Consider the following 57,671-nt stretch of genomic DNA (forward strand, 5'->3'; position numbering starts at 1 on the left):
CCTGCTCGAGGCCGCCACCCGCGACATGGACCAACGCTGCGACTACGACCAGGGAGTCTACGCCGTGCTGCTGCCGGGCGCCGACGAGGAGACCGCCCTGGCGATCGCGTTGCGGCTGCAGAGCCAGGTCGCCAACTGCAAGCTGCGGCTCGACAGCGAGCTGTGGGACCTGTCGGCCAGCATCGGGGTGGCCGACGCGCGGTCCGGGGCGTCGGTGGTGGACGTGCTGATGGCCGCCGCCGCGGGCATGGAACGCGCCGCCCGCAACGGCGGCGACGCCACCTACGCCTACACCGAGCTGCCGGCCGACGAGTCGACCGGCTGGTAGCGGGCGGGTCCGCCGGCTACGCGATGGCCCCGCGGAAGCAGTAGTCGAACAGCAGCTCCCACTCTGCCTGCTGCCGGTCCAGGCACTCCTCGAGCCCCGCGCCGCCGCGCACCGCGGACTCGCAGTCGTCGACAAAGTCGTACGGGTCCCAGCCGCCAAACCGGTCGGCCAGCAGCGCGTACACCGGGTGGTCGCCGACGTTGCGGAACCAGTACTTGGCGTTGCCGAAGTCGCCCTCGCGACGGTGCATGACACCGTGCCAGAAGCTCCCCTCTGCGGTGGAGATCGCCTGGCTGTGGGTGTGCGACTCGTCGAGGAAGTCGTGCACCAGCCACACGCCCGACAGGCAGCAGCGGGCCATCGCTGGGTCCTCCACCCGCTGGCCAGCAAACGCGGCCGCTAGGTCGAGCCGCTGGAGGGCGGCCTTGGCGCCCGCCTGCGGCGTCCCCTCGCCCAGCGGGCGGCGGCGGTCGCCGGCGACTAGTTCGGCGAGGGCTTGCGGGTAGTCGGCTGGGTCGAAGCTCACGTGGGGCGGTCTCCGCGGCGAGAACGGGGCGACAAAAAAAGGCCGCGGGACGCCAGGGTCCCGCGGCCTTCGTGTCATTTTTATCCCGGTCGGCTTAGCGGAGCAAGCCGCGACGCGTGCTGCTCTTCTTAGTCGTCTGCGGGGCCGAACCGCCGCCCACCGCGGCGTTCGACGCGGTGCGGTCACGGCCAGCGGTGCTGGCGGCGCGGGGCTGCGACTGGTTGCCGCGGCGGCGGGCCACCGACTCGCTGTCGGTCTTGGAGTCGCGGGCCTCGGCGGCGAGCGCGGCGTACTTGGCGGACTCGCCGGTGTCGCCCAGGTTGCGGTGCATGGTCGACAGGTTGCCGAACGGCACGGCCATCGCGCCCGGGTCGAGCACCTTGGCGTCGACCGCCTGCTGCATCAGCTCGGCGCCCTTCTCGGTAAGCTCGATCGCCTTGGGCCGCTGATCCTGATTCCAGAAGCTGACGCCCATGCTGACCAGCGCCTCGCCGAGCTGGCGGGGCACCACGAGTTCGCTCTTGGGGGCGTCGCCCAGCAGCAGGCCCTCGGCCTGGGTGTACCACTCGACCGCGGCCGCGTGGTCCTGCTTGTGCACCGCGTTGGCGGCGCCAAGGTGGAAGTACAGGCGTCCGATCAGCTGCTCGGCGGCGGGCTGGGCGTCGGCGGTCGCGGCCGCCTCGGTGAGGTGGCTGAGCGACTCCTGGCCGTAGGTCAGCGCGCGTTCCGCTTCGCGGCGGGTGTGGGCCACCCGCAGGGCGTGGAAGTACGCCTGGCCAAGGCCCCAGTGCGCCTGGTGCTTGAGCAGCTTGTCGTCGGTCGAGGCGACAATCGCGGTCGCGGCGTCGGAGGCCTCGGTGACCCACGGGCCGGGGTCCTTGGCGGGCTTGAGGTTGGCGAGCGTCTCGAGGGCGACCTGCGCTACCTCTAGCCGCAGCTCGAGCGAGCCCTGGTCGTTGGTGATCAGCTCTTCGGCCAGGCCTGAGGCGCGGCCGATCCACTGGGCGACCACGTCGGCCTTGTCGTCGTAGCTCCGACGCGAGACCTCGTTGGCCACGGCCAGGTGCGACCTGACCAGCAGCAGCTTGGCGGCGCGGCGTTCGGTGGCGTCCTTGCTCGTGGCGAGCTTGTCGGCAATCGAGATCGCGGTGGTGTGGAAGCCGATCGCCTTGTCGGCGATCTGCGCGTCGCCCAGCGAGGCGAGGCTGCCCATCAACGCCAGGGCCTGGGCCTTGACCAGCTGCGGGGCGTCTTCGTCGTCGATCACCTTGCGGGTCTCGAGGACGGCCTCGTCGTAGCGGGCCACGGCGGCCAGGGTCTCGGACCAGCGCAGACGGTAGGCGACGTTGTCCTCGTCCTGCTCGACGGCAAGCTTGGCGTCGGCCTCGGCCTTCACGGGCTGACCGGTCGACAGGTAAACCTCGCTCCGCAGCCACAGCGAGTAGGCGGCGTTCGGCTCGATGGCCAACGCGGCCGTAAGGTCCTTCAACCGCTTGCTGTAGGCGTGACGCGGCCGGGTCTCGGCCCGCAGGGCGAAGGCCTCGGCGTCGGGCGCCTGGAGCACGATGTGGGTGACAAACTGCGGCGAAATCGGCGTGAGCCCCTCGCTCGACTTGGTGAGCAGGAACATCAGCCCCTTCTCGGGGTAGGCGATGCCGAGCGCCTCGCCCGACTCGTCGTCGGCGATGGTGACCGGGTCGATCGCGTCGACGCGGAGCTTGGCCGCCAGGCGTTCGGGCTGCGACTGCTTAACGAGCTGCGCCTTGATCAGCTCGACGCGGTCGCCCTCGACGAGCACCTCGACCTTGGCGAAGCCTTCCTGATCGAACGCCATCACGACGCCGTCGGAGGTCTTGCGTTGCGAGGCGGGCTCGCCCCACAGTCGTTCGAGGTCCGCACGGCTCGAGACGCCGGCGACGATCTGCTTAAAGGGCGCCGCGGCGACCTTGACCTCTTCCTGCAGCAACGCGGCGGCGACGTCGCCCGGAGTGGCCATCGCTCGGGGAGCGGTCGGCTCACCCGCGTCGGCGACCACGACGTCGTCGTCGGCAACGGTGATCTGCTCGGCGGCGTCCTCAACGGCGTCCTCAACGGCGTCCTCAACGGCGTCCTCAACGGCGTCCTCAACGGCGTCCTCAACGGCGTCTTCAACGGCGTCTTCGGCGGCGGTCGCCTGGGGCGCGGCCTCCTCGGTCGCCAGGTCCGTAACCTCCACAGACGCGACCGGCGGGGCCGATTTGCTGGGCGGGTCCGCCAGTTCCGGCTCGTGCTCAGAAACCGACGAGATCGGCTCGAGCGAATCCTCGGGGGCCTTGTACCCCTCCTCGAGCGCCTCGCGGGTGGCGATCAGCACCGAGTCCTCGACCACCTTCTCAATGATCACCGGCGCCTTGGTAGGCTCTTCGGCGGACAGCTCGATGGGCGAGCCCCACAGGCTGGCGACCGCGGCCGCCCCAAACCCTGCGCGGAGCAGAATCGAGTCTTGGCGGAACAGCTTGGCGAGCGTTTGGTTGATCATATTGATTCGCTCCTCGTCGGCCCGCGTGGTGCGGGTCAGGCCCCCTCTGCCAACGGGTCTAAGCCAGCCGGCGTAGTGTTTTGGTCCGAGCGCGTCATGGCACGGCGTGAACTGTGTTAAGGGCTATCGGCTCGACACAATCGCTACAGCCAGACACTTCGGCCAAAATCGCGCGAATCCGGCAAATCCCTACGACAGCACCGCTGGCGCTCGTTCTTACGCTGGTCGCGGTGTAACATGAATGGCCCTTGAACCACCAGTTTTTCGACGGAGCGTCACGTCTTGAGCTCAACTCTGAACATCGGACTTGTTGGCTACAAGTTCATGGGCAAGGCCCACTCGCACGCCTACCAATCGGCCGGGCGTTTCTTTGACCTCGACCTCACGCCGGTCATGAAGGCGGTCTGCGGCCGCAATGAAGCGGCGGTGAAGGAATTCGCCCGGCAGTGGGGCTGGGATTCGATCGAAACCGACTGGCGCCAGCTGGTCGAGCGCGACGACATCGACCTGGTCGACATCGGCTCGCCCGGCAGCACCCACGCCGAGATCGCCATCGCCGCCGCCAAGGCCGGCAAGCACGTCTACTGCGAGAAGCCATTGGCCAACTCGCTGGACGACTGCAAGCAGATGCTCGCCGCGGTCAGGGAGTCCGGCGTCAAGCACATGATCAACTTCAACTACCGCAAGACGCCCGCCATGGCGCTCGCGAAGAAGATGATCGAGGCCGACGAGATCGGCGAGGTCCGCCACGTCCGCTGCACGTACCTGCAGGACTGGCTGGTCGACCCCGAGTTCCCGATGAACTGGCGGATGCGGAAGGAGACCGCCGGCGCCGGCGCGCACGGCGACCTCGGCGCCCACAGCGTCGACCTCGCCCGCTTCCTGGTCGGCGACATCGCCGAGGTAGTCGGCGAGACGCGGACCTTCATCACCGAGCGGCCCGCCGAGGGGACCTCGAGCGGCCTGACCGGCACCGCCGGCGAGGGGACCGAGCCGGTCACCGTCGACGACTGCTCGCTGTTCCTCGCCAAGTTCGCGGGCGGCGCGCTCGGCTCGTTTGAAGCGACCCGCCTGGCGCCGGGCCGCAAGAACTTCAACCGCATCGAGCTCAATGGCAGCAAGGGCACGCTCGCCTGGTGCTTCGAGGACCTCAACGTGCTGGAGTTCTACAGCACCGCCGACAGTCGGCAGGGCTTCAAGCGGATCATCGCCACCGAGGGCGACCACCCCTACATGCACGCCTGGTGGCCGCCGGGCCACATGCTGGGCTACGACCACACCTTCGTCAACGCGGTGGCCGACATGCTCCAGGCGATCGCCCAGGACAAGAACCCGTCCCCATGCTTCCTGGCCGGCGCCAATTGCGTCGCGGTGCTGAACGCCGTGGAGCGCAGCGTCGAGAGCGGCAAGTGGGAGTCGGTTGAGAAGATCGACTGATCACCCGCCACGCTTCCTAACCACGCCCGCCAATCGAAATGATGGTTGCAAGTGCCCAAGAAGAACCCGTCGACGGCCAAACGCCCCTCGCTCGAGAGCGCTGTCTCTGACGCCGAGGCGCTGCGGCTGGTGATGAAGCTGATGGCGATCCCCGGCCGCAGCTGCGAGGAACGATTGGTCGTGGACGCGATTGTCGCGGAGCTGCGTGGCGCGGGGCTAGACGCGGGCCTGCTGCGATTCGACAACGCCCACAAGAAGTCGGCGTTCAAGGGCGAGGTTGGCAACCTGATCGTCAAGCTGCCCGGCACGCTCAGAGGCCCGCGGCGGATGTTCTCGGCGCACGTCGACACGGTGCCGATCTGCGTCGGCTGCACGCCCAGGCGTCAGGGCGACCGCGTCGTGTCGGGCAACCCCGCGACCGGGCTCGGCGCCGACGACCGGGCCGGCACGGCGGTGGTGCTGTGCACGCTGCTGGCCGTGCTGCGGAGCGGCGCCGACCACCCACCGCTCACATTCCTGTGGACCGTGCAGGAGGAGGTCGGACTGTGCGGGGCGCGGCACGTGTCGCTCGCCCAACTGGGCAAGCCGAAGCTGGCGTTCAACTTCGACGGCTCGTCGCCGACGAAGGTCACGATCGGCGCCACCGGCGGCTACCGCATGGCGGTTGAGATCCTCGGCATCCCCAGCCACGCGGGCAACGCCCCCGAGGAGGGCGTCAGCGCGATCAGCATCGCGGCCATCGCCATCGCCGACCTCACCCGTCGCGGCTGGCACGGCCGCATCCGCAAGAGCGGCCGCCAGGGGACCAGCAACGTGGGCGTCATCGCCGGCGGCCAGGCGACCAACGTCGTGACCGACCGGGTCGTGCTCCGCGCCGAGGCCCGCAGCCACGACCCCGAGTTCCGCCAGCAGATCGTCGCCGAGATGGAGAAGGCCTTCCACGCCGCGGCGGCAAAGGTCAAGAACACCGCCGGCCAGACAGGCCAGGTGAACATCAACGGTCAGCTCGACTACGAGTCGTTCCGCCTGCCCGCGTCGCACGAGTCGGTGCAGGCAGCGGTGGCCGCGGTTGAGGCGCTCGGGCTCGAGCCGGAGCTGGCGATCGCCAACGGCGGGCTCGACGCCAACTGGCTGACGCACCGCGGCCTGCCGACCGTTTCGTTTGGCTGCGGGCAGCGTGGCATCCACAAGCAGGGCGAGGAACTTGTGATCGACGAGTTCCAGACCGCGCGCCGCCTGGCGCTGCAGCTCACCGCCGCGGAGCCAACCGCATGAACGACGACGAGCACCTCTGCCTGTGCTTCCACGTCACCAAGCGGAAGGTGATCAACTACCTGCGTATCGAACGACCGCGCGCGGCGTCGCAGCTGGCGGAGTGCCACGGAGCGGGCACGGGGTGCGGCTGGTGCCGGCCGTTTTTGAAGAAGTTGTTCGAGGCGTCGCGCGAAGCGGCCGACGTCGAAGGCGTCGACCTGCCGAGCAGCGACGACTACGCCACGTCGCGCAGCGCGTACGTTAAGTCCGGCAAGGGCACGCCGCCGCCGAGCGCGTCGTAGTAAAGGCGCCAGCAGTGCCGCCGCGCATGGGTTTTCTTTTTGTTTTTTGAGAACCCGACCAACTGCCCTTGATCGATTCCCACGACCGGCGTATTCTCCCGCCCACACGTGACGCACGGGGCGCCAACAAACGTCGGCAGGATGCTGACAGACGCCGGTGCGACAAGAAGGACTTGACTCTCCAACGCCGAAAGCGGAGGACCAAACGGACGCAAGGAAGCGCCGCGAGCCATCCGGTTCACTGTACTCTCTTGCGTCCATCCCGATGAAACACGTGGAGTGGCCCGGCCGCAAGGCTGTCCCGCGAAGCGGTTCGCTCGGCATGGATGCCCGCAGCCGCCCCGAACACTCCCGACGCCCCGGCGCTGCTTTTGTCCCCCCTGAAGCAGTGAGCCACGCGTCCAATCGCTCCCGGAAAAGTTGCTACGTCCTCTGCCCCCCTGGGACGTGTGCTTTTCTGGGAGCTTTTTTTATGCGCCGCGTCGCCCGGCAATCCCCGCCGGGCGACGCCGTTGCGGCGTTTTGGCCGCGCGGCTAAACTCCCGACCCCAACCCACGACGGTCAAGGAAGACCAACCATGCCCCACTCCGCCGCGCGGCGCAGCAGCGCCGACCAGCCGAACCTCACCCACCACGAGCAGCTGCGCGCCGCCAAAGAGATCATGCGCCGCGAGGCAATCGCGCTGTGGCACGTCTCGAACCGGTTGGACCACTCCTTCACCGAAGCGGTCCGCCTGCTCCACGAAGCCCAGGGCGGCGTGATCGTCACCGGCATGGGCAAGGCCGGCATCATCGGTCAGAAGATCTCCGCGACCCTCGCCTCGACCGGCGCGCACGCGCACTTCGTCCACCCCGCCGAGGCGTTCCACGGCGACCTCGGCCGCTTCCACGACAACGACGTCGTGCTCGCGCTGTCGCAGTCGGGCGAGACCTCCGAGGTCACGCAGCTGCTGCCGAGCCTCCGCTCGCGCGGGCTGCCGATCATCGCCATGACCGCCTCGTCCGAGAGCACCCTGGGCCGCGCGGCCGAGGTCGTGCTCGAGCTCGGCAGGCTCGAGGAGGCCTGCTCGCTCGGCCTGGCGCCGAGCACCAGCACGACCGTAATGCTCGCGTTGGGCGACGCCCTGGCGCTCGTCCTCAGCAGCATGCGAGGCTTCCGCGAGGAGGACTTCGCCCGCTATCACCCGGGCGGGGCCCTGGGCCGCAAGCTGAGCAACGTCGAGGACGTGATGCGTCCGCTCAAGGAGTGCCGCGTCGCGCGGCTCGACCAGTCCGCCCGCGAGGTGCTGATCCAGTGCAGCCGCCCCGGCCGCCGCTCGGGCGCGATCATGCTGACCGACAACGCCGGCAAGCTAGCCGGGCTGTTCACCGATAGCGACCTGGCCCGGCTGTTCGAGCACGGCGCCGAATCCAAGCTCGACACGCCAATTGCCAAGCTGATGATCGCCAACCCGACGACTATCCGTGTCGGCCAGAAAACCACCGCCGCGGTCGAGCTGCTGGCCGCCCGCAAGTTCAGCGAGCTGCCGGTCGTCGACGCCGACGGCAAGCCGCTCGGCATGATCGACGTCACCGACGTCGTCGGCATGCGGCTGAGCAGTGAGAAGCCGAGTCAGCGCCCGGCGCCGGCCGCCAGCAACGTGAAGATCTTCCCGGGCGAAGACGTCTTCGCTGCCGGCTAGTGTTTTTGCCCGTGTCCTCATCAGCGAACCGCAGAGCAACCGCGGGCTAACGCCCCGCGGCTGACAAACTGGCCATGACGCTCTCCGACACCTGCCGACAAATCAAGCTGCTGCTCTCGGACGTCGACGGCGTGATGACCGACGGCTTGGTGATCTACGATTCCAACGGCGGCGAGCTGAAGAGCTTCAACATCCGCGACGGCCTCGGCATCCGGCTGTGGCAGCGCGCCGGCGGACGGTTTGGCGTTGTGACCGGGCGGGAGAGCCCCATGGTCACCCGCCGCTGCCAGGAACTCGACATCGAGATCGTTTGCCAGAACGCCGGCGACAAGCTGCCGGTGGTAGAGCGGATCGCAGCCGAACAAGACGTGATGCTGTCGGAAATCGCCTACATCGGCGACGACCTGCCCGACCTGCCGGTGATCAAGGCGGTCGGACTCGGGGTCGCGGTGGCGGACGCCGCCGAGGAGCTGCTGCACGCGGCCGACATGACCACCACCCTGCCGGGCGGCCGCGGCGCGATCCGCGAGCTAATCGAGGTGATCCTAAAGCAGAGGACCAAGCGCTAAGTTCCGTTGGGGAAACTGGCTTTTGCTCGGTTAAGAACATGATCCGATCGCTCGCGTATTTCGTCGTTGCAGCGTTGTCTGTCCTTCCGACCGTCGCGATTGGCTACATGCCCGTTTACGAGGTCCGCTTCGTTCCCCCGGATGAACACCCTCACGCCGACGAGCTGGAATTCTTCAAGCAAGATCTGATCGCCTCTTCCTTGCCTCTAACCCGTGACGCGATGCAATCACGGGCAGCGAGTTCCGCCGACGCCAAACCTTCCCTCTCATTCAAAAAAGAACTAATGGAGAAAGCATTCCCGCAAACGGCGGAGCTTTTCCGGCAGACGGAGGCTCAGAGGGGCATGGTGTTCAGCGGGCGGTTTTCCTCGTTAGCTCTAGCACCCTCTGGCTCTTAAGAAGCCTCAATGTTCGCCAAGCTCACCCGCAGCCTGATCGCCTTCGGCGTCGTGTTCGTCGCCTACCAGGCGTACGCGCTGATGCTGGCGCCGATGATCGACCCGCCGCGCACGACGCAGGTCGGCGGCAACGCCGGCGCGATCGTGACCGTCAGCCCGGTCGCCAAGTACCAGCAGCTGCTGTCGGCCTACTTCCCGGCGGGCCACTGGTCGCTGGCGGGCAAGCCGAAGGTGATCGAGAGCGGCCAGGTGATGATGATCGTGGACGACTACGTCCGCGACAACACCGGCCGGGTCAACCTGACGAAGTGCGCCGTGCTGGTCTTCCCGACTCCCCGCCGTCCGGGCGCCGCCGCGCCCCGCGACGCCGTCGTCATCGAGGCGCCCCAGGGAGCCAAGCTCCAGTTCGACCGCAACTTCAACCCCTCGCGGGGCAGCATCGGCAACCTGGTTCAGGGGCACCTGCCCGGCCAGATTACCATCCGCAGCGACATGCAGGACCCGGGCCCGGCCGACGACCTCGAGATCACGACCTCGGACTTGCAGATGAACGAGACCCGCATCGTCTCGCTGGGGGTGGTCTCCTTCCGGCTCGGCAAGAACCGCGGCGGCGGCGAGCACATGGAGATCTTCCTGCTCGAAGAGGAGTTCAAGAAGCCAGGCGCCAGCGGCTTCGGCTTCAATGGCGTCAAGTACCTCGAGATCCTTAAGAGCGTCCGGCTGGAACTGCAGGTTGACAAGCTCAACCTCAGCGAGGAAACCGTCGCCCACGCTACGCAACCACGCCGGGTCCAGCTCACCGCGGCCAGCGTCCCTACGCCCAAGAGCGGCGCCGGTGTGTGGGCCGGCGCGGGTCAGCAGCCCTCGGTGTACGCCGCGCCGCGGACCGCCACGCGGCAGCCGGTCGCCACGCCCTCGCCACCGCTTGAGGTGGTCTGCAAAGGCTCCTTCCAGCTCAACTTCTTGGACTTCACCGCCACGTTCAACAAGGACGTGCTGGCGACCCAGCTCAGCCTCACCGGGCAGAGCGACCAGCTCACCTGCGAGCAGCTTGCCATCCGCTTCTCCGACGAGTCGCTCTCGCCGCAGACCTCGCCCGACCTGGCCGAGGAGCAGCGGAGCGCACTTTCTGACCTGAAGCCAACGCTGCTCGAGGCGACCGGCGAACCGGTCAACATGAACTCACCCTCCCGCGGCGCCCGTGCCCGGGCGCGGCGACTGCGGATCGAGCTCGAGTCGCGCGACCTGACGCTCGACGGCGGATCTCCCTACCTGATGCAGGGGGGCAACGAGCTGCGGGCGCCGGTCATCCGGTACCGCCACCCCAGCAAGGACGACCCCGCGCCGATCGGCCGCTTGTGGTTAGCCGGCCCTGGTCAGATGCGGGTCGTGCCGAAGGCCGAGAACCCCCAGGAAGTCATCGAGGCCCACTGGAACGCGGTCCCCGGGATGGAGTTCCCCGTGCAGCTCAACCGCGAGAGCGGCCAGCCGGTGCTGATGGTCGAGGGCCGCCCGCAGATCATCAGCTCACGCGTCGGCCGGATCACGAGCGACCGGCTGCGGGTCGCGTTCCGTGAGGTCGCGCCCGACGGCAAGGAGGGCCCCGCGATCGAGGTCGGCAGCGGCGAGCGCCTAGCGCTAATGCCCGAGCGGATTAACGCCATCGGGGCGGTGCAGCTCGAGTCGCCCGAGCTCAGCGGCAAGACCAACGAGCTGGTGGTTTGGATCCGCCCAGAAGACAACTCACTCGAGCTATCGGCGCCCAACTCGGAAGCCGCTGGCTTTGCTGGCGGCGGGAGCGGCACAACCAGCGTCCGCACGCCGCAGAAGACCTACCACCTGGTCTCGCAGAAGATGCAGCTCGACCTGCTGCTGCAGGGCCGGCGCGCGAAGCCGGCCAACCTGATCTGCCAGGGCGCGGTCCGGTTTACCGAGGACGCGCCGCAGGGCTCGGCCCAGACGCCGCTGAGCGTCGAGGGCGCGCGGCTTAAGGTCAGCGACCTCGAGTCCGGCTCGATCAAGGTCCGCGTGGACGGAGCAGACAACCAGAACGACGCGGCCGCGCTCGCCGAGATCGTCGCCCAGGGGCTCACGCTCCAGGCCACCACCGTCAACCTCGACCAGGCCGCCAACCGCATGTGGGCCGACGGCGCGGGCAACGCCCGCGTCAGCGTCGATCGCGACTTGTTCGGGCAAACCACCAACGCCGCCCAAGCGCTCCACCTCAAGTGGCGTGGCGGACTGAACTTCGACGGGCGGGCGATCACCGTCAAACAGGATGTCCTGGGCGAGGGGCCGCACGACTGGGTCCGCTGCCAGCAGGTCACCGCCACGCTGTCGCGGCCGATCAACTTTGTCAACTCGCGGGGCAGCTCACGCAACATCGAGATCGCCAAGATCGAGTGCGAAGGCGGCGTGACCTTGGACCACCGCGCGGTCGACGCCGGAGGACAAACCTCGCACGAGCACGGCACGCTGGCCTCGCTCTCGATCGACCGCTCCACCGGCGACATCAGCGGGCAGGGCCCCGGCTGGATCCGCAGCGTGCGTCTCGAGAACGCCGGCGGCCCGCTGACGTTGTCGACTCCAGGCGCCGCGCCGGCCAAGCCGTCCGGCAAGGGGCTGCAGTTCCTGCGGGTCAAGTTCCTCCGCGGCGTCACCGGCAACATCCTGGAGGGCCGCCGCCAGGTCAGCTTCCACGGCAACGTCGAGTCGGTCTTTGGGCCGGTGCTCGAGTGGGAACAAGAGCTGCCGATGTTGCACCCGCGCGGGCTGCCACCAGACACCGGCACGCTGAAGTGCGATCAGCTAACTGTCAACGAAGACCCGCTGGCCCGCTTCACTGGTTCCGCCCAACCCACCGAAGGGCTCGGACCGATCGAGCTGCGCGCAACGGGCTCGGTCGAGATCCAAGGCGCGGCCAAGGACAAGGGCCAGTTCACCGCCTACGCCAAGTCGGCCAGTTACAGCAAGGCAAAGGAAGAGTTCATCCTCGAAGGCGACACCCAGTCTCCTGCCAAGCTCTACCAGCAGGACCAGCCCGGCGGCCAGCCGAAGGTATTCCAGGCCGGCGCGTTGCACTACTGGCGAAGGACGGGCAAGGTTGCGATCAACGACTTTAGCCACGGCAGCTCGGGGCCGCTCGACTCTGCCCAGCGGCCGGGCATGCCCCAGCGGCCTTCGGTGCGCTAGGCCGCACGCTGTATCACCCCTGCAAATAGTTATGGCAGGTGACATAACCGCGGTTGCGGCAGCAGTGCGCGCGCAAGGCTAATTTTCAGTGAAAACCCGCGCCGGATGATTGACGCCCGATGCCGCCGGGCTTACCGTGCGTAAAGAGTCAACAGGCGGCTCTGCCCTGACGATTGCCCCGGCGAATGGAACGCTCGGTGGCGGCAGCAACAGGCGGTTCCGAAACAGGCGGTTCCGATCGATTGACTCGAGCCCTGCTGAGGGCCCAACTCGGAACCTTCAAGATCATCTCAGGCAGCGACCAGGGCAAGCAAGCCGGTCGGCCTTACAACGCTAGCGATCGACGCCGAACGACTTCTATCGAAAGTCGCCTCCCGATCGGGAGCCAATCGCCAGACCTGGCGCCAGGTCTGGCCCCACTTAGCGACCAAGCTCTGAGACGTAACCGTGGTTTCGTTGTCGAGTGCGTGAGCTCTAGGCGCTGCCAAGAAACGACGCGTACTAGCAAGACAGCGTGCGGGAGAAAATACGAGAAGCGAACTGAAGGAGGCTGGACGAGCCCTCCGCCAACCGACGGGCGACACGACTGGGTTCCCCCAATCGATACTCGCTCCATGTACGACACCCTGGGTTAGGCATCTTTGATTCTTTGCCTGTCGTGTGGTTGGAGGGCTCGTCGAGCCTCCTTTGGTTTTGCGCTGGTGTGCTGGTGGGGTCCTTGGGGGTGAATTCGTTAACCGGCGGTTGGTTATTGCTACGCCGCCCGTTGTAGAGACGCTCGGAGACAGACGCCCTGGCGGGCGATGCTGGGTGCGGTCGCTTGATTGAGTACGGTAGCCGCCGATTGATTGTTTTCCTGACGCGAAGAAATTCTTTGCGGCTTCGCACGCCGTGGGCGTCCCCTACTGGCTGATGATCGAGCTGACCGTGGCGAATCCCTGGCCCCAGATCAGCTCGAGCGGCACCGCCGCGTAGACGCCGCGGGTGAAGACCTGCTCGACCACCTCGTCGACCACCTGGATCGGGTTCTTCGGCACCAGCACAATGTCCGAGTCGTTGAGCCAAATCTCGTCGGCTGGCGTCGGCCGGCGGCCGTACAGGGCGCCGCGGAGGTCGATCATGGTCGCCATCAGACGCCAGTCCGGGCCGCGGCGGAACACCACGACCTGCCGCAGGTTCGATCCGACCTGCCAGCCGCCGGCCAGCGCGATCGCCTGCATGGCGGTAGTCGGGCCCTCAAGCTCAAACCGCCCCGGCTGCGCAACCTCGCCCACCACGTAGATGAACCGCTGGGCCCGCTTCGACAAGTCGACCGTGACCGTCACGCCCGGGATGGTGTTGGCGTAGCGGGAGTCGATCTCGAGCTTCGCCTCGGCTAGAGTCAGGCCCTGGACGTAAACGCTGCCGAGCCCGGGCAGCTGGATCTTGCCGGCCGGGGTCACCACCGCCGACAGCTGGCGGCCGCCGTTGATGGCCCCGCGGGCGTCGACCGTCTCCAGCAGGTCCTCAAGCCGGGTGTTCACCTGGATCGGCGTGACCGTCATGGTCGGGGCGCGGTAGTACTTGGTGTAGCGCTCCTCGAGGTCTTCCTGCAACGCCTCGATGGTGCGACCCGCCGCGGGCACGCGGTTGACCAGCGGCAGCTTGATAGTGCCGTCGGGCTGGACGATCAGGTCGCGGTTGAGGGAGTCCTCGTTGGTGGTCGTGCCGGTCCCCGATGAGCCGGTGTTGCCGCCGGCGGTGAGCGACTCGACCCGCACGACGTCGCCGACCTGCAGCGTGTACGAGCCGGGCTGGATCTCACGCGTGCGGAGGAAGAATACCGACAGCGTGTCGTCGACCCGCAGTCGGTACTCGGGCACGTGTGCAGTCCGCGCGTGGCCGACATACTCTCCCTGGGCGTACGACTGCCACGGGGTGCAGCAGCTGCGGGCGTCCCATCCGACCTCGTATTGGCAGCCGCCGCGGGCGCTGTCGACCGCCCAGATGGAGTGCGGCGCCGCCGGGCCCAGGCTCTGGCACAGCCGCACCGGCTGGGCCCTGCCCGCAACAGCACGGTACTCGGCCGTCACGGGCGCTGTCGAACGACTCTGCTCTGGCTTTGACGCCGCCGCGGACTTGTGCTGCTCGGCGGCCTTCGGCGAAGCCATCGGGCGTAGCAGCACAACCAGCGTGACGGCGATCATGCCCGCGAGAGCGGGGGTGCGGAGGCGATTGAGGGGCATCGTAGCGCTTCGTCCGGTGCGTTAACGGAAGGTAGTCTGGCTGCGGACCGGCGTCGCCGTGCGGTTGGTTGGCGCCTGCGGGGCGGGGCCCTGCGCGGCCGGAACGGGCGTCGGTGGGGCGGTGGCCGTGTCGGGCGAGCCGACCCAGATCCGCCTAGCGAACCGCTTCACGCCGCCGAGCGGCGAGGACGACGGCTGCTCGGCGGCCGGTTGCTGGGGACTCGGCAGCGAGGCGACCGCCGGCTGGGGCGGGGCGCCGGCCGGCGAGGACTGCCGCGCCAGCTGGTCGGGGGCGACCCACTGGACGCCCTGCTCGCGGCTGAACGCGCCGTCAGTTCGTTCGGCCATCGCGAGCCGCTCGGCCTGCTGACTGGTCTCGGCGGCGAGGCGGTTCTGGCCGAGCTTGTGCTGCACGTGGGCCAAGTTGCGGTAGACGGTCGAGCCGCCACCGCTGGTGATTGATTGCTGCAACGCGACCGCGGCCTTGTCGTAGCGGCCGACCTTCGCCAACCCGACGCCCAGCTCGTTGGCGGCCATGTGGTTGCCGTTGTGGGCGGTGAGCGCGGCACGGTGCATCGCGAGCGAGAGCTGCCGCTCGGCGGGGGACTTCTCGACCTCGGCCAGCCGGTCGTAGGTCTTGCCGAGGCCGTACAGCGCCATCGAGCCGGCCTGCTCGCCCGCCACGGAGGCGGCCAGCTTCTGCTCGGCGAAGCGGTAGTAGAGAGCGGCTGCCTCTTGCGGCAGGGTCCACTCGGCCCGGCGGTGGTTGCGCAGCATCGGGGTCTGGTGCGAGGCCGCGACCTCGGCGACCGTCAGCTCCTTGCTCACGGCTCCGCCGGGCAGGAAGTCCTGGGCCTCGTCAAGCGCAACCAGGCCCTCGTCGAGCGCGCGGCTGAACCGGTCGGTCGAGCCGTCGGCGTCCCGCGCCAGGGCGATCACACGCATGGCGTCGACAAACCGCTCGCGGGCGGCGTACAGCGCGCCGTGCCGCCCCAACGCGAAGGCGGCCTGCACCTCGGGGGCGACGCGTTGACTGATGTCGCCGGCGGCCGGGGTGTAGGTCAGCAGCTCGTCGCGGGGGATGTCGGCGGCGAACGCGGCCAGGTCGTCCTCGTAGAAGTCGCGGGGCGCCAGCGGGGTGATGTCGGCCGCGGGCGCGGGCGGCTCCGTGGCCGGCTGAGCCGCCTCGGCGACGCGCGGACCAGTCGGCGCGAAGTACGGGTTCTCGATCTCCTCGGGCGCCGGCGTCGGCTGCTCGACCAGCACCGACTGCTCGTCTGTGGCGAGGTCGTCCGGCGCGAGGAGCGTCGGCGCGAAGGCCTCGCCGCCCAGGCCGTGGGTGTTGTACTCGTCGGTGTCCGGCAGCCACGGGGCCGCGTCGGGCGCCGCTGGCTCGAATGGGTCGGTCGCCGGGGCCGCCAGCGTCGGGGCCGCCAGCAACGGAGCCGCCAGCAGTGGGGCGCCAAGCGGCTCCACGGCGACGCCGCTCGAGGCGACCGGCGGCAGCAGGGTCACGGTCGGCAGCGTTGAAACGAAGGACCGTGACGCTGGGGCGGCGGCTTCCCAACTGGGGTCCCAAACAACCTCGGGCGGGGTCGCCGGGGCGCCGAACTCCGCCTCGTCAGCGGCGGCCGCCGACAACCGGACCTCGCGGTCGCGGTAAGCCCAAACCAGCGCTGCTCCGCAGAGCAACGCGGTGGCGAACAACACGAAGTTGCTGGGCTGGCGTTCGTTTGGGCCGGCGTCCATAGCTTCCTTACAGTCGACTGCAACATCCCTGAAGCGGCGCAGAGCGACAGCCACGCGACCGATCTCTCTGCACAGAAAGCAATTCGACGCGCCCGCACCAAGACAACCAACAAAAGCGTCGTGATCGCGCCCCCCGAGGGTGGGCCGCACCGGCGCATCCGTCACAGTCGGACGCAGACTGCCAGCCCGCCGGCCCCGGCGCCAGCAATGCTAGCGGCCGTTCTGCCGCAAGCGGAGCTACTCAAACAGCCGCCGCTGGGCGTCGGGCGCAAGTGGCTGGGCGTCGTACCCCAGGGCCCGGAGTTGCTCGTCGAAGCCGGGCGGGCCGTGGGTGGTGGCGACCCGTCGCGGGCGGACCAGCCGCACCAGCTCGACCAGCTCGTCAAAGTCCGCGTGGTCCGACAGCGGCAACGCGTGGTCGACCTTCAGCCGGAAGCGGGCGCCGGGGTCAATCGCCCAGCCGGTCAGCGTGATCGTCTCGACGTCGCCCATGCCGGCCAGGCGGAACGCGGGCATGGTCCGCGGCAGGGTCACGACCACGTGGCCGGCCAGGGCGGACCCGTGGTAGGCTCCAACCTCCGCCCCCTCGCGGCCGAGCGCCACGCCGCACCGCTCGTACACGCGGCTCACCTCGTAGATCGAGGGGTGCTGCAGCACCGGCAGGCCGTGCGACGTGAGCATCGCGGTCACCTCCTGCGACTTGCCGAGCTGGTACGCGTGCACGACCGGCGTCTTGCCGTCGGCCAGGATCCGACGGACCAGCGCGATGAACTCGCCGATCACCTCCGCGCGGGGCGGCATCCGCCGCTTGGGGTTGCCGAAGGTGGTCTCCATGACCAGCAGGTCGGCCTCGGGCGGCTGGGCCCGCTGCGCCGTGAGCGACTCGCCCAGCTTGAAGTCCCCCGTGTACAGCAGACGCTGCCCGTCGACCACCGCCAGCAGCATCGCCGAGCCCAGGCAGTGCCCGGCCGGCAGGGCGGTGAGCTTGGCGCCCTGGTAGTCGAGCGGCTCGCCGTACGGCATCTCGATCACGCGCCGGGACGCCCCCAGCCGGTGCCGGTACAACGCCGCGGTGGCCGGCGTGCAGAGGGCCAGCTCGTGCCGGGCGATGTGGTCCGCGTGCGCGTGCGACACAAACGCCCGCGGCTGCCGCCGGGGGATGTCGATCGCCAGCCGCGGCCGGGTGAGCATCAGTCCGTTTTCGTAGTGGAACAACGCAGCAGATTCCGGTTTTTGGGTTCGATCTCAGTGGTCGCCATCAGCAGGTTCGCCAACCAGTAGCCGGCGGGCTACGCCTCGCTGATTGCCACCGGAAGGGTTTTGTCCACCGGGTTTTGTCCGCCACCCGTCTCAGCGTCACAGGGAACGCTCAGCTAACGTTGCGATTTGACACGGCTATAGCAGCCTCAAACACGCCGCCCGCTGCTGACCCGCTAGCCGGGTATTGTCCGATTTAACGCGCGGAGGGGACAAAACCCCCGCGCGCGATTCCGCTGGAATAGGGCCCCCACGCGGCGGACCGGTCTACCGTGCGCGCAGCAGCCTCCGCAAACTGCCCGCTTCCGCCGGCAGCTGTTTCCCTCCGGCACACGCCCAAGTTGCTCTGGCGCACCCTCTATTGGACCGCGCTCGGCGGTTAGTATCTACAACGAAATGGGAGAACACCCCGATTCGCCCTGCCTGCTGCCGCCGCTGTGCCTGCCTGCTGCCGCCGCTGTGTCCAAAGAGCCGAAACGCTATCATAGCCGGTTCGCCTCGAGCTCCCGGGGGACGTTCAACCCGGAGCCGCGCCCCGGAACCCGGATTGCAGACGTGCCGCTACTCGACCTGATCCTGCTGGCCATCGTTCAGGGCCTGACCGAATTCCTGCCCGTAAGTTCCTCGGGTCACCTGGTGGTCACCAACGCGATCCTCCAAGCGCTGGGCGGCGAGCAGGTCAACTTCGACGAGATGCTCGAGGTCAACATCGTGCTGCACGTCGGCACACTGCTGGCCGTGGTGGTGTTCTACTGGAAAGAGCTCGTTCGGATGCTCGGCACCGACCGCCGCGTGGCGCTGCTGCTGATTGTCGGCACCATCCCGGCGGCGGTGATCGGCTTCCCCCTCAAGCACTACGCCGAGGAGACCCTCAACAGCCCGCTCTTGGCCGGGCTGATGTTCCCGGTCACCGCGGCGATCCTCTACTTCGGCAGCCGACAACGCCAGGACGACGGCGGCGACGACTACCAGAACCTCTCCTTCGGCCGCGTGCTCGGCATCGGCGCCATGCAGGCGCTGGCGCTCTTGCCCGGCATCTCGCGGAGCGGGTCGACCATCGCCGGCGGGCTGCTGGCGGGCCTCAGCCGCCAGGCGGCCGGAACGTTCGCGTTCCTGTTGGCCGTGCCGGCGATCGGCGGGCCGGGTGCGATTGAGGTCGTGAAGCTGATCAAGCGGTCGGGCGAAGAGGCCGGCGTCCGCGCGGTGGCGCCGCTCGACCTGACCATCGCGGCGGTGGTGTCGTTTGTGGTTGGTTACCTGGCCCTGTGGCAGCTGCTGCGGTTCGTGCGGCAGGGCAAGCTGGCGATGTTCTGCTGGTACCTCGTGCCGCTGGGCGTCGTCGTGACCGCCTGGCAGCTGTGGCTCCGCACGGCGGGCTAAGCGAAGCCAACGGCAGGCTCTGCGAGCCGGTTTCTGTTCGCAAACGCGCAGCGGGTCGCTTATCCTAGAGGCTCCTGATAGGCAGTCTCCTAGGCCCACAGCAGGCGACGCGGCGTGTTCTTCTTTTTCCCGGTATCCACCGACGCCCCGGTCTACCATTGGCCGTTTGCGACGGTTGGCTTGATTGCCGCCAACATCCTCATCTTCGTCGCGTCGGTGGCGGGCGCGCTGCCCAATGGCGGCGAGGAATGGATGCTGCTCTACGGCGAAATCAATCCGCTGCAGTGGCTCACCTCGGCGTTCATGCACGCCGGCATCGGGCACCTGCTGGGGAACATGGTGTTCCTGTGGGTCTTCGGGTTGGTGGTTGAGGGGAAGATCGGATCGCTCCGCTTCCTCGCCTGCTACCTAGGCATCGCGGTCCTCGAATCGGCGGCCGAGCAGGCGTTGTTCCTCAACTATCAGGGGTCCGTTCCCGGATCGCTGGGCGCCTCGACCGCGATCTACGGCATCATGGCCATGGCGCTCGTGTGGTCGCCCGTCAACGAGATTCAGTTCTACTATTTCTGCTGGTTCTTCTACTTCGTTTCCGCCGGTACGTTCGAGGCGGCAATCTACCTGGTCTGCCTCGGTTACGTCGGCTTGGACATCCTCTACCTAATCCTTTACCACGCGTTGGGCCCCGCCGTCGGATCGGCGTCGGGTTGGTTGCACCTGGCCGGTTTTGCGATTGGCTTCCCGTTGGCGATCGCGATGCTCAAGACCAAGGCCGTGGATTGCGAGGGCTGGGACATGCTGCACGCCTGGAACGGCGACACGCCTTCCGCAGCCAAGGAGGAGGCAAAGAACCTCAAGCTCTTGGAAAAACGCCGCGCGAAGCAGCAAGAGCACAAGGCCCAACTAGCGGTCGACGCCCACGAGCAGCTGGCCCTCTACCTCCAGAACGCCAACGGCCTGGCCGCGCTCAAGCTGCTCGAGAAGCTCAAGGCCGACCACGAGCTCGACGTCGAGCTCACCGAGCCCGAGCTGGTCCGGCTGATCCCGCTGCTGCACCAGGCCGGCAAGTACCGCGAGTCGGCCGCCTACATGGCCCGGCTGATCGAGCTCCGCGGCGACCAGACCGCCGACCCGGTGCGGCTGAAGCTCGCCCAGATCTGCGTGGTCGAGCTCGGCAAGCCGGCCCGGGCGATGGACCTGCTGCACGCCATCGACGCCAAGGCGCTGCCGGCCGAGCACCTGAAGCTCGCCAAGAAGATCGCCGCCAAGGCCCGCGTGCTGCAGCAAGAGGGCGAGCTCGAACTCGACGACGGCGTTTGGTGAGTGGCGTTTGGTGAAAACACTCCCTCCCCCTCCGGGGGAGGGCCGGGGTGGGGGTGACGTGGGTACCCGGGTTCCTCTCAAGGGAAGCCGACTACCGGGGCGCCCCCGGAGAGGGAGGGAAACCCTTTAGTCCTCTGCCTTCAGCCGCCCGACGGTCGACTGGAAGTACTTCTTGCGACGCACCTCGTTGTCCTGGCTGGCGGCCGACTGCCGCTCGTTGAGGTCGTGCAGGTTCGCGACACACAGCCGGCAGCCGACAGTCTCGAGGTGGAACCGCACGTAGTCGGCGTGCCCGCGAGAGAGCACCCCCAACGCGTAGCTGCCGAGCTGCTCACGGCTGGGGCAGGTCAGCCGCCGCCGCCGCCACACCGCGCCCAGCGAGTGCACGCCGGCGTCCCGCCGGGCGTTGAGTTCAACCAGCCGCTCGGCCAGCGTCGGGTCGTCGCGCAGGGACTGCTCGATCGCCTGCATCCGCTCCGCGGGCAGGGCCTCGTCGAGGTACGCTTCGAGTTCGGCGGCGGTGTGCATGGTGGGGGTGGCTGGTAGGTGGTGGCTAGTAGCTACAGAAGATTTCGCCTCAACTCCCCCTCCCTCGCAGGGAGGGGCTAGGGGAGGGTGAAAGGTCTCAACCCCGGGTTGGCATGTTCAGCGTGTGAGTTTCAAAGGACAGGCCAGAGGACAGGTGAATTCAACCAACTTTGCGGCGGGTGACCCGCCCCCAGTCCCTCCCTCGCAGGGAGGGGGGAACTTGCGGGCGTAGCTTAGCTGCCGCCCAGCGTCCCTCAACCACCGCCTACTCCTCGTACAGCTCCGGGAAGATGTCTTCGCTGAGCTGCTGCTTGCGGACCTGCGAGCGGATTCGGGCAAGGAAGTCGTACTTGAAGTTGGCGACCTGCTGCTCGCTCAGCGTCAGCTCCTCGGCGACCTGCTTGTTGCCCCAGCCGCGGGTGAACAGCAGCTCCATCACCATAATCTTCTGGTAGTCGTCCTTCTCGCACCAGCGCTCGAACTGGTCCTCGAGCGCCTCGGCCAGCGCCTGCTCCTCGAGGCCCTTGCGCTCGCCGCTGCGGGCGATGCTGCTCGCGCCGCGGGCCCCGCCGGGCAGGTCCCACGCCTCGCCATCGGAGCCGTCGGTCGAGCTGAGCGGCAGGGCAGGGCGGCGCCCCTCGCGGCGGAGGTAGTCGGTCAGCTTGTGGGCGGCGATCGAGAACAGGTAGCCCTCGAGCGGGCGGCGGGCGTCGTAGTTGGGCAGGCTAGTCAGGAAGCCGATGAAGGTCTCCTGCACGACGTCCTCGCTGGCGGCGCGGCGCCGCAGGCGGCTCTCGACGAACGCCAGCAGCCGGCCCTCGTACTCGCCGATCAGCCGGTTCCAGGCGTCGGGCTTGCCGAGGCGGATCTGTTCGATCAGCAGGGCGTCGGGGTTGGTCGCTTCGGGCATATCGGGGATTGGGTTCGCCGGGACCGGCCACTAGATGACAATGCCCATGGCTTCGAGGACAACGGCCAGTAGTAACACCCCGATTATCGCTGCCGGCACGCCGATAAACAACCGCTTGGTGTAGTAGCCCTTGGTCGCCTCGTCGAGCTTCAAGAGGCCGAACACGCCCCCCAGTAGCAGCAGGACCGCCCCCGTGAGCAGCGTGAGCCCGTTTACTAGATCCCCCCGCCGCCACACCTTGTAGGCGTGGTCGAGCTGGTCAGAAAAGTCCTGGTCGAACTCCAGCCGCAGGTACAGCACCTTCATGTCCTGGCCCGCCCCCGGGGAGTAGACCGATTCGACATGCTGGTCGACAGCGATATCGCGGAGCAGCGTTCCCTCGGAAAAGCCTAGGAGCCGCAGCAACTCTGGCGAAGGCTGGCGTGGCAGACGACGCCCGGCGAACTCGCACGCACTCTCCATCAGCGGCTTGCTAACCTTGTCGAAGCACTCATCGACCGTCGCGTAGGGTCCAACCTCAATGACGCGGCGGTACACCTCGCCGATCCGCGGCGGGGTGTTGGTGACCCAGTCCGGCAGGGCCGCGGGCGCGGCGTCGGCTGCCGGCGCGGGCGCCGCGTCCGCCAGCGCGGGCTGCTTGACGCCAGCCTCCCCGTCCGCGGCGGGGTCGTCGCTGCTTGTTTCGGCGGTGGGCGCCTCGTCGGCGACGTTGTCCGCCGAGCTGCCCGCGTCGGCCGCGTGCTGCTCCCTGGCGTGGACCAGCGCCTGGTGCAGCTTGTCGCCGACGACATCGGCCTGGAAGCCTCCGCTCATACTGATCTCGCCGGAACCATAGTTGATCTTCAGGTTCTTGCCATCGGATAGCCAGATCTTCTTGATCTCGCTGATCGCGTTGTCGATGTCGATCTGTTCGTTGTAGGTCAGCTCGCGGCCGTTGACGACAACGGTGTACGACTGCGGCGGCGCCGAAGCCCCCTCCTCCTCAAGCCGGATCCGCGGCCTGGTGATCTCGTCCCACGCCTCGCCGGCGGTCAGTGGGGGAGCTGCCTCGTTGCTGACGACCGCCGCGGGTCGCGACGTGCTGGGCGTGCTGAGGGACAGATAGTTCATCACGACGATCAGCACCATCAGCCCCAGCCCGGCAAGCCCCAGCCACCCGGTCGCCGTAAGGCCGCGGTCGCGGTTGAGCAGCTTCATTACGGCAAACAAGATCAAAGCCACGACGGCGACACCGGCCCACGACATCCGGATACTAACCTGATCCGGGACCCGGATGCTTACCTGAGCCGGGTTGGGCGCCATGGTGTGGCCCTCTTCGTGCCAGTGGACGTCGTGGTTCTGGCCGCGCATCTCGGCAGATACCGCGTGCGTCTGGCTGACGGCTTGCGCGTGGCGGGCCGCTGCGTCGTTTTGCATCGCAAGCCGCCACGCGACTACCCCGCCTCCTACAAACAGGATAACCGCCAACAAGACCGCTCCGATCGGACGGGTCTGCTTGTTGAAAAACAGCCCCGCCAACAGGCTCACGCCGAAGAAGACCAGGCCCGCAAGCACTAGGAGGGCTAACAAACTGACACCAGCAACCGCCATGGGATTCGCCACCAAGGGGAACTCGTTTGGACCGACTCGCATCGCAGGCGACCACTCGCCGACGGCGGGTTATTCGCCGCGGGCGAGCCGATCTTGGGGCGGCTAAACCGCGGTTTGCGCCCGCGCCATCTCCGCCCGCTTGCTGGGCGGCAGCCACGGGCTCGCCAGCATGGTCGACGCGGCGATCACGCCCGCCACCAGCATGCCGGCCGGCTGTGGGTACCACCAGACGAAGTGCAGCAGCCACGCAGCGGTCACCAGGCCGGCAACCGCCCCCAGGCTGAGCCGCTTGCGGCGCGTCGACTCGGCCAACCGCCACCAGCGTGGGATCGCCATCAGCAGGGCGAAGTACGCCATCGACACCGCCGCACCGGGGGCGACCAGCCCGCGGTCCCAGCCTGATCGGAGTTCGCGGTGGCCCGCGAACGCGCCGTCCATCAGGTTCTTGTTCGGGGCGGGGCCGAAGTCGTGCACCGCCGGCAGCTCCAGCGACATGCCGTCGCCGAGCCCGAAGGCCACGAGGCCCACCAGCGCGCCCAGGCCGAGCAGGATCGCCCGCATCGGCGCCTGGTCCTCGGCGCGGGCCTCGGTCAGGGAGTTGGTCAACAACACGCTCCAGCAGCCGAGCGTCGTGACAATGGACATCCACAGGTGCAGCGCCTGCCAGTCGCTTTGGTCCTGCCCGCTGAGCATCCAGGTCACAGCGCCGGCCGAGGCCAACAGGCACAGCGCGCCCGAGGCCAGCATCGCGCCGATCAATTGGGTGACGCGGCCGCGGGTCGGCTGCCGCCGGATCTGCTCGTGGGCAATCTCTTTCCAGGGCCGCGGGCGGGGTCGGTGCACGACCATCTTGGCCCCGGCCTGCTGCTGGCCCGGGGAAAAACCCTGCGGCGCGGCCGCCGCGCGGCGCGCCTGATGGGCCCGCACGCCCGGCTTGAGCATGATCGTCCACACGACGTAGTACACCGCGTAGAAGACCGCTAGCATGATGGTCAGCGGCGCCCAGATGGTGAGCGTGCTGATCAGCGTCATGATGCCAACCACGATCAGCAGCCCCTGCACCAGCGGGGGCATGTTGGCGTCGTGCCAGCCGGCCTTGGCCTTGGTAAAGACGTCGCGGAAGGCGGCGTACATCGGCTCCTCGACCGCCGGTCGGCGCGGGCCGCCGGTGCCGCCCGGCGTGGGGTCGTCGTCGTAGCCGGCGTACCGCTCGGCGCGCGGCCGCGGATCGGGGTCACGCGGGCGGCGTGCCTGGTGGGCGTCGCGGTTGGGCGCCGGACCGGCCGCCTGGGCGGACGACGTGTGCTGCGCGCCGTGCGGCGCCGACGACGGCAGCATCGCCACCAGCTCGTGGACGCTGCTCAGCCGCACGTCGGGGTCCTTGGCGAGCGCCCGGCGGACGATCTCGCGGTACGGCTCGTCGATGGCTTCAAGATTGGGCTCGGCGGTCAGGTGCTTCATCAGCACCTCGCCGACGCTCTCGCCCTCAAACGGCACGTGGCCGGTGAGCATCTCGTACAGCATCACGCCGAGGGCGTAGGCGTCGATCTCGCGGCCGTAGCGGCCGTTGGCGATCTCGGGCGCCATGTAGTGCACCGTGCCGACACTCTCGGTCTGGCCGCTGCGGCGGCTGCACGAGATGAACTTCGACAGCCCGTAGTCGCCAATCTTGACCACGCCCGGCTCGCCCATCGACGCGCTGGCCGTGTCGAGGAAGATGTTGCCCGGCTTGAGGTCGCGGTGGACGATGCCGTGGTCATGCAGGTAGCCGACGCCGGCGGCGATGCCGCGCAGCCACCAGCCGACCTCCGCGGCCGGCATCCCATTGGGGTGGGCCTCGATGGCGTCCTCCAGCGACTGCCCGCTGACATACTCCATCACGACCCACTGGTCGTCGAGGTCGTCGGTGCGGATGTCGTACAGGTCGACCAGGTTCTGGTGCTTGAGGTTCAGGCAGTGCCGCACGCCCCGCAGCTCGACGTCCAGGTTGCGTCGGATCAGCTTCAGCGCGACCTCTTTGCCTGCGTCGCTGGCGGCGAAGTACACCTCGCCGAACCCGCCGCGACCGACGCCGCGCTTGATCGTGAACCCGTCCAGCGGTTTCGAGCCGCTCGGGTAGAGGAACTTCTCCGGCGGTCGGGCAGGGGGCCCGTCGCCCTGCGGGTCGGCTCCCAACGGGTCGGCGCCGCCCGGACCTTCACCACCCCGCCCGCCGCTAGACCCAGAGAGGGCGGCTTGACCGGGATCAGACATCGGCAGGTTCATAATAGGGGGCCGGTTAGGGGAGTGTTCGACGTTTTCGGGGAAGGGTTCGTCCTATCGATTCGGGGCGCCCCGCGGCGGCTGCGCCGCGGTTCCCCTTTAGACTTGTTCGACGCTGACAGAAAAATCTTGCCCCTCGAGTCGGGTTGTCTCGCCGAGCGTCACCGGGCCTTCGATCTGCCGACCGTCGACCGTCAGCGGGCCGCGGGTGCGGCAGCACAGCTCGCCGTCCTGCCGGTAAATAATCAGCTCGTCCGCCCACGGCCGGCAACGCACGTGGCTGTGGCGCGCCGGGCCCATCACGCAGCTTTCCGCCATCAGCAGCACCGCGTCGGCCGAGGGGGTCGTCTTGTGCCCGCTCTCGATAACCAGCCGCGCCGTGGCGCTGAGCGCGTGGGGCTTGGTAAACCGGATCCGCACGCCGTCGCCGAGCTGGATCAAGTGTTCGGCGTCCAGCACCACGGGGCCGCTCAGCAGCTCCCCGTCTAGTTTAGTCGATCCGATCGGCTCGAGCACGTAAGACCCGCTCTCGCGACGCAGGATCGCGTGCCGCCGGGAAATATCGGCCAGAATCGGCAGATCGGGGCTCGCCCCCCCCGCCGGCTGGCCAATCACGATCTGGTCGTCCAGGCAAACCAGGAAGCCCCCGACAGCGTCCACCCACAGCATCCGGCGGTCGGCGGGGGGCTTGCCCACAGAGGTATCTTCCTTGGTCGGCGAGGGTGCGTGAGTGGTCTCACGGATTGCCCTCGCCAGCCGACGCGCCTCCGACCGGCCGTGGCGGCCCGGCTCGTGGGGAACGGACTCTCCGTGGCTGTTCATCCTGCCAGATTCCCCAGCGGTACGCAAAGGCTTGTAGGGCCGCGTCGCGTCGAGCTCCAGCTCGCGCCATGCGCGGCGGCGCAGCCGCACCGCCTCGCCGTCCCGCGGGGCCGCCGCCAGCACGGCGTCGGCGTTGCGGAGCACGGCCGACCAGTCCCGCTGCGTGGCCGCGGCGCTGAGCTCCTGGGCGGCCGCCCGGTGCCGTGCGGCCCGCTCGCTAATAGCGGACGCCGCCTGCTCGACCACCGGACGCAGCTGCTGCGGCAGCAAACTGGTCGTGTCGCCGCAGAGCACCGCGACGCAGCGTTGGAGCTTGTCGGTTGCGCGGGTCGAGTCGCCACAGTCGGCGTGCTCGAGCGCTTCGGACCAGCAGCGGGCAATCTCGGTCAGCAACCGCAGGGCCGGCGTGTCGACTCCGCGGCGCTTGCCGCGACGCAGCAGCTGCAGCGCGGAGTCGGGCGCGTACGCCGCGAGCCGCTCGGTCGCCTGCTGCTCGACCCGCTGGGCGTAGTCGAGGCGGATGGCGTCCGCCTGGGCGCGGTGGGCGCCAAGCTGATCGATGGCCGCCAGGTCGGCGAAGCCGGCGCAGCTCTGGCCCCACTCGATCCGCTGGGCCGCCCGCTCGGCGTACTTCTTCGCCAACCCGTCGGCGAGCCTTTTGGCGGGGAGAAAACCCTGCAGCTGGGGATCGTTCAGCGCGGTGAGCGCCTCTTCGAGCCGCCCGGCCACAAGCGCCCGCCGTGCCTCAACCAGTTTCAGACGCCACTGGAGCATGGGACCGACGTTTCCAGGTACAAAAAGGGCATGAAAAAGAGAGCCGGGGCGTCCGCCCCGGCTCTCAGACCAATCACATTCGCTGCTACTCGAGCTCGATGCTGGCGGTCAGCACGCGGGACTCGGGCTTGGCCGGCTGCTGGTCGCCAAAGTAGGCGGCGACCTGCTCGCTCACGTCCTGCGAGTCGGCGGCGTCCAGCGGGATCTCGGCCGCGTAGTTGGTGTCCGCGTTGGCCAGCTTGGCCGCCACGTCCAGCCGGGTGCGGATGTCGGTGATCAGCTCCTTGGCGCGGGCCAGCTGGCTGTCGTCGAACACTACATCACTCGAGGCCTGGGCGACCTCCACCAGCTTGCGCTTCGCCTGCAGGTTGGTGATGTCAGTCTCCAGCTTCTGCTGGGCGCTGATCATCGCGGTCAGCTTCTGCCGCGCGGCGTCCAGGTTCTTGGCCCGGGCGTCCCGCATGCTGGTGAGGTGGGCGAGGGTCTCGTCGCTCACCTTGTGGCGCTCGAACCGGCGGCACAGGTCGGCCTTCACCTCTTCGCGGCTGTAGCTGCGGCTGGCGTAGCTGAACACATTGCCGCCGTCCTGCAGGTCGGACTGCAGACGCATGATCTCGGACTTGCTCTTCTCGGCAGTCTCCTCCGACGCGGCGATCCGCTCGTTGAGCTGATCCAGCTCAATCTCTTCCTTCGCGATCACGTGCATCGAGTTGCGAATCTCTGGGGTCAGGTCGGCAACCATGTTGCTCGCCCGCTCGATCTGGAACTCGATCGGCACACTCTGTTCGACGCTGCTCGTGACGCCGCGGTAGGCGGTCTTCATGTAGCTGGCCGCGTTGGTCCCAAACAGCAACCCGCCGGCCAGGCACGCTCCCAAACCGGTGACAATGACTTTTTTCAACATGGCTCGCTCGCTCCGAAAACGGGGGGCGCCGCCAACGCTAGGGCAGGGCGACGCGGAAAACGTGAGATCCTGGGTCGACCAGCCGGGTGATTGCCGACGGTCTAGTGAGGAATTCGCCGCTCCTGACGCCATCTTGGAAAAGTACAAAGTTTTTTTGCCCCTCGCCCGAAGAGCCCCGCTTGGCCACCCTGCCGGCGCCGCCCCCATCGACCCAAACTGCTACCCTGATGGCACTTGCGACGCGGCCGGGGTGCCCGCCGCTAGGCCGATGGAGTAGATTGAAGGGAACCCCGCGGTGTGCCGTCTCGTACGGGATGGGTCGCCGCCGCTCGAGACCCCTGGATACCGCTATGCCTACCCGCCTGCCCGCTTTCCAAATCCCCGCTGCCCGGGCCACCGCTGCCCAGAGCCTAGGAGCCTGCCTGCTCGCCCTCGGCCTGGGCTGCACCCCCGTCGAGCCGGCCGCCCAGATCGACGTCGACGCCGCCCGCCAGGAGCTCGTGCTGACCGAAGAGCCAGCCGACCCCCAGACGGCCCTCGACCTGAGCGAGCGCGAGGGGGGCTTCGACGAGGGCGACGTCGTGCTGGTCGGCCAGGTCGGTGGCATGCCCAACCCGTGGGGCGACGCCGAGTCCGAGTTCCCCTGGCGCGCCGGCGAGGCCTCGTTCTTCATCGTCGACCCGTCGACCGTCGCCGAGTTTTCCGGGCACGAGCACGACGCAACCGAGGACCACTCCGACTGCGTCTTCTGCCAGAAGCGGGCCGCCGACAGCGTGCACTCGGTGGCCGCCGTCACGTTCAACGGGCCCGACGGCAAGCCGCTGCCGGTCGACGCCCGCAAGCTGTTCCAGATCGACGCCGACGACATCGTCGTGGTGAAGGGGTTCGCAAAACGCATCGGTGGCGACCTGCTCGTGGTGGACGCCAAGGGTCTGTACGTCCGAAGATAGTCCAACACGCCTGCCCGGCGTCGCTGTTCCCGTCCGCATGACAAGGAGGTCATGATGCTTGCGTTGCTGATGCTGCTAGCGGTCGCCGCTCCCCAGTCGAACGCCGCCCCGCCGGCCCAATCGCAGCCGCAGACCCAAACGGCGAACAAGCCGCTGCCGCCCGGCGTCGTGCAGGTGCAGCTCGACTCGCTGCACTGCCCGAGCTGCGCGAAGCAGATCGCCCGCAACCTCTACAAGACCCCCGGCGTGATGCGTGTCCGCACGGACATGAAGAAGGACCAGGTCTGGATCACCGCGCAGCCCAAGAAGCAGCTCGACCTGGCCCAGGTCTGGCAGGCGACCAAGATCAAGGACGCCGCGCCCGTCACGCTGCGGATCGGCGACCGGGTGTTCGCGGCGAAGGACTTCGAGAAGGCGGCCGAGACAGCGGCCCGATCAACGCCCGCGGCGCAACGCTAGAGCGACCGGTAGGCCTCCAGCGTTTGGTCGAGCATCCGCGTGTTGAGAAAGTGTTGCTGCCCACGCCGATAGGCCGCCGCGCGCAGCGAGTCCAGCGCGGCCGGGTTCTTAGCGTACTCGCACAGCAGCTCACCGAGCGCAACGGCGTCGCCCGCCGGGTACAGGCGCCCGGTCTGGCCGTCGTCGACCAGTTCTGGTGTGCCGCCCGTGGCCGAGGCCAGCAGCGGCAAGCCGTCGACCATCGTCTCACAGACCCACAGGCTGCAAGGCTCGGGGTCGATGCGGCACTGCAGGCCGAGGTGGTACCGCTGGTGCCGCTCGCGGAGATCGGTGCAGAACCCCATGAAGCGAATAGCCTGCTCCGCGCCGGCCGCGGAGATCCTGCGACGCAGGCCGTCGGCGTAGTCGTTGTCGTCGATCGGCCCGCCGTAGATGTCGAGGCAGACGTCGTGCCCGCGCTGCCGAGCGGCGATCACCGCCTCGACCGCGGTGTGGTGCCCCTTGCTCGACTGCAACCGCCCGGCCACCAAGCACTTGACCGGCGGCGCCGCAGGCGCGTCGGCTAATGCGTCGAACAGGCGCGGCGCCGCGTTGCGAATGGTCATCGAGCGGACCCCGCAGCCCTGCCAGTTGTTGGCGATAAAATCGCTAGCAGGCAGCAGCAGGTCCGCGCCCCAGCGTGCGAACCGGTGGCTGAGCACGCCGCCCAGCCCGCCAAGCCGCTGCGGCTTCATGTTGTTATTAATCTGCCACACCGACTTGTAGCCCAAACGCCGCATGTAGCCGGCGATCATCTGCTGCGGCTTCCACTGGGTGTGGACGACCTTAATCCCGCGGCCGTCGAGCAGCTCATGAATGCGGCGGGCGTCGCGCTTCGCCTGCCGCATCGCCAGCGGCGCGGTCGTGACGGCGCGGATCGAGTTGCCGTCGCGGAACGCGGTGAGCCCCTCGACCAGTTCGACCCGGGCGCCGTGCTCGACCAGCCAGTCGTGCGTGTAGCCACGCCCCATGCAGACAAAGGTCATCTCCGGCCAACCCTCGGCGTAGAGCCGCTCGATGGCGCCGATGCCGTAGACCTCGTCACCCTTGACGAGCATCGCTACGTTTTCTGGGGTAATCATAACTGCGCAGTTGTAAAATTCGTCGGGCGGCCCCCTTGATTGGCGCCACCGCCTCAATGCCGGAAGCTAGCCTCGCTTGGGCGCCAGGACAGACAACACCGGCAGCCCCAACAGGTACTTGAACCGCAGCAGTCTGAGGTTCCAACCAAGCACCCGACGGTACAGGCGGCGAGCCTCCTTCGGGTGACCCTGCTTTACCAGCCGGTGACTTAGCCCCCTCACCAGGAACGATAGGTATGCTCGGCGGTCCCGCTGTCGCTCAGCGCCGCCAGGGAACTCTCCTCGGTGCTCAGCGTCGATCAGATAGTTCAATCCGCTGACAATGCCGTCGCAGGATTCCATCAGGCTCACTTCGTGCCTGAGCACCCCAACCAGTGGCGGCGATACGATCTGGCAGAAGCCGGCGTCGATCCCCATGCGCATGACCAGCACCTGGTCCTCCGCGCAGCGCAGGTCGGGGTGGAAGCCGCCCACCTCTAGCATTCGCCGGCGGTCGACAACCATCACGTTCGACCCGCAGTACAGGCCTCGCTTGGCGGCGGCGAAGAAATCGGGATAGCCGCGCGCGTCTAGCGGGGGCTTTTCATTGCAACGCCACTCGCTCGGGTCCGAGAGGATCTGCGGCGTGAGCAGCATCAATCGCGGGCGGTGCTCCTCGATCGCGGCGGCGATGTACTCGAGCGTCCATGGCGCCCAGGCGTCGTCGCTGTCGAGAAACGCGATGTAGTCGCCGCTGGCGCGCGCAGCGCCGTTGTTGCGTGCGGCGCCAGGCCCGGCGTTCTCCTGCTGGATGAACATGATCTGGTCGCTGTAGGACGCCACGACTTCGCTGGTGTCGTCGGTGGACCCGTCGTCGACGAGGACGATCTCGTCGGCCGGCCGAGTTTGCGCGAGAGCGGAGTCTAGACACCCGCGCAGCAGGTTCGCCCGGTTGTAGGTCGGTATCACAACAGAGATCCGCGCGTCGGCCGCCATGCGTCACACCCTCCCGCGACTGCTGAGCACCTCTTGGAAGAGGTCGTAGTTGGACTCGGACAGCCGCCGCACCTCGGGCAGCTTTCCCGACAGGGTGGCGCGGATCTTGTCGCGGTTCTCCCAGGCCTGCTGCAGCGTCGCCACTGCGACGCGGCCCTCGTCCTCCAGGTACTCCTCGAACGGGATAATCGCGCCGTCCTCCCGTGCGTTCTCCCCGAGGAGGTCGCCGATGATGCCGTCGGCCTTGACCGAGTACCGCACCACCATAGTCGGCGTCGCGGTCGAAACGCCGGCAATGGCCGCGTGCATACGCTCAGCAATATTGAGGCTCGCCGACGCGATCAGCCCCTTGTAATCCGCGGCCGAGTGGTCGCCCCAGGCGACGCGGACTCGGTCGTCCTCCATGGCGTCGACGATCTCTTCGGCGAGGACCAGGTCGTTGTTCTTGAGCAGCGTCTCTTGCACGTGAGGAACCAGCAGGACCTGGGCATTCAACTCGTCTAGCGCGTGCGTCACCAGCTCACCGAGCACCGCCAGGTGCACCTGCGCGGCGTTCGCGCCGCTCGTGTCGAGACCCGGGAACCGGGCGATGCCGCGACTCATCGCGATCGTCACGTACGGAGCGGCGGGGTCGACGCCGTATCGCCGCAGCAGTCGATGCACACGCTCCTCGCCGACGGGGTTCAGCAGAAAGGCCGGGTCGGCGGTCAGGTGCACCCGGTCTGCCGGGAGCCCCAGCTCGTTGATGACGTAGTCGTAGGACCGGCTCTCCCTGAGCGTGATGAGCGAAACGTTCTTGGCGACGGAGCAGAAGTGGTCGCGGTGCTCGTCGCTCTTGAACGGCCCCACCGACTGGGCGAGCATGAAGGTCGCCTTGCCCGTCTTCTGGGCGATCTTGAGAGGCTCGAGGTGCATGCGGAAATCGCCGTAGTCCGACGAGAAGTTGTCGCCGCCTGAAGCGATGACAGCGTCGGCGGCGCGGATCGCGTTGATCGCCTTCGCCTCGGTGCGGAACACCCGGGGCGCAATGCCCGCCCCGACCCGTCTAACCGGCAGCGAACGCACCTTCCCGATGAAGGGGTCAAGCACAAACGTCGCGTCAACGTCGCGTGTCTCGTCGAAAGCCGGCTGGCCACTCAGCACGGCGACGCCGCCCCCCGGGAACCTCTTGTGGAGCTCTGCGACGCTCGGCGCAATCAGTGCTTCGACGCCTCGGTTCCGAAATCCGTTGCAGCCGGAAAGTACAATTGACATGAAAGTTGCTTCTTGGTGATGTGGTTCGTCAGATCGCCGCCATCCACTTGCTAACGCCGAAGGCGACGCAACCTGGCCCGCGCGGCTCCGATGACCCGCTGATAGAACGGCTTGCGATAGAGCGCGCGATAGCGCGCCTCGATCGGCCGGAACCAATCGAGGAAGCCCCCGAAGCTTCCCGCCTGCTTCGCGGCCCGGAAGGCTTCGCGTCCCTCGACTAGAATCTGCGAACGCAGTTCGAAGATTGCCCGCTGGCGGCGGTCAATCCCGCGGCATGACGGCGTCACCCTCTTCGCCGGCGACCACTGGCCGCGTCTCGCACGCAGCCACAGACGGTAGGCGAGTCCGAGACGCCGGTGACGGAAGCCCCCCGCCTGCGACCTAGCCACTTCGCCGGGCGCGAGCGGCGACAGCTCGAGCCGGCCCTCGCGGATGCCCTGCTCGACAATCTCGCCGACGCGTGCGTTACGCACCACCACAACGTTGGTTCCTCGCGAGTCGTTCTCGAAGCCCGGCAGCCACGCGTCTCCAATCGAGATGTCGGCCGTCTCGCCGACGACGTCGTCACACATGTCGCACGCGGCGTACTTGAACAGCCCGATGCCCCAGTCCTTGGTAACGAGGCCTTCCATCGGCCGCACGATCTCATCGCCGCTGGAGGTGGTGACCCGGACCCCATACTGGCTGGCCTTGCGGCCCTCCAGCTTGTGCCGGAAGTCGATGCCCGCCAGTTCTCCGGGGTCGACTCCCATCTCCCAAGCGATCGCTTCCGCAAAGGCCGCGCTCTTTAAATGCCCGCAGACGATGGAAACGCAGAACGCGATGCGGTCGGAGAAGTCTTCCCTGGCCAACGCCAGCCGGCGTACCGCCTTGATAAAACAGGGGATGCCGACCACGGCGTAACGCCCGGGCGTTCGGATCACCTCGGCCAGCACTTCGGACATCTCGATGGGGTAGTAGCGGGACTTGGCCCCATCTCGCACCTCGGCCGGCGTGCGTGAAATAGCGTAAGAGAATCTTCGGGCGCCGTCACCCTGCTGGGTCTCTTTCACGTGGACAACGCCGTCGACCTCACCGGCCGCGAGTAGTTGGGCCACGATCCAGCTTCCCATGCCTCCGGAACTGCCGCGCTCGCGAAAATCGCTCTCGGATACCGCTCCGGCGTAGCACGCGAGGTGGTAGCCTATCTGGTCGTCCCGGCCGACGCCGGGGGACGCGTACAGGCGTTCTGCGATTGCGTCCTCATCCGGCCCCTCGCCTGAAAACGGGCACACGCCGGCGAAGTCGGCGTCGTGTTCGGAGGCCTCAGCATCGTCCGTCGCTTGCAACTCACCATAGGGATTCAGCTCTATCTGGTGCAGCGTTGGCGAAACCACCGCGCAGGCTCCGCAGCCGATGCAGCAACCGTTCGAGACAACTAGCTGTCGCGTTATCCCCGAAGCAGGCGGGGTGGCCCTGCCGCCTGAAGGAACTCGTGTTGGCTGCTGTTGGTCCATGATGCTGACCTAGACCTGCGTTGCTTCCGACTGAAGAAGCGACCCGGCTAGCGACTCCCTCCGGTCCACGCCCCACACCGGACCCTGGCTTGGGCCAGGCGGAGACTAGTCGCCAGTTCAGACGCCGCGGCGCGTCCGACCTTGGTGCTGAGCACCGCAACGGCCCACGCCAGAGCAGCGCACAACAGCGAGACCAGCAGCAGTCGCATTGGGGTCGCGTTCGGGAGGGCGAGCCTAACCGCAACGGTGGTCACGGCAACGGCGAGAGGGGCTGGAGCCACTCTCCACATGAGTCCCAGGAAATCCCGAACTCGGACCTGCCCCGTTCTGCCTACCGACCAGAACGCCAACGGGATGCACGCCACGTTGAAAACGAGTGCGTACGCCTTAGCCACTCCAATCGCTCCGAACGGTGCGCCGGCGACAAACGATCCAGCGACGAGGAGCGAGTGGATGCAACCCCAGCGGAGCATCTCACGATCCCTCCCCTGGCTCACGAATAGCCACCCCACCGACGCCGAGAGCGTCTGCCAAATCGCCGCCACCGACAACCACTGAAGGATCGGCCCCGACTCGGCAAAGTCTTCGCTGAGGTAGACCACAGCAATCCACGGCGCCGCAACGGCCGCGTACGCCATCATCGGGCAGGCGATTAACAAGATCCTTTCCATTGTCCACGTGTATGCCCGCCGGTACTTCTCTGGTTCGCCGGCCAAGCGACTTAACGCAGGAACGACGACGCCGGTTAGCGGGCTGTTGATCTGCTGGAGTGGGATCATCATCAATCGATATGCGCGGTCGTAGTAGCCGAGCGCCGCGCCGCCCCACCACCAGCCGATAAGCAGGTTGTCGAGGTTCCTGGCAAAGTAGTTCACAAAATTGAAGCCCGTCAGATTAGCGCCGAAGGTTACGAGGCTCCTCGTGCCCTTCTCACGAGCAGGCCACCCTGGACGCCAACTGCAATACCCCCACAGCATCGCTACTCGAACCGCGGCAGTCACCAATGGGATCAGGACCAACGCCCAGTAGTCGATGCTGGCGCCGCGAAATCGCAACGCCCAGCCAACGGCCGCAACCTGAGCCACTGCCATCGACGCGACATTAGCGATTGCAAGCTCTTTGAACTGCATTGCGCGGCGGAGCAGAGCCTGATGCTGGACGGCCAACCCAGACAGCAGGTAAGACAACGCGAGCGCACAGGTAATCGCAGTCAGTCTTGGCTCGCCGTAGAACCACGCGATCGCCGGGGAGAAGGCCGCTGCCAATGCGGCGATCGCAAGCCCAAGCCCCGACGAGATCCAAAACAGGTTTGTGACCTGACGGTGAGATATCTGCTCGCGTTGTACGGTCGCCATCGACATTCCTGCGTCGACGAACATCGCGGCGAAGTTGGTGAAGAAGGCGACCATCGCCAGCAAGCCAAAAGCCGTCGGATCGAGCAGGCGGGTAAGAACCGGGACCGCGGCGAGGCCAATCGCAATCCGGATTACCTGCCCCACGCCCGAGACCACCCCCCCGCGCACGGTTTTGCCCTTGAGATCCTCGCGGATCGAGTCGCTGCAGAAGTAGTCGACTTTCGAGGGCACGCGGGGTGGCTGCAGATAGGGCGGGACGCGGGACCAGGGATAAGAACTCCATGCTACACCAGCCCCCAAAGGTCGACGAGGCATTCGGCCCGCGGCGGGTCACGGCGGGGGCAGAAACCTAGCCGGACGCGAGGGGTGTGACGGCTGTGCCGGAAGGGTCGGGCGATTCCGCGAATCGCCCGGTTTTGGGCTGAAATGGGCCGCCGGATGAGGATAATCAAGGGATCGCTGGCAGTCCGCACGGCCGGCTGATGGCAGATCGAGCGGCAGCAGCCGCGGGTACTTTTGTCCGTCGGAGCGGGCAGAATCGGACAAAAGCCACCGGTTGCCCGTCGATGGCGATCCTCTTAAACAACGACCGGCAATGGAGTTAGGGCGATTCAACGCCCGTGATCGGGCCCGACTTTTGTCCCTAGGAATCGATGCGCCAGGAGGGGACAAAACTCGGCCAAGCGGCTAGCCGCGGACCTCGAGTACCCGCCCGGCGGACTCGTACCAGCCGAGCTTGCTGAACAGTGTGCGGTTGAGCTGGATGTCGAGCTCGAAGCAGCCAATCTGCGGGTCCTCGATGGCGACCCGCACGTAGCGGAACGGGAGGGGCTGCTCGTGGTAGAAGCAGAAGCCACGCTCGCTGAGGTCCTTGCCGACCACTGTTTGCGGGGGGCCGGCGGGGGTGCCCGGGCGGCCCCGGCCGAGGTCCTCGAGCGGGGTCATCCGCAGCAAGTAGGGGGCGGCCACCCGCGGTTGCCGGCGGCGGTCGCAGTTGGGCGTCAGCGCGCGGACCAGGCGTTCCCGAGCCGATGGCTGGGCGGGCGCAAAGTGCGCGGAATCAGGGACAACAGCGTCGGTGGTTAGCATCGCGTGCCTGGGGCTCGAAGGAACCGTCGTACGTACGCGGCGGCCAGCGCAACAGAAGAGGGCGTGCGGGCCGCGAGAACAGAAGTTTGCCGATAGGCGAGCTGCGTGAGACGACACGCACCGCCGATGCTCAAGCCTAGCCCGCAGCGGGGCATTGGCAAATGCGGCGCATCCGAATACGGGTTTACCACGCCGGTCGAAGCCGCGTATCCCGCAGCGGCCGCAAAACCCGAACCAGCGGCGCGCACTTACCGGCAGAAGCGACCGTTCAAGAGACTCGATCGGCCTGAAAATCGGCTAGGAAAGCAGCCACCAAGCGAGCACGGGCATGGTGAGGGTGCCGACCAGGATGCCGCCGACGTAGATCATGTCCGATCGCCGCGCGGTGCGGTCGTAGGTGATCTCGACGTGACGGCGCTGGGTGGCGAGGCGGACGCTGGGCGCCGTGGCGGTGCGGGCGGCGTGACCTGAAATCTGATTCATGAGCACCCCCGGCGGGGTGGCGTCGCCCCAGTAGCCCGGCAGGTCGCGGGCTTCCGACGGGGGGATCGCCTCTTGAAACAGGTGCTCGGCCGGCCGCAATGCCTCGGCAATCCGCCAGCAGTCCAGACACCCATCCAGGTGCCCCTGCACTTCGGCGTCCTCTGGCGCGCCCGATGGGAACGGGCCGCGGGTCAATACATTGAAGACTTGATCACAATTCATGAGAAGGCTCCCCGGCGTCCGTTGCGTGGCCGAGTCGAGTGAGAAAAGAAAAGCCTCCCGCCTAACCTTTGAATCTACTGGAAAGCGGCGCGCCCCCGCTAGGGCGATTTGCGCCTATTCTGCAAGTTCAGAAATCGCGTCTAGCACCTGCTGATCGTGGCCGTCTACCTTCACCCGCTTCCACACCTTGGCCACCTTGCCAGCTGGGTCAATCAGGAAGGTGCTTCGCTGAATCCCCAGCGACTTCTTCCCGTACATGTTCTTCTCCCGCCAGGCGCCGTACTTCTCGGCAATCTTGTGGTCGGCATCGACCAGCAGCGGGAAGTTCAACTCGTATTTTTCCCGAAATTTCTCGTGGCTAGCGGCATCATCGGGGCTCACGCCGAGCACCACCGCCCCGAGCTTCTTGAGCCTGGCCGACTGGTCACGGAACGCGCACGCCTCGAGGGTGCAGCCTGGCGTGTCGTCTTTTGGGTAAAAATAGAGCACGACGGGCTGCCCCTTTAGTTCCGAGAGGCGAACCTTTTCGCCCGAGTCGCTGGTCAGGGTGAATGCCGGCGCTTTGTCGCCAGCCTCGACCCACGGGGTGTCGCTCATCGGTTTGCCTCTCGGTTGAACTTCGGGATTCGGAGCCACCCGGCGGGACGCCAGCACGGCCGGGCTGCACCGATTCTAGCGGCCCGGCCGCTATCGGCGAGGCGCCCGCCGCGTCCCCCGAATGCGGGGGCCTTGCCGCGTGGCCCCGGGGCGGCTCGCTGGACCGCGGAGCAAGGGGTAAACTGGAGGGTTCGTAACGAGAACCGCACCTCGACCTGACCCGACTGGAGTCCTCCCATTTCCGATCACAACGCCCTCGAAGAGTCGCAGAAGCGGAGCCGCGAGCTCGCCCTGGCGGCGGCCCAAACCGCGCACGACAACCGCGGGACCGAAATCGTGCTGCTCGACATGCGCGAGCTGACCCCGGTGTTCGACTACTTCCTCCTCGCCACCGGCTCCAGCCGCCGGCAGCTGCACGCCATCAGCGAGGAGATCGACCACATTCTCGAAGGGAAGCTGGGCGACTCCCGGATGGGCATCGAGGGTTACCGCGAGAGCCGCTGGATCCTGCTCGACTACGGCAACGTGGTGATTCACCTGTTCGACGAGGAGGTGCGTGGCTTCTACGCGCTCGAGGAGCTGTGGTCCGGCGCCACGCGCGTGCCGCTGCCGTGGGACGAAGAGGAGCGTGATGAAGATCGCGATGAGGCCCCGGCTGCTGATTCCACGGACGACGCTTCCGACGGCGACGCGTAGCAGGGGTTACCGATCGCGGCGGAGCCGCGACGCATCATGTGGCACGTTACTGCCAAACGCAAACAGCAACCGCCGACGCTATGAACCTGCTCCGCGAAATCCGCGCCCGTTTTGCCTCTGCCCTGTCGCCGCTGGGCGTCGAGGTCCAGCCGCTCCTCGAGCTGATCCTGCCGAGCAAGGACGCCGCCTTCGGCGACTACCAGGCGAACTGCGCGATGCCGCTCGGCAAGCGGCTTGGGCGGAAGCCCCGCGAGGTCGCCGAGGAAATCATCGCCAAGCTCGAGGTCGCCGACCTGTGCGAGCCCCCCGAGGTCGCCGGCCCCGGCTTCATCAACCTGCGGGTGCGGGACGACTACCTGCTCGAGCAGCTCCACACCGCCAGCGGTGACCTTGAGCGGCTGGGCGTGGAGTCGGCCGAGTCGCCGCGCACGGTCGTGCTCGACTTCTCGTCGCCCAACGTGGCGAAGCCGATGCACGTCGGGCATATCCGCTCGACCGTCATCGGCGACGCGCTCTGCCGGGTGCTGCGGTTCCTCGGCGAGCAGGTGATCAGCGACAACCACATCGGCGACTGGGGCGCCCAGTTCGGGATGATCATCTACGGCTACAAGCACTTCGTCGACGAGGCCGCGCTCGCCGAGGCGACCGTGCCCGAGCTGACCCGGCTCTACAAGCTGGTCAACCAGCTGATCGAGCACCACGACGCCAAGCTCCGCGGCATCCCCGAGCTCGAGGCCAAGATCGAAGACCGCGCGGACGCGCTGGCCGAGCTCGAGTCGGCCGAGCCGACTGGCGACAAGAAGGCCGACAAGCAGGCGGCCAAGAAGCTGAAGGCGGCCCAGACGCAGCTCGCCGGGTTGCGCAGCGAGCTGACGTCGCTGACGCAGAAGGTCGCCGAGGTAGAGGCCGACCCGCGGCTCTCGCAGCTCGCCGCGGCCCACCCGAACATCGGGACCGACGCCATCGGCGAGACCGCCAAGCTGCACGCCGGCAACGCCGAGAACCAGGCCCTGTGGGAACGCTTCCTGCCGGCCTGCCTGGCGGAGATCAACGCCACCTACGACCGGCTCGGCGTGACGTTCGACCATACGCTTGGCGAGAGCTTCTACCAGCCGCTCCTGGCGGGCGTGGTCGAGGACCTCACGGAGAAGGGCCTGGCTACCGAGTCCGACGGAGCCATGTGCGTCTTCACCGAGGGCCACGCCGCACCGTTTATTGTCCGCAAGAAGGACGGGGCGTTCCTCTACGCGACCACCGACCTGGCGACCATCAAGTACCGCATGCAGGAGTGGAAGCCCGACGCGCTCTTGTACGTGGTCGACCACCGGCAGGGGCAGCACTTCGACCAGCTGTTCGCCACCGCCCGGCTGTGGGGCTACGAGGACCTGGAGCTGCAGCACGTCGCCTTCGGCACGGTGATGGGCGAGGACGGCCGGCCCTACAAGACGCGTTCTGGCGCCTCGGTCGGGTTGATGGGCCTGCTCGACGAGGCGGTCGACCGCGCCCGGGCGATCGCCGACAAGAGCGAGGTGCTCGCCTCGGACGACGAGCGTCAGGAAGTCGCCGAGCGGATCGGCATCGGCGCCATCAAGTACGCCGACCTATCGCACAACCGCACCAGCGACTACGTGTTCAGCTACGACAAGATGCTCGCCATGAACGGCAACACGGCCGCCTACATGCAGTACAGCTGCGCCCGCGTGCGGGGCATCTTCGCCAAGGGCGACGTCGACGTCGAGGAGCTGCGGGCTTCGGGTGCGAAGATCGTGTTCAGCGAGCCGGCCGAGCGGGCGCTCGGCATCGCGCTGCTGCGTTTCTCCGAGGCCCTCGAGCGCGTCGCGTCCGACTACCGTCCCAACCACCTGACCGCGTACCTGTTTGAGCTGGCGAGCCGCTACTCCGAGTTCTTCGTCAACTGCCCGGTGCTCAAGGCCGAGACCGAAGAGCTCAAGCAGAGCCGCCTGCTGCTGTGCGACCTGGTGGCCCGGACGATCGAGTGCGGCCTCGGCCTGCTGGGCATCCGCACCGTCGAACGTATGTAGGAGAGCGACGGCCGCCGGGTTAGTGCGGCGGCTGCCCCGTGGCAATGTCCCGGACGTCCTGCATCTGGAAGCCGTACTGCCGCCGCAGCCGGCCGAGCTGCTCGTCAGGGCCGACCGAGTCCGCCAGCCCGAGCCGCCTTTTCAGCTCGGTAAGCTGTACGCCGGTCAGCTGCGCGACGTCGGCCAGCGTCATGCTGCCCCGGATGCCGGCGTCGTCGTGCTCGGCGGGGGGAGCCTCCGCTGCCGGGGCGGCGGCGTACTGGTCGTGCTCTGCGGGGCCGCCTGGCGAGCGTTCCACCGGCGCCAGCAGCGGCAGTGCCGCCGCGACGACGATCACTGCGCACGCGATCGCGCCGGCCAGCTTGCGCTCGGCCGGGTAGCGGGAGCGGGCGCCCTTCACCGTGCAGACGATCCACTTCCAGTGCAGCGCCAGGTGCACCAGCAGCGTGGCGCCGAACGCCGCGGCGATCCAGAAATGCACGCCCCCCCAGCCGTGCCGATCCAGACCCCACACGGTCGCCATCCGGCCGGAGCCGGGCGGCAACACGTACCGCACTAGCAGCCCGGTGCTGGCGAGGAAGGCGACCTCGACAAATGCCGCCAAGTCGATCAGGAAGTTAACATTCGTGCGTTTCATCTGCGGCCTCCCTCTGAAAATAGTCCAGAAGGAACCACCCCCGAGGGGCCGCGCGGGTGTCGCGACAAACGGTCGCGGAGGGGCCGCTTTGCACAAGTCGGCAGGCGTTAGGCCGTGCCGGTCTCGCGTTCGAACTTCGCAAACACCATCCGCCCGGCGCTGGTCTGCAGCACGCTGGTCACGACCGAGCTGACCTGCTGGCCGATGTGGTCGCGGCCGCCGTCGATCACGACCATGGTGCCGTCGTCCAGGTAGCCGACGCCCTGGCTCGCTTCCTCGCCCGCCTTGATCACGCGGACCTCGACCTTCTCGCCCGGCAGGAAGACCGGCTTGAGCGAATTGGCGACGTCGTTCAGGTTCACCACGCCGACGTTCTGCAGCTTGGCGACCTTGTTGAGGTTGTAGTCGTTCGTGACGATCTTGCCCTCGAGGTGCTTGGCCAGGATCACCAGCTTCTGGTCGACCGGCTGGTCGCCGAACTCGGGGAGCTCGCGGTCGAAGATCACCAGCTCGACCTGCTGGTCGCTCCGCAGGCGGTTGAGGATGTCGAGGCCGCGGCGGCCCTTGCTGCGGCGGAGCTTGTCGCTGGAGTCGGCGATCGCCTGCAGCTCGCCGATGACGAACTGCGGCATCACCAGCTGGTTGTCGATGACGCGGGTCTCGACCAGGTCGGCGATGCGGCCGTCGATCACGACGCTGGTGTCGAGCACCAGCGGCTTGAGGCCCTTGAGCTGTTTGGCGAACTCCACGTAGGGGATGATGAAGCGGAAGTCGTTGCGGGTCTGCATCAGCACGCTGGTGCACGCGTAGCACAGCACCATGCCGAGGATCAGCGATATCCAGGTCGACGCCTCAGAGGAACCGGCCGGCAGCACCGGGCTGATCGCCAGCTTAGTCACGTACGTCAGGAACAACCCAATGATCAGCCCGAAGTACACCGACGTGATCACGTCGAGGCGTTTGCGCCGCGACGCGATGTCGATCGCGATCGTCGCGACCGCCAGCAGCATGATGCCCGCGAACGCCGCGGCGGGCAGCCAGGTCGGCCAGTTCTGGTCCTCGCCCGGCAGCACCTTGGACTGCACCAACTGGAACCCCAGCCCGGCGGCCACCATCAGGAACACCAGGCGGAGAATCAGCAGGGCCATTGGGTGTTCCGGGGGAGAGCTAGGGGGGGCCCGGCCCCGTGGGGCCGTGAACTTGCAACGCTTGGACCCTCAATTGTACCCCGCCGGCAACCCGCCCGACTACCGGAAACGGGACCAAACGCCCCCGGCCTACGGCTTGCGGTAGGCCTCGAGGGCGTAACGATCCGTAATTCCGGAAAGATAGTCAGCCGCGGCCCTCCGGGCGTCGCCCGGGCTAACCTGACGGTAGTGCGGCGGGACCCGCTCCGGGTCGGCCACGCAGCGGTCGTACAGCTCGCCCAGGGCGGCGGTCGCCTCCGTCCGGTGCTGCAGCACCAGCGGGTGCCGGTACACGCGGTTGAACAAGAACTCCTCCAGCTCCCGCTTCTTGTCGGCGATCTCGTCCGAGACCGTCGCGACGATCGGCGCGGCGCGGGCCGCTTCGGCGTTGGGGAGGTCGAGCTCCCCGAGCCGCGCCTGCGCCACCCCGAGCAGATCGCTCACCTGCCAGTCGAGCAGCTCGTGGATGGTCGCCCGCCGCAGCTCCAGCGGCGTCAGGTTCGTGTAGCGGTTCTCGATCCGCCGCGCGGCCTCGTCCCACAACTCCAGCTCGCGCAGCTCGCCGAGGTCGAGCAGGCCGAGCTCCAACGCGTCGTCGGCGTCGTGTGCGTCGTAGGCGATGCTGTCCGCGGCGTCGACAATCTGCACCTCGATGATCGGGCTCCGCAGGGCGCCGTCGGGCGTCTTGTCCGCGCGGCGGCGTTGGCCCTCCAGCACCTCCCGCGTCAGGTTTAGCCCCGGGAACTCGACGTACCGGACCTCTAGCAATTCGAAGATCCGCAGCGCCTGGGCGTTGTGGTTAAAGCCGCCGTGCCCCGCCAGCCGCTCGTCCAGCAGGTCCTCGCCCGCGTGGCCGAACGGCGGGTGGCCGATGTCGTGCGCCAGGGCGAGCGCCTCGACCAGGTCCTCGTTGACGCGGAGCGCCCGGGCCATGGTCCGGGCGAGCGACGCCACCTCCATCGTGTGCGTGAGTCGTGTGCGGTGGTAGTCGCCCAGCTCGCCGGTAAAGACCTGCGTCTTGTGGCTCAGGCGGCGGAACGCCGAGCTGTGCACGATGCGGTCGCGGTCGCGTTGGAACGGCGAGCGGTACCGGTGCGGCGGCTCGGGGTGCACCCGCCCGGCCGTGTCATCCGGGTGCATCGCGTACGGGGCCAGCGGGTCGGACTCTAGGATCATGACGAGGTCGAACGCGACTGGTTGGCGGGGGAGTGCTAGTATCGGGCCGGCGGCGTCGGCGCGCCGCCCTTACCCCTTTAGCATAGGTCGCCCCGGCTTCCCAGGCTAATCGGCGCCGCCGGATCCTAACCGCCGGCCGCTAAGCTTCCTGCCCCGAGTCGCGGCGGCGCGCCATGATCAGCCGCAGGGCGTCGCCGATGGTACAGATCGCGACCGCCTCTTCGTTCGAGACCCGCTGGTCGATCCCCAGCAGCTCGAGCTCCTCGTCAAGCTCCATGACCAGCTCGAGGGTCGCGAGCGAGTCGTCGGCGATCTCGGCGATCTCGGTGCCTGAGTCGACCGCTTCGGGCTCGACGCCAAACGCCTCGGCCAGGCGGTTCCGCAGCCGCTCGGCCTGCGCGAGCCCCTGCCACAGCAGGCAGCCACAGTCGGGGCACGGGGCGTCGCCGGTCTCGGGGAGCCCAGCCCCGGCGTCCGAGCCGCAGACCGCGCAGCGGCTCTCGGTGACCCGCGAACCTCGCTTAACCGGGGCCGCGCCCACCGGGGGTGCACTTTCCGTGTGGCTGGGGGTGATGGCCGACCCAGCCGCCTGGTCGATGGAGGGCATGCTGTTGCTCTCTCGGTTTGAAAGACGTGTGAGGAAAATCCGCCCACTTAAACGCCGTCAACCGGCGGGTGTTACAAACCGACTTTTTTCCGCTGTACGGACATCGGTTTATAGGGACAAAAGTCGCGATCTGCGCGGGCCGACGCGTCCCTCCCGCTCTGCTATAGCAGTGCGCAGTGCAACGGCCGACCCGCAGACCCGGCGACTTTTGTCCCTTGGTGCGCGCCAGCGCCGACAAAAGTGATGGCCATTGTTCCGCGTCGGAATCGCTCTACTGAATAGCAATCAAGCGTGCCAACAGAACCGCAACGACCGCCCTGATTGGACCACGGCGCGTGGATCTTTTCGACAAAAATGTCACCAGAAAGCGGCGATGCTCGCGGACGCAACTCCGCACAATGCATTCTGTTTGCCTACTCTCACAGCGTTGCTGTAACGCGAACCACAACGGCCGCGCACGGGCCACCAACCTGGGTGATCGCAAGGCAGCGGGACTACCCTAGCTACTTCAACTCGACACGCACGGTGTCGATCGCGCCGTCAAACGCGAACGGCCGCCGGTCGAAGTAGTCGAGCGACACGGTCGAGCCGAGGTCGACGCCGACGTCGAGGGTCTCGCTGGCGGAGAACGCGGCGGGGACCGTGCGGGCCAGCTTGGTCGAGCCGACCTCCTGCCCATCGACCAGCAGCCGCACCGTGCCCGGCTGGCCGGGGCCGTCGATCTGGGTGACGACCTTGATCGTGTGCCGCCCGGCGGTGAGCGGCTCGGCGCTCTCCGCAGCGTACTGCTCGATGATCAGCATGTTGTAGAGGTACTTGAGCCGGCCCTGGTCGAGGTACAGCGCCAGCCCGCCGCCGGATCCCCCCAGCGCGTACAGCACGCCGCTGGCGTTCTCGCCGACCTCGAGGCCGATGGTCACCTCGTTCGACTGCCGGCCCAGGCCGGGCGCGGTGAACTCGGGCATCCGCCGCGTGCTGCCGGTGAAGGTCCACTCGGTGTAGGGGGTCGTGATCCGGTCCTCGGGGTGCAGCCGCAGCCAGTTGCCGGCGCCGATCGGGAAGCCCTGGTTGTCCTCGGCGAGGGCCAGGAACGCCTGCTTCAGTTCGGCCAGCTTGTCGGGCATCGCCTCGGCAAGGTCGGTGGCCTGCGAGAAGTCCTCCCGGAGGTTGTACAGCTCCCACTGATCGTTGGCGGAGTCCCAGCCGGCGATCCGCGGCGCCGATGCGGCGGCGTTCCACGGGATGAACGGCCCGAACGTGCCGGCGAACCAGCCGTCCTGGTAGATGCCGCGGCTGCCGTTGTTGTCGAAGTACTGCGTCGACTTGGCAGGCTCGGCGTCGGCGTTGGCGAAGGTGTAGGCGAGGCTCGTGCCGTCGATCTCGATCTGCCGCTGGCCGTTGACTACCTCGGGCGGCGTGATGCCGAGCACCTCGTAGATCGTCGGAGCGATGTCGACCACGTGGTGGAACTGCGTCCGCATCGGCTTGCTGGGCTCAATCCCCTTGGGCCACGACACCACCAGCGGGTTCCGCGTGCCGCCGAAATGGGCAGCCACCAGCTTGGTTGACTTGAACGGCGTCGAGCCGGCCCACGCCCAGCCGGCGTGGTACATGTTGTCGGTCTTCGGCGTGCCCAGCGCGTCGAGCCCCCCCAGCCGCTCGAGCGCCGCCAGCTGCTGGTCGATCGTGTTGGGGATGTTGTTCTGCGCCAAGAGCTCGCTGACCGAGCCCTGCTGCCCCTCCGAACTGGAGCCGTTGTCACCCCACACGTAGAAGATCAGCGTGTTGTCTCGCAGCCCCCGCGCGGCGAGCCCGTCGACCAAACGGCCCACCTCGTGGTCGGTGTGCTCCACAAAGCCGGCGTACAGCTCCATGCCACGCCGCTGGAATGCCTGCTGCCGCTCGGGAATGTCGTCCCACGCCTGCATGGTCGGGTCGCGGGGGGTAAGCTTCGTGCCGGGCGGGATGACCCCCTCGGTGAGCTGCCGCCGGAACGTCCGCTCGCGGTAGGCGTCCCAGCCGTCGTCGAACTTGCCGCGGTACTTGTCGGCCCACTCCGGGAAGATATGGTGCGGCCCGTGCACGGCGCCGGTCGCCCAGTACATGAAGAACGGCTTGTCGGGCGCGAACGACTGCTTGTCGTCGAGCCAGCCGAGCGCCTTGTCGACCATGTCCACCGTCAGGTGGTAGTCCGGGTCGTCGTGCGGCGGCTCGACCGTGTCGTAGTTCTCGACCAGCCGCGGCTCCCACTGCGACGTCTCGCCGGCCAGGAAGCCGTAGAAGTACTCGAAACCGTAGCCGTTCGGCCAGCGGTCCTTGGGGCCAATCGAGGTGGTCTCGGTGGCGGGCGTGTTGTGCCACTTGCCGAACGCGGCCGTGTGGTAGCCGTAGTGCTTGAGCACCTCCGGGATGGTGGCTGCCGTCTTGGGGATGACCCCCGTGTAGCCGTCGAACGCGACCGCCCGCTCGGCGATCGTGCCCGAGCCGACCCGGGTGTGGTTGCGGCCGGTGAGCAGCGCCGCGCGGGTCGGCGAGCAGATCGAGGTGGTGTGGAAGCAGTTGTACCGGAGCCCCTCGTCGGCCAGCCGGCTGAGGGTCGGCGTGTGGACCTCGCCGCCGAACGTGTCGGCCACGCCGAAGCCGACGTCGTCGATCAGCACGATCAGGATGTTCGGCGCGTCGGCCGGCAGCCGCTGGGGCTCGGCGGGCCACTTCATGGTGGAGTCCTGCAGCCGCGGCTTGGCAACGCCTGCCATCGGCTGCGTCGGGAAGGGCAAGACCGAGCCGTCGGTAGGCGTCGTGTCGGCCGCCGGCGAGACGGAACCGATCAACAGAATCGCTGAACAGACAAGCGGCGCAATCCAGGAGCAAGAAGGGGGCATGGCGTGTTCCGTCGGCCGCGAACGCGGCTGTTCAAGGTCGGCGGGATCTAAAGAGGCTCGCCACTAGTATAGCAGACGTCCGCCGGCCGGGCGGGCAAACAAGGGCGTGTTTGCCGCCCGCAATTCGCCCGGCGGTTTGCTTAGCAGTCCGGTTCGCCCGCCGGCGTATCCCCCGACTGCAGGCCGGAGAGCGTTAGCGCCACCGCCATCAGCAGGAACGACGACAGCCACACACGGTAGCCGACCTGTAGCGAGTTGAACGCCGCTTCGCCGATCAAGCCGTAGATGCCGACGCCGCCGACCAGCACGCCGGCGGCGACAAAGCAACGCGGCCTCGCCCAGAACCGCCCGCGGCGGAAACGGCTGACGACGACCAACAACAGCGTCCCATGCATCACCGACGCCACGATCGACAGGAAATAGTAGCCCTGCACCGGGACAACGGTCCCAAACAGACTCAGCCCCAGACACTCGATGCCGGGCGCTCGATTGGTCGCCGGCAGGAACAGCGACACGAACCAGTTCACCACCGACGCCACAAACGGCACGAACGACAACAGGTCGGCGAGGCTCCAGCGGTAGGGTTTGGGAGCGGAGTCCATGCTGATGCCCTGGAGTGGCGAGCACTGCTCTTAGCCGGCTATCGCGGGCATGAGGACCAACGCCAAGAACCCCGCGAGGAAGCCCAGCGGAAGCGAGTCAGAAAGCCTATCGGGGCGTCTCGGCTCCCGGTGGAGGAACAAGGTCAGCCATCCAACGCAGGTGGCCCCCGGACCGATGATCGCGGCCCCCGTGAAGAGCGAGTAAATGACCGCCGCCGTCATCCGGTCGTGCCGGCCTTGGTAAATGAAAAATCCGACCACAAACCCGGCAGCGATCAACAGGAACGAAAAACCTATCGCCCCGATGCATGACCGCAGCACCGCGTCGGAGAACGGCCGCCGCTCGCCTCGGCCGTTGGGCAACTCCGGCAGACCGCTATCGATCTGCTGCGGCGATTGATAAGGGTTCTCCATGGCGACAACCTCTCCGAAATAGAGACGCGGTTGTTGGGGAACACTAATCGCCGCTAATGACTGCTACTCACAATCATTAGCGTTTATCAGTGTTCCCCCCACCTCACGCATCACAATCACACAGCACCCGCCACAGTTCTTCGAGCGCCTGCGGGATCACCCGTACGCCGGCGGTGGTGCTCATGAAGTTGTGGTCGCCGGTCCAGCGGGGGACGATGTGCCAGTGCAGGTGGCCCGGCACGCCGGCGCCGGCGATCTGGCCCAGGTTGAGCCCGATGTTGAAGCCCTGCGCAGTGAGCCGCTCGGCGAGCTGCTGCTTGGTCCGCGCGAGGGCGTGCATCAGCTCCAGGTGCTCCTCGTCGGTCAGCTCGGCGAGGTCCGCCACGTGCCGCAGCGGCGCAAGCAGCAGGTGGCCGTTGCTGTACGGGTAACGGTTCAAGACGCCCTGTGAGCACGCGCCGCGGTAGAACACCAGCAGCTGCTCGTTGACCGCGGGCTGGTCGTCGTAGTCGGCGGCCGCGCGGCACAGGAAGCAGTCGCGCTTGGCGCCGTCCCGCCAGGCGGTCGGCGTCGGCGGCGCGGGCTCGGCCTGCTTGCCCTTGATGTAGCTCAGCCGCCACGGCGCCCACAGGCGTTGCTCGTCCATGCTTGCTCGATATGGTTTGTTGGAGGCTCTAGGCCGCGAGTCGCAAAATGGGGACTGGCTCGAAGCGCGAGGAGGGTCGGAGCACGAGGTTCGCACGAATGCGTCGTGCCTGTCCCCTTTTTTCGACGGACCACCCCGTAAGGCTTCCGCTTGAAAAGGGGACAGGCACGCGACCGCGGTCGCGTCAAACCCTAGGCATCGATCCGCCGTGCGGTCGAGAGCCAGTCCCCATTTCAAGCTCACTTGCTTCGCCGCGATCTTCGTGCCTTCGTGCCTTCGTGCCTTCGTGGTTAGTCAGCCAGTGCCCAGTCACTTCGCCTTGACGCTCTTGAGCATCTCGAGGTAGGCCTCCTTGTGCTTGGCGACCACCTGCTCGGGGCCGACCAGCTTAAAGAAGTAGTTGCCGGAGTCCTTGGTCTCGACGATGGCGGCCAGCACGCGGTAGTCCTTCCGCTCTTCCTGCGGGCCGAACGGGCCGCGGGGGCTGTCCATGTAGTCGCCCGACAGGTCGACCCAGTGGGCCTTCATGCCGTTGGCGTCGAGTTCGTGCAGCTCGCCCGGCTTGCCTTCTTTGGGCCCTCCGTTCTTCGGCTCGTCGAGCCGGCTGAACTGGCCGACCCAGCGGCTAACGTTCTGCTCGATCGAGCCGCCCGAAGCCATCACCGTGAACCGGGCGGGGACGTCGAGCTCTTTGATCGCGACCGCAAACTCCTGCTCGATGATCCGGTTGCGGGGGGGCGCCTTCTTCCAGCTGGCGGGCGCCGCCATCGTGAGGTCGCCGTCGGCGAGCTCGACAATTGTTGGCTCTTGAGCAGCAGGCGCGTCGGCCACCGCGGCTTCCTGGGCCACGGCAGCGGCGGGCGACAACATCAGCGCGGCTGTAAGCAGAGAACGATAGGTCATCGTGCGGTGGCTCCGGTTGAGGGGGCGTCGGTTTGGCGGCGGGCGGCGTTGGGCGGCCGCCCTGCTCATCGTATCAGATTGGCCAATCGGCTTGGCGGACCGGTTTAGGGCCGGCTACTCGTTCATGCCGTCGTCGTTCATGGCGCCGTCACCCATTCCACCGTCATCCCTACCACCGTCGAACGGATCGCCCGGTTGGTCGCCCATTGGCTCGCCTGCCGCCGGTTCGACTTCGGCGGCGTCATCTTCGGCGACATTCGCCTCGGCTGCATTGTCCTCGGCTGGCGGGTCCATCGCCGAGCCGTCGGCTGCTGGCGCCGCGGCGGGCGGGCTGGCGGCGGGGAGCGGGTCGGCCGCTTTAGGGGGACGGTTCAGCACCACGATCAGTGCGACCGCGACACAGACCACCAGCAGCAGCAGGATGACCGACACGTACACCTGCCGCTTTGCCGCGCGGCGCCGTTTCTCGACGTACTTGCTCGCGGCCGATTCCTTCTTCTCCTCGGCCGACGCGGCAGGGGCCGGACCGGGGAACGCCGGCGGAGCCGCCAGCGGCAGTTCCGCCCGGGCGTCGGCCACGGGCCGCCACTCGGCCCAGCCGGTCCGCCAGACGTGCGCGTTGTCTTGCAGCAACCCCTCGGCTTGCCAGCGGGCGACCTCCTCGGCGGGCGAGGGGCCAAGCTGCTCGCCGGCGACGGTCTGCAGGTGCCACACCGCCTGTGGCTGCGGCTCGGGCGCCGGGGGTGGCGGGGGAGGGGAGGGCGGCCCCGCGGCGCCGGCGCCGGGCGCTGAGGGCGCCGGTTCGGCCGGCGGCGAAGCCTGCGATGCGGTGGACGGCGAAGCCTGCGGGGCGGCAGGCCGCACGGGCCGCGCCTTCGGGATCGCCTTGGGGATTGCCGCCGGCTTGGCGGGCTGCGGTGGCGGGGCCAGGATGCTCTCGCCCCGGGCGGAGGCCTCGGGGTCGAAGGCCGCAGCCGGCGATGGGTCCTTTGGCGCAGCTTGCGGCGAGCCTCGGTGCGCAGCCTCCGGCGCGGCCGCGGGACCGGAGTCCTGCGGTTGCGGGGTCGGGATCTGGACGCGGGCGTTGCACTCGGGGCAGATCCCGGTCTGGCCAGCAAGTTGCGTTTTCACGTGCAGCTTGTGGCCGTTCGGGCACTGAAAGCGGATTCCCATGGCGCCTGGGGCGGTGGTTGCAGAAGGGACGGAACTCCTTTGCCAGTATAACCCTGCACAACGGCGACCGGCGCCGGCGGGGCCGAAATCCCCATTGCCGGACCGGCTGGCGCGGTGCTACGGTTTAGAACGGCTAGGAAGACCAGGAATCCACGCCGGGCGCCGATCGATTGCTGGTGCCAGACGAAATGAATCCGTAGACTGGGAGTTGCGGACCTTCGCACGAAACGCGGGCGTGCCGCACCGACCAGCTGGGCCTTTGCCCTCACGCATGAATCGTGCGTGGACCTTTGATTCTTCCCCGAGACGACACAAGCATGGATCAATCACAAGAACCCGAAGGTCCCTTGGAGATCGCGATCGTCGGCGACCTGACCGACAACGAGAGCGACCTGACCGAGAAGCTGCTCGGCGTCGAGCCCGGGGGCGAGTGCCTGATCTACTTCGACTCGCCCGGCGGCAGCCCCTACTGCGCGATGAGCCTGATGACGCTCATCCGGATGCGGCGGATCCGCGCGACCGGCATCGTGACCGGCGAGTGCTCGTCCGCCGCGCTGTGGCCGTTCGCCGCCTGCGAGCGCCGCATCGTTACCCCGTACAGCGTGCTGCTGTTCCACCCCATGCGGTGGCAGAGCGAAGAGAACGTCGGCCTGTCCGAGGCGGCCGAGTGGGCCCGCCACTTCGGCCAGCTCGAGCGCGAGATGGACGACCTGCTCGGCGAGCTGTTCGGCGTGTCGCCGGAGCTGATGGCCAAGTGGATCAGCCCGGGACGCTACGTCTCGGGCGGCGAGGTCGCCGAGGCCGGCATGGCCGAGCTGGTCCGCTTCAACGACCTGCACAAGATCGGCGACATGTTCAACGCCGCCGAGTCCGACAACCACCCCCAATCCAACGGGCGGCTGAAGGCCCACATGCCGGCGGAGGACCGTCGAGCAAACTGAGCCGCCGCGTCAGGAGGTCAGGATGACCCGTTCTATGCTGCCGCCGGGCGCAAGAAGCCGCCGGGCTTGGTGGCGTCTGCTTGCTACGGCGCTCGTGCTGGCCGGCTGCGGCCCCGCCGAGCCCGACCTCGAGACCAAGGTGCTGCGGGCGGCCAAGCTCGAGGGCGCCGCCCGCTCCGACCTGCCCGAGCTGGCCGCCGCGATCGCAGCGATCCGCACCAACGAGGCGACGCCCACCGACCTCTCGGCGCCGCCGCCCGAACCGGCCGTCAACGCCGCCGCGGTGCTGGCCGACAAGCTCACCGACGCCGACCGGCTGCGGGTGATGCCGCAGCTCGACGAGCTGCTGCGGTTCGAACGCGGCGTCCCCTCGACCGAACAACTCCAGGCGGCCCACCGACTGCTGCGGGACGAGTCGGAGCTGCTCGAGCTCTGCAACCGGGCCGCCGAGCTGCCGCGGTGCGGGTCCGGGGTGAGGTTCGAGCGGGGCTTCTTCGACCGCTTCGGGATGCTCGACGACGCGACGCTCGCCGCGCGGATGCACCTGCTGGCGGCGCACGTCGCGATGCACGACGGCGAGCGCACCGCGATGCTCGATCAGCTCCGCCACGCCACACAGTGGATCCAGTGGCTGGCCCGCGAGCCGCGGCTCGAGGCGCGGGTGCAGGCGGCGTGGCTGCGGCTGCAGTGGTTCGCGGCGGTCTCGCTGGCGTTAGACCGCCCCGCCCCCGAACGCGACTACGTCGCGGTGTTCGACCAGATCCGCGCGCAGCTGAGGGCCTGGCCCCCCGACCGCGACGCGCTGGTCGGCGACCGCGCCCTGACGCTGCACGCCTACGAGTCGATCCGCCTGGGGATGATCGACCGCGTCATCACCGGCGACGAGAAGAAGCAGCTCGAGCGCGACGGCTGGCTCGCCAAGGTCAAGGCGATGGACCAGCGCTCGCTCGACCAGGACGAGCTGTTCTACCTGCGGGCGATGAACGAGATCATCGACCTGTCCGACAAGCCGTACCACCAGCGGGTCGAACCGCTGTCGGAGGTCCTCGCCCGGACCCGGCCCGACGCCGACGTCGACGACGCGCAGCCGCTGCCGCCGCTCGCGACGCGGCTGTTCCTGATCGGCCTGGGGGACGCCATCGAGCTGATCGCCCGCGACCGCGCGCTCGCCGAGGGGTGGTTGCTGACCGTGGCGAGCGCCGCCGGCTTCGACATGCCGCCGTACCGGACCAACCCGCTCAACAACCGGCCCTACGAGGCGACCCGCGACGCCGACGGCGTGGTGATGCAGCTGAACGACCTCAGCGTGCCCAACCCGCGGGTTGCGATCCCGCTGGACACCGGCATCGGGCCTTAGTGGGCCCCACGAAGCGGGCCCCTCATCGTTGGCTCAAAGTTCAACGCGGCGGTTACGTAGACAGCGGCGTGGGCGCCGCCCGCAGCCGCGACGCGACCTCCCGCGCCCGCGGTGCGGCGAGCTCGCCCGGCCCGACCGCCAGCGACAGCATCGCCCGGCGGATCACGCCCTTCTCCATAAACAGGTCGAACAGCCGCCAGCGCGACTCGCAGGCCGACGCTTCGAGCTCGGGAGCGGCGGCGGCGCCGAGGTCGCCGGGCTGGATGGTCTCGACCGCGGACCAGTCGCGCTCGGGCGAGGTGACCAGCGTGCCGAGGAACGCCGACTCGTCGAGCGGCGTCATCACCGCCGCGTCGAACCGAGACTCTACCTGGTAGACTGGGTGCGTGTCGAGCTTGTGTGTGCGGATCGAGACCACCAGGCTGATGTCGGTCTGAGCGGCTTCCTGCTCGCAGCGCCAGTAGACCTGCGTGTGGAACGGGAAGCCCTCGTGCGGGCCGTACTCGATCACGAGGTCGGCGCCACGGATATAGGCGTCTTGCACCCGTGGCGCGGGCTGACCGACCGGCGACCACGCCCAGAGCTTGGGCGAGGCCACAACGCCACCCTGGAGCGTGAGTTTCGCGCCGTCTTGCGGCGCGGTCGGGTTGAGGCAGAGCTGCAACGCGTCGTTAGTAAAGACGGCCTCTTCCGTGGTGAGCTGCCACACGTGGTTGTCGCTCCTCGGTTTCTATTTCCAGAGTTCGACTGCTGGAGTTCTGCTTATTGGGGAGCCCTCGACGGCGCTCTGCTGCCAGGCGGCAGCGCGACGCGGGTGGCGTGGGCGCAATAAAAAACCCCGCCGAACACCCGAGGGTGTTGCGACGGGGCCGGAACAGAGAAGAGGCCGTTGTGCTTACGCTGAGATATGAAAGGTATTAGGCAATCGCCTGCCGCAAATCTGCGGGGGTTCGTCCGTGACAGCCGGCCCCCTCTTCTCCATCAGAGATGATACCAGAACCGACCGAAATGTCCAGACTTTTGTCACTTCAAACTGGGGCGGGAATGTGCCAAACTGCTGTCAAAACGGCCTTAACTCTCGCCTGGGAAGGGTTTACGGAAAGAGCTGTTTTTGACTCCCCAAATCGCTCGCCGCGACAATTGCCGCCCCGAAGCTCCGAAAACGCCCCTCGCGGCGGCCCAATCGGAATTGTCGGCGGTCCTACCAATCCTGATCGCCCTGCCCAGCAGGGCTTATTCCCCGAGGGCACCTGTGGACGCGAATTTTTTCTCCGAGCTTGCAGCTGTGGCAAAGCAAGCAGGGCGCGCCGGCGGGCAGCGGCTGATGGAGCTCCGCGACTCGTTTGAGGTCTCGGAGAAGGGGAGCTTCGACTTCGTGACCAACGCCGACATCGCCTCGCAGAAGGCGGTTTTCGAGTGCATCAGCGACTCGTACCCCTACCATCTGCTGATGGGCGAGGAAGGCGACACGCACGGCCCCCCCGCCGACGACGAGTCAATTGTGTGGGTGGTCGACCCGCTGGACGGCACCACGAACTACCTGCACCAGTTCCCGTTTTTCGCGGTCTCGATCGCGGCGGTGCAGGCGTCGCGGCCGCGGGCGGCGTGCGTCTACGACCCGCTGCACGACGACTTCTACTGGGCCGCCGAAGGCGCCGGCGCCTGGCGCAATGAGGAACGGCTGCAGGTCAGCGGCGCCGAGCGGCTGAGCGACTCGCTGCTCTCGATGAGCCTGCCCCCGCAGGTGGCGAGCGACTCGCCCGACCTGCTTGACTTCTTGAACCTGGTGCGGGAGTGCCAGGCGATCCGCCGGACCGGCTCGGCCGCCATGAACCTGGCCCTGCTGGCCGCCGGCAAGATCGACGGCTACTGGGCCCGGCAGATCAAGCCGTGGGACGTCGCGGCGGGGGTTTTGCTGATCCAAGAGGCCGGTGGCGTCGTATCCAACCCAGTAGGCGATCCGTTCGACCTGTGGCAGGCAAATCTAACCGCGGCCTGCTCGGCGGGCGTTCACCATGAGCTGGTTTCTCACCTCAGCCGCTAGCGGATGCGACGGCTGCGACGGTTATCCGGCGGCCTTTTGTACGCCCGCTCCGCCAGGCGGGCCCAGGAGGCCCCTTCCGTTTTGAGGGCCTGGGGCCGCTCGGTAGGATAGGTAGCTGAGGGCGTCTACCTGCATGGCGGGGCGCCCGCGGTGCGTCTCACCCTTCGGCTCTTCTTTGATGTCCAGCGTCCCAGCCTCAGCCCCGCCGCCAACCGTGCTCCGCCGAGCCGCGGCGGCCGCCTGCGCGACGCTGCTGCTATTGCTGGCGATCGGCAGTCAGGTAGCGGCCCAACCCGAAGCTGAGACCACCCCCGCAACCGACGCCCCCGCGGCATCCCCCCAAGCCAGCGACCCCGGGCTCACTGCGCCGCCGCCCGCCGGCCCCGACACCACCATCTGGATCAACGACGCCGGCGCGCCACGCCCGGTCGTCGGGGTCAGCTACGACGAGTTCGCCAAGGCGTGGCGGGCCTACCAGCAGGGCGACGAGTCGCCGGCCGGGCCGCGGTACACCCTGACCCGCGTCAGCGCCGATGGCCGCCAGGTGAACGGCCACGCGGCGATCGATGTCACGATCGAGCTGACCCTCCACACCGACGGCCGCGTCGAGGCCCCGATCGGCTTTAACGGCGCGGTGCTCGACCAGCTCCCAACCGGCCTCGGCGCGGACGACACCTTTGGCTACTCCGAGCAAGCCGAGGCCTACACGGTCGCGCTCTCCGGGGGCGGCAAGCGGACGCTGAAGCTGTCGCTCTTGGCGCCGATCCGCACGACCGGCCAGGTGAACGAACTCTCGCTCTCGCTCCCCAGGGCGACCGTGTCGGAGCTTGGGCTGCAGCTCAACGGCCGCGCGACCGACGTGCTGCCGCTCGACGACGCGCTGTTGTCGGTCGACCAGACCGACGCCGGCGCCCGGCTCTCCGTGACCGGCGGCGTTGGCCGCCTGCGGCTGCGGTGGCGGAGCCCCGACCAGGCGCAGGCCGCCGCCCAGTCCGTGCTCGACGCCGAGGGCGAGGTCCTCTGCGTTGTCGACGGCGGCGGCGTCAAGTCGACCACGCGGCTCAGCGTGCGGAGCTACGGCGGCGAGTTCGAACGCTTCACTGTCCGGCTGCCGCGCGGGGCCAGGCTGGTGCGGGCCGAGGGGGCCGAGAACACCCTCGCGCGCATCGAACAGAGCGCCGACAGCAAGACCTGCTCGGTGCTGCTCCCTGAGAAGACGGCCGGGCCGGTCTCGGTCGAGCTGATCACCGAGCAGCCGATCGGGGGTGGCGGCGTAGGGAGCGAACCGCCCAACGGCTCGAGCGTCGACCTGGCGGGCTTCGAGGTGATCGGCGCCGTGCGCCAGGGGGGCTACCAGGCGATCGTCGTCGACGAAGACACCCAGCTGCGGTGGGGCGACCTCCGCGGCGCGCGACGGGTCGCGGTCGAGGAGCTGCCGCCGTCGCTGTCGGCGGCGGGCGTGGCCCACGCGGTCCGCTTCTTCCGCGGCGACTGCCGCATCCCGATTGAGGTCAGCCAGCGCGAGACCCGCATCCAGGTCTCGCCCAGCTACCACCTCGAGATCCTGCCCGACGTCGCGCTGCTGCACGTCACGACCCGCTACCAGATTATCGGCGCGCCGGTGCTCGACTTCAGCTACAACCTCAACGACTGGACCCAGCTCACCGCCGACCCGATCGAGCCCGCCGAGCTGATCGACTCCAGCTCCTACGGGCAGTGGGACGAGGGCGTGCTCGACATCCCGCTGACCCGCCCGCAGGCCGGCAACCTGACGGTCAGCTTCCACGCCCGCAAGCAGGAGCTGCTGCCGGATGGTTCGGCCTTCAGCTTCGTGCTGCCGCAGCCGCGGCGGCCGGCGCCGTTCACGCTCGACCGGCGGCAGCTGCGGGTCACGGTCGACCCGAGCCTGCGGCTGTCGATCGACCCCAGCACCTTCGAGACCCTCGAGCCGGCGCCCGCGACCAACGACCAAGCGGCCGCCGACGGCGGCGGGCAGACCTTCGAGTTCCGCGACGACGCCTACGCCCTGCTGCCGGGCCAGCCGATGCGGCTGGTCGGGAAGATCACCCGCCGCGCGGGCGAGCTGCACTCGCACGCCGCCAAGACCGACGTCACGCTCTACTCGGAGTCGGCGTCAGTCCTGCAGCAGTTCGACCTGGAGGTCCGCAAGCAGCCGCTCGACCAGATCGCGTTCACGCTGCCCAAGGAGCTGCCGGTCGATACTGAGCTGGCCTTCGAGCTCGAGACCGCGTCGCGCTCCGCCAACGACGCGCCGGAGACCACCCTCTACGAAAAGCTTGACGCGACCGTTGACCCCACGACGCGGCGGGTCAACGTTAGACTGCCGCGTCCCTGGCTCGGTGCGCTCAACCTGAACGTCTACTACTCGCTCGACCAGGGCGCCGACAGCATCGCCGCCGGCCGCGCGATGAGCCT

At 67.9% G+C, this 57,671-nt stretch carries 48 protein-coding genes (2 of these 48 only partly in view); 18 read left to right on the forward strand and 30 right to left on the reverse strand.

The window, feature by feature from the left end; all coding sequences use genetic code 11:
• Positions 1-328, forward strand: partial view of a GGDEF domain-containing protein gene (locus Pla123a_RS17665; protein ID WP_197528074.1) — the 3' portion only. 1,379 nt of this gene lie to the left of the window's left edge; 328 of the gene's 1,707 nt are visible here — the last part of the coding sequence; the start codon falls outside the window, past its left edge; the stop codon is at positions 326-328.
• A 16-nt stretch (positions 329-344) separates the two neighbouring features.
• Here the strand turns inward: Pla123a_RS17665 and Pla123a_RS17670 are convergent, their stop codons facing one another.
• Positions 345-854, reverse strand: a complete 510-nt coding sequence (locus Pla123a_RS17670) for a hypothetical protein (protein WP_146589406.1) — start codon at positions 852-854, stop codon at positions 345-347.
• Between the two features lie 94 nt (positions 855-948).
• Entirely contained in the window at positions 949-3,372 is a 2,424-nt protein-coding gene (locus tag Pla123a_RS17675; RefSeq protein ID WP_146589408.1) for a hypothetical protein, read from the reverse strand.
• 282 nt (positions 3,373-3,654) lie between these two features.
• Here Pla123a_RS17675 and Pla123a_RS17680 point away from each other — a divergent pair, with 282 nt between their 5' ends.
• The 7 genes from Pla123a_RS17680 (at position 3,655) to Pla123a_RS17710 (ending at position 12,206) form a co-directional block, all read left to right on the forward strand.
• Positions 3,655-4,809 (forward strand): Gfo/Idh/MocA family protein, encoded by a 1,155-nt coding sequence (locus Pla123a_RS17680; protein WP_197528075.1) that lies wholly within the window; start codon positions 3,655-3,657, stop codon positions 4,807-4,809.
• A 51-nt stretch (positions 4,810-4,860) separates the two neighbouring features.
• Positions 4,861-6,084 carry a M20/M25/M40 family metallo-hydrolase gene (locus Pla123a_RS17685; protein WP_231956530.1) on the forward strand — a complete coding sequence of 408 codons (1,224 nt, stop codon included), beginning with the start codon at positions 4,861-4,863 and terminating at the stop codon, positions 6,082-6,084.
• A complete protein-coding gene (locus Pla123a_RS17690; RefSeq protein WP_146589410.1) occupies positions 6,081-6,365 on the forward strand; it encodes a (2Fe-2S)-binding protein in 285 nt (94 codons plus the stop codon). The genes Pla123a_RS17685 and Pla123a_RS17690 overlap by 4 nt, the downstream gene beginning before the upstream one ends.
• A gap of 578 nt (positions 6,366-6,943) precedes the next feature.
• Entirely contained in the window at positions 6,944-8,047 is a 1,104-nt protein-coding gene (locus tag Pla123a_RS17695) for a KpsF/GutQ family sugar-phosphate isomerase (protein ID WP_146589412.1), read from the forward strand.
• A gap of 74 nt (positions 8,048-8,121) precedes the next feature.
• The gene (locus Pla123a_RS17700) at positions 8,122-8,616 is read left to right on the forward strand and encodes a KdsC family phosphatase (RefSeq protein WP_146589414.1); all 495 of its coding nucleotides are present in this window, start codon (positions 8,122-8,124) and stop codon (positions 8,614-8,616) included.
• A 38-nt stretch (positions 8,617-8,654) separates the two neighbouring features.
• Positions 8,655-9,014 carry a hypothetical protein gene (locus Pla123a_RS17705; protein ID WP_146589416.1) on the forward strand — a complete coding sequence of 120 codons (360 nt, stop codon included), beginning with the start codon at positions 8,655-8,657 and terminating at the stop codon, positions 9,012-9,014.
• Positions 9,015-9,023: 9 nt separating this feature from the next.
• Positions 9,024-12,206 carry a hypothetical protein gene (locus Pla123a_RS17710; protein ID WP_146589418.1) on the forward strand — a complete coding sequence of 1,061 codons (3,183 nt, stop codon included), beginning with the start codon at positions 9,024-9,026 and terminating at the stop codon, positions 12,204-12,206.
• Between the two features lie 902 nt (positions 12,207-13,108).
• Here Pla123a_RS17710 and Pla123a_RS17715 read toward each other — a convergent pair.
• The 3 genes from Pla123a_RS17715 to Pla123a_RS17725 form a co-directional block, all read right to left on the reverse strand.
• Positions 13,109-14,431, reverse strand: a complete 1,323-nt coding sequence (locus tag Pla123a_RS17715; protein WP_146589419.1) for a polysaccharide biosynthesis/export family protein — start codon at positions 14,429-14,431, stop codon at positions 13,109-13,111.
• A gap of 21 nt (positions 14,432-14,452) precedes the next feature.
• Positions 14,453-16,180 (reverse strand): hypothetical protein, encoded by a 1,728-nt coding sequence (locus tag Pla123a_RS24720; RefSeq protein ID WP_197528076.1) that lies wholly within the window; start codon positions 16,178-16,180, stop codon positions 14,453-14,455.
• 237 nt (positions 16,181-16,417) lie between these two features.
• Positions 16,418-17,395: an MBL fold metallo-hydrolase gene (locus tag Pla123a_RS17725; protein ID WP_146589421.1), complete on the reverse strand. Its 978-nt coding sequence runs from the start codon at positions 17,393-17,395 to the stop codon at positions 16,418-16,420.
• Positions 17,396-17,992: 597 nt separating this feature from the next.
• On the opposite strand from Pla123a_RS17725, the gene Pla123a_RS17730 reads away from it, so the two are divergent.
• Both Pla123a_RS17730 and Pla123a_RS17735 read left to right on the forward strand, forming a co-directional pair.
• The gene (locus Pla123a_RS17730) at positions 17,993-18,817 is read left to right on the forward strand and encodes an undecaprenyl-diphosphate phosphatase (RefSeq protein WP_197528077.1); all 825 of its coding nucleotides are present in this window, start codon (positions 17,993-17,995) and stop codon (positions 18,815-18,817) included.
• A gap of 114 nt (positions 18,818-18,931) precedes the next feature.
• Positions 18,932-20,137 carry a rhomboid family intramembrane serine protease gene (locus tag Pla123a_RS17735; RefSeq protein ID WP_146589425.1) on the forward strand — a complete coding sequence of 402 codons (1,206 nt, stop codon included), beginning with the start codon at positions 18,932-18,934 and terminating at the stop codon, positions 20,135-20,137.
• 126 nt (positions 20,138-20,263) lie between these two features.
• Here Pla123a_RS17735 and Pla123a_RS17740 read toward each other — a convergent pair whose 3' ends face one another.
• The 6 genes from Pla123a_RS17740 to Pla123a_RS17765 form a co-directional block, all read right to left on the reverse strand.
• The gene (locus tag Pla123a_RS17740; RefSeq protein WP_146589426.1) at positions 20,264-20,665 is read right to left on the reverse strand and encodes a hypothetical protein; all 402 of its coding nucleotides are present in this window, start codon (positions 20,663-20,665) and stop codon (positions 20,264-20,266) included.
• A gap of 265 nt (positions 20,666-20,930) precedes the next feature.
• Positions 20,931-21,575 carry an RNA polymerase sigma factor gene (locus tag Pla123a_RS17745; RefSeq protein WP_146589428.1) on the reverse strand — a complete coding sequence of 215 codons (645 nt, stop codon included), beginning with the start codon at positions 21,573-21,575 and terminating at the stop codon, positions 20,931-20,933.
• Positions 21,576-21,605: 30 nt separating this feature from the next.
• The gene (locus tag Pla123a_RS17750; RefSeq protein WP_146589429.1) at positions 21,606-23,144 is read right to left on the reverse strand and encodes a hypothetical protein; all 1,539 of its coding nucleotides are present in this window, start codon (positions 23,142-23,144) and stop codon (positions 21,606-21,608) included.
• 123 nt (positions 23,145-23,267) lie between these two features.
• Positions 23,268-25,418 (reverse strand): serine/threonine-protein kinase, encoded by a 2,151-nt coding sequence (locus Pla123a_RS17755; RefSeq protein ID WP_146589432.1) that lies wholly within the window; start codon positions 25,416-25,418, stop codon positions 23,268-23,270.
• Positions 25,419-25,526: 108 nt separating this feature from the next.
• A complete protein-coding gene (locus Pla123a_RS17760; protein ID WP_146589435.1) occupies positions 25,527-27,023 on the reverse strand; it encodes an FHA domain-containing protein in 1,497 nt (498 codons plus the stop codon).
• Positions 27,024-27,108: 85 nt separating this feature from the next.
• Positions 27,109-27,927 carry a hypothetical protein gene (locus tag Pla123a_RS17765; protein WP_146589437.1) on the reverse strand — a complete coding sequence of 273 codons (819 nt, stop codon included), beginning with the start codon at positions 27,925-27,927 and terminating at the stop codon, positions 27,109-27,111.
• Between the two features lie 350 nt (positions 27,928-28,277).
• On the opposite strand from Pla123a_RS17765, the gene Pla123a_RS17770 reads away from it, so the two are divergent.
• Complete coding sequence (locus Pla123a_RS17770) at positions 28,278-28,877, forward strand: hypothetical protein (RefSeq protein WP_146589439.1); 600 nt, start codon at positions 28,278-28,280, stop codon at positions 28,875-28,877.
• Between the two features lie 54 nt (positions 28,878-28,931).
• Positions 28,932-29,336 (forward strand): heavy-metal-associated domain-containing protein, encoded by a 405-nt coding sequence (locus tag Pla123a_RS17775; RefSeq protein WP_197528078.1) that lies wholly within the window; start codon positions 28,932-28,934, stop codon positions 29,334-29,336.
• On the opposite strand, the gene Pla123a_RS17780 is transcribed toward Pla123a_RS17775, so the two are convergent.
• The 8 genes from Pla123a_RS17780 to bcp form a co-directional block, all read right to left on the reverse strand.
• Complete coding sequence (locus tag Pla123a_RS17780; protein ID WP_146589442.1) at positions 29,333-30,457, reverse strand: glycosyltransferase family 4 protein; 1,125 nt, start codon at positions 30,455-30,457, stop codon at positions 29,333-29,335. The genes Pla123a_RS17775 and Pla123a_RS17780 overlap by 4 nt on opposite strands.
• Before the next feature lie 66 nt (positions 30,458-30,523).
• Positions 30,524-31,432, reverse strand: coding sequence for a glycosyltransferase family 2 protein (locus Pla123a_RS17785; protein ID WP_146589444.1), 909 nt, complete (start codon positions 31,430-31,432; stop codon positions 30,524-30,526).
• 3 nt (positions 31,433-31,435) lie between these two features.
• A complete protein-coding gene (locus Pla123a_RS17790) occupies positions 31,436-32,686 on the reverse strand; it encodes a polysaccharide pyruvyl transferase family protein (RefSeq protein WP_146589446.1) in 1,251 nt (416 codons plus the stop codon).
• A gap of 50 nt (positions 32,687-32,736) precedes the next feature.
• Positions 32,737-34,062: a Coenzyme F420 hydrogenase/dehydrogenase, beta subunit C-terminal domain gene (locus Pla123a_RS17795; RefSeq protein WP_197528079.1), complete on the reverse strand. Its 1,326-nt coding sequence runs from the start codon at positions 34,060-34,062 to the stop codon at positions 32,737-32,739.
• 167 nt (positions 34,063-34,229) lie between these two features.
• Positions 34,230-35,768, reverse strand: a complete 1,539-nt coding sequence (locus Pla123a_RS17800) for a lipopolysaccharide biosynthesis protein (protein ID WP_197528080.1) — start codon at positions 35,766-35,768, stop codon at positions 34,230-34,232.
• A 456-nt stretch (positions 35,769-36,224) separates the two neighbouring features.
• Entirely contained in the window at positions 36,225-36,626 is a 402-nt protein-coding gene (locus Pla123a_RS17805) for a hypothetical protein (protein WP_146589452.1), read from the reverse strand.
• 297 nt (positions 36,627-36,923) lie between these two features.
• Positions 36,924-37,331: a hypothetical protein gene (locus Pla123a_RS17810; RefSeq protein ID WP_146589454.1), complete on the reverse strand. Its 408-nt coding sequence runs from the start codon at positions 37,329-37,331 to the stop codon at positions 36,924-36,926.
• 114 nt (positions 37,332-37,445) lie between these two features.
• Entirely contained in the window at positions 37,446-37,928 is a 483-nt protein-coding gene (gene bcp, locus Pla123a_RS17815; RefSeq protein ID WP_146589456.1) for a thioredoxin-dependent thiol peroxidase, read from the reverse strand.
• Positions 37,929-38,219: 291 nt separating this feature from the next.
• On the opposite strand from bcp, the gene rsfS reads away from it, so the two are divergent.
• Together rsfS and argS are read left to right on the forward strand one after the other, a co-directional pair.
• Positions 38,220-38,624 (forward strand): ribosome silencing factor, encoded by a 405-nt coding sequence (rsfS, locus tag Pla123a_RS17820; protein WP_261342761.1) that lies wholly within the window; start codon positions 38,220-38,222, stop codon positions 38,622-38,624.
• An 80-nt stretch (positions 38,625-38,704) separates the two neighbouring features.
• Complete coding sequence (gene argS, locus Pla123a_RS17825; protein WP_146589460.1) at positions 38,705-40,666, forward strand: arginine--tRNA ligase; 1,962 nt, start codon at positions 38,705-38,707, stop codon at positions 40,664-40,666.
• Between the two features lie 19 nt (positions 40,667-40,685).
• Here the strand turns inward: argS and Pla123a_RS17830 are convergent, their stop codons facing one another.
• The 10 genes from Pla123a_RS17830 to Pla123a_RS17875 all read right to left on the reverse strand — a co-directional run bounded on the left by Pla123a_RS17830 (position 40,686) and on the right by Pla123a_RS17875 (position 50,893).
• Positions 40,686-41,303: a DUF4405 domain-containing protein gene (locus Pla123a_RS17830; protein ID WP_146589462.1), complete on the reverse strand. Its 618-nt coding sequence runs from the start codon at positions 41,301-41,303 to the stop codon at positions 40,686-40,688.
• A gap of 107 nt (positions 41,304-41,410) precedes the next feature.
• Positions 41,411-42,451, reverse strand: coding sequence for a PIN/TRAM domain-containing protein (locus tag Pla123a_RS17835; RefSeq protein WP_146589464.1), 1,041 nt, complete (start codon positions 42,449-42,451; stop codon positions 41,411-41,413).
• 129 nt (positions 42,452-42,580) lie between these two features.
• Entirely contained in the window at positions 42,581-43,666 is a 1,086-nt protein-coding gene (gene dgt / locus Pla123a_RS17840) for a dGTP triphosphohydrolase (protein ID WP_146589466.1), read from the reverse strand.
• A 139-nt stretch (positions 43,667-43,805) separates the two neighbouring features.
• Positions 43,806-44,273 carry a hypothetical protein gene (locus tag Pla123a_RS17845; protein WP_146589468.1) on the reverse strand — a complete coding sequence of 156 codons (468 nt, stop codon included), beginning with the start codon at positions 44,271-44,273 and terminating at the stop codon, positions 43,806-43,808.
• A gap of 503 nt (positions 44,274-44,776) precedes the next feature.
• Positions 44,777-47,155, reverse strand: a complete 2,379-nt coding sequence (locus Pla123a_RS17850) for an arylsulfatase (protein ID WP_197528081.1) — start codon at positions 47,153-47,155, stop codon at positions 44,777-44,779.
• 140 nt (positions 47,156-47,295) lie between these two features.
• Entirely contained in the window at positions 47,296-47,757 is a 462-nt protein-coding gene (locus Pla123a_RS17855) for a hypothetical protein (RefSeq protein ID WP_146589470.1), read from the reverse strand.
• A gap of 30 nt (positions 47,758-47,787) precedes the next feature.
• Positions 47,788-48,171, reverse strand: a complete 384-nt coding sequence (locus tag Pla123a_RS17860; protein ID WP_146589472.1) for a hypothetical protein — start codon at positions 48,169-48,171, stop codon at positions 47,788-47,790.
• A gap of 103 nt (positions 48,172-48,274) precedes the next feature.
• On the reverse strand, positions 48,275-48,817 hold the full coding sequence (locus Pla123a_RS17865) for an HIT family protein (protein ID WP_146589474.1): 543 nt from the start codon (positions 48,815-48,817) through the stop codon (positions 48,275-48,277).
• Between the two features lie 309 nt (positions 48,818-49,126).
• Positions 49,127-49,720, reverse strand: coding sequence for a hypothetical protein (locus Pla123a_RS17870; RefSeq protein ID WP_146589476.1), 594 nt, complete (start codon positions 49,718-49,720; stop codon positions 49,127-49,129).
• Positions 49,721-49,834: 114 nt separating this feature from the next.
• The gene (locus Pla123a_RS17875; protein ID WP_146589478.1) at positions 49,835-50,893 is read right to left on the reverse strand and encodes a DUF4339 domain-containing protein; all 1,059 of its coding nucleotides are present in this window, start codon (positions 50,891-50,893) and stop codon (positions 49,835-49,837) included.
• A gap of 317 nt (positions 50,894-51,210) precedes the next feature.
• Between Pla123a_RS17875 and Pla123a_RS17880 the strand changes: the two genes are divergently transcribed.
• Both Pla123a_RS17880 and Pla123a_RS17885 read left to right on the forward strand, forming a co-directional pair.
• Complete coding sequence (locus tag Pla123a_RS17880) at positions 51,211-51,834, forward strand: ATP-dependent Clp protease proteolytic subunit (RefSeq protein WP_146589480.1); 624 nt, start codon at positions 51,211-51,213, stop codon at positions 51,832-51,834.
• A 22-nt stretch (positions 51,835-51,856) separates the two neighbouring features.
• Positions 51,857-53,191: a hypothetical protein gene (locus Pla123a_RS17885; protein ID WP_146589482.1), complete on the forward strand. Its 1,335-nt coding sequence runs from the start codon at positions 51,857-51,859 to the stop codon at positions 53,189-53,191.
• Positions 53,192-53,243: 52 nt separating this feature from the next.
• Here Pla123a_RS17885 and Pla123a_RS17890 read toward each other — a convergent pair whose 3' ends face one another.
• The gene (locus Pla123a_RS17890) at positions 53,244-53,900 is read right to left on the reverse strand and encodes a hypothetical protein (protein ID WP_146589484.1); all 657 of its coding nucleotides are present in this window, start codon (positions 53,898-53,900) and stop codon (positions 53,244-53,246) included.
• Between the two features lie 576 nt (positions 53,901-54,476).
• On the opposite strand from Pla123a_RS17890, the gene Pla123a_RS17895 reads away from it, so the two are divergent.
• Positions 54,477-55,235 carry an inositol monophosphatase family protein gene (locus tag Pla123a_RS17895; protein ID WP_197528082.1) on the forward strand — a complete coding sequence of 253 codons (759 nt, stop codon included), beginning with the start codon at positions 54,477-54,479 and terminating at the stop codon, positions 55,233-55,235.
• A 178-nt stretch (positions 55,236-55,413) separates the two neighbouring features.
• A protein-coding gene (locus Pla123a_RS17900; protein ID WP_146589488.1) for a hypothetical protein crosses the window boundary here: on the forward strand, positions 55,414-57,671 show its 5' portion. It continues 1,168 nt past the right edge of the window; the window shows 2,258 of its 3,426 coding nt (coding positions 1-2,258); it begins with the start codon at positions 55,414-55,416; its stop codon lies beyond the right edge, outside the window.

It is taken from the genome of Posidoniimonas polymericola, from assembly GCF_007859935.1.
GTDB classification, from domain to species: Bacteria; Planctomycetota; Planctomycetia; order Pirellulales; family Lacipirellulaceae; genus Posidoniimonas; species Posidoniimonas polymericola.

Coding starts and splice junctions, on each gene's coding strand:
- Pla123a_RS17675 (WP_146589408.1), bottom strand. CDS start 3,372: ATGATCAACCAAACGCTCGCCAAGCTGTTCCGCCAAGACTCGATTCTG.
- Pla123a_RS17690 (WP_146589410.1), top strand. CDS start 6,081: ATGAACGACGACGAGCACCTCTGCCTGTGCTTCCACGTCACCAAGCGG.
- Pla123a_RS17695 (WP_146589412.1), top strand. CDS start 6,944: ATGCCCCACTCCGCCGCGCGGCGCAGCAGCGCCGACCAGCCGAACCTC.
- Pla123a_RS17700 (WP_146589414.1), top strand. CDS start 8,122: ATGACGCTCTCCGACACCTGCCGACAAATCAAGCTGCTGCTCTCGGAC.
- Pla123a_RS17705 (WP_146589416.1), top strand. CDS start 8,655: ATGATCCGATCGCTCGCGTATTTCGTCGTTGCAGCGTTGTCTGTCCTT.
- Pla123a_RS17710 (WP_146589418.1), top strand. CDS start 9,024: ATGTTCGCCAAGCTCACCCGCAGCCTGATCGCCTTCGGCGTCGTGTTC.
- Pla123a_RS17715 (WP_146589419.1), bottom strand. CDS start 14,431: ATGCCCCTCAATCGCCTCCGCACCCCCGCTCTCGCGGGCATGATCGCC.
- Pla123a_RS24720 (WP_197528076.1), bottom strand. CDS start 16,180: ATGGACGCCGGCCCAAACGAACGCCAGCCCAGCAACTTCGTGTTGTTC.
- Pla123a_RS17740 (WP_146589426.1), bottom strand. CDS start 20,665: ATGCACACCGCCGCCGAACTCGAAGCGTACCTCGACGAGGCCCTGCCC.
- Pla123a_RS17745 (WP_146589428.1), bottom strand. CDS start 21,575: ATGCCCGAAGCGACCAACCCCGACGCCCTGCTGATCGAACAGATCCGC.
- Pla123a_RS17755 (WP_146589432.1), bottom strand. CDS start 25,418: ATGTCTGATCCCGGTCAAGCCGCCCTCTCTGGGTCTAGCGGCGGGCGG.
- Pla123a_RS17760 (WP_146589435.1), bottom strand. CDS start 27,023: ATGCTCCAGTGGCGTCTGAAACTGGTTGAGGCACGGCGGGCGCTTGTG.
- Pla123a_RS17765 (WP_146589437.1), bottom strand. CDS start 27,927: ATGTTGAAAAAAGTCATTGTCACCGGTTTGGGAGCGTGCCTGGCCGGC.
- Pla123a_RS17770 (WP_146589439.1), top strand. CDS start 28,278: ATGCCTACCCGCCTGCCCGCTTTCCAAATCCCCGCTGCCCGGGCCACC.
- Pla123a_RS17775 (WP_197528078.1), top strand. CDS start 28,932: ATGCTTGCGTTGCTGATGCTGCTAGCGGTCGCCGCTCCCCAGTCGAAC.
- Pla123a_RS17780 (WP_146589442.1), bottom strand. CDS start 30,457: ATGATTACCCCAGAAAACGTAGCGATGCTCGTCAAGGGTGACGAGGTC.
- Pla123a_RS17785 (WP_146589444.1), bottom strand. CDS start 31,432: ATGGCGGCCGACGCGCGGATCTCTGTTGTGATACCGACCTACAACCGG.
- Pla123a_RS17790 (WP_146589446.1), bottom strand. CDS start 32,686: ATGTCAATTGTACTTTCCGGCTGCAACGGATTTCGGAACCGAGGCGTC.
- Pla123a_RS17805 (WP_146589452.1), bottom strand. CDS start 36,626: ATGCTAACCACCGACGCTGTTGTCCCTGATTCCGCGCACTTTGCGCCC.
- Pla123a_RS17810 (WP_146589454.1), bottom strand. CDS start 37,331: ATGAATTGTGATCAAGTCTTCAATGTATTGACCCGCGGCCCGTTCCCA.
- bcp (WP_146589456.1), bottom strand. CDS start 37,928: ATGAGCGACACCCCGTGGGTCGAGGCTGGCGACAAAGCGCCGGCATTC.
- argS (WP_146589460.1), top strand. CDS start 38,705: ATGAACCTGCTCCGCGAAATCCGCGCCCGTTTTGCCTCTGCCCTGTCG.
- Pla123a_RS17830 (WP_146589462.1), bottom strand. CDS start 41,303: ATGAAACGCACGAATGTTAACTTCCTGATCGACTTGGCGGCATTTGTC.
- Pla123a_RS17835 (WP_146589464.1), bottom strand. CDS start 42,451: ATGGCCCTGCTGATTCTCCGCCTGGTGTTCCTGATGGTGGCCGCCGGG.
- dgt (WP_146589466.1), bottom strand. CDS start 43,666: ATGATCCTAGAGTCCGACCCGCTGGCCCCGTACGCGATGCACCCGGAT.
- Pla123a_RS17845 (WP_146589468.1), bottom strand. CDS start 44,273: ATGCCCTCCATCGACCAGGCGGCTGGGTCGGCCATCACCCCCAGCCAC.
- Pla123a_RS17850 (WP_197528081.1), bottom strand. CDS start 47,155: ATGCCCCCTTCTTGCTCCTGGATTGCGCCGCTTGTCTGTTCAGCGATT.
- Pla123a_RS17855 (WP_146589470.1), bottom strand. CDS start 47,757: ATGGACTCCGCTCCCAAACCCTACCGCTGGAGCCTCGCCGACCTGTTG.
- Pla123a_RS17860 (WP_146589472.1), bottom strand. CDS start 48,171: ATGGAGAACCCTTATCAATCGCCGCAGCAGATCGATAGCGGTCTGCCG.
- Pla123a_RS17865 (WP_146589474.1), bottom strand. CDS start 48,817: ATGGACGAGCAACGCCTGTGGGCGCCGTGGCGGCTGAGCTACATCAAG.
- Pla123a_RS17870 (WP_146589476.1), bottom strand. CDS start 49,720: ATGACCTATCGTTCTCTGCTTACAGCCGCGCTGATGTTGTCGCCCGCC.
- Pla123a_RS17875 (WP_146589478.1), bottom strand. CDS start 50,893: ATGGGAATCCGCTTTCAGTGCCCGAACGGCCACAAGCTGCACGTGAAA.
- Pla123a_RS17880 (WP_146589480.1), top strand. CDS start 51,211: ATGGATCAATCACAAGAACCCGAAGGTCCCTTGGAGATCGCGATCGTC.
- Pla123a_RS17885 (WP_146589482.1), top strand. CDS start 51,857: ATGACCCGTTCTATGCTGCCGCCGGGCGCAAGAAGCCGCCGGGCTTGG.